Source organism: Bacteroidota bacterium (genome assembly GCA_035506275.1).
Lineage (GTDB): Bacteria > Bacteroidota > Ignavibacteria > UBA10030 > UBA8401 > JAGVPT01.
On sequence record DATJPT010000018.1, the window covers coordinates 1 to 57,671 of the forward strand.

Below are 57,671 nucleotides of genomic sequence, written 5' to 3' on the forward strand. Positions count from 1 at the left end.
GATCGGTCTCGGCATCGCAAAATTGATAACCTGCGGCGGGCTCGGTATCTGGACGATCGTTGATTGGTTTCTCATCCTCGGAAAAACGCGCGAATATAATTTGAACCGTATTCTGCAAGTCATGTATTGAGCGTTGAATGGCTAAAAGAAATCTTTATGTGTTCCTGGCCGGATTGTCGCTCGTCGGTTATGCGTGGCTGGGATGGAATGTTATCGAAGGTTCACAACATTCAGCGCTGCCGTCGGTCTGTTTGTTCAAAGAGGTCACCGGACTTCCGTGTCCGTCGTGCGGCACAACGCGCTCGCTTCTCCTTTTAATGAACGGCGAACTTCGCGCATCGCTGATGATGAATCCGTTCGGCTTCCTGCTCGCTGCTGGGATCGTGGTCATTCCGCTTTGGATCGCGGCCGACGTGCTCCGGAGAAGCGACAGTTTCTACCGTCACTATTTGCGCACAGAGCAGCTCCTGCTTCGCAACAAACCTCTTGCTCTCTGTGCCGCCGCGATCGTCGCTCTCAACTGGTGTTGGAATATCGCAAAGGGATTATAGCATGGCGCCGGGGGAATTTTTTTACAGACCGGACGAGTATGAATCCGAGCGCGCGTCGAACAGCTACCTGATGTCGCTCGTCGTGATCATGGCCGGGCTTCCGCTGCCGATCGTCAACGTGATTGCATCCGCAATCTTTTATTTTGCAAACAGAAAGTCGGCATACTTTGTCCGCTGGCATTGTACCCAGACCCTGCTGGCGCAGCTCTTCACGCTGCCGGTGAATGCCGCCGGATTGTATTGGACGCTCGGGATCATATTCGACCGGACGACGATCTCGAACGGTTATGTCTCGTACCTCCTCACGATCATTCTTTTCAACCTCGCCGAATTTATCGCCACGATCCACGCCGCCTCTCGGACGCGAAAAGGAAACCATGTTGTCTGGTGGTTCTTCGGTCCGCTCACGGAAATGCTGGTGAAAGCATAACATGTCAAGGATCGCAGGTCATTTCGCCGCCATCGCAGTGCTTTTTTTCGGGACCTGGTTTCTGTTGAGCCGCTTCGACTATTTGAAATTGTTCCGCGTCGATGAATTGACAAGAGAAGCCGAGCATAACCTCGGAGAGTTAATTCTTGATGAGCTGCAAAAAAGGAACGGTGAGCTTGGCTCAGATACGGTCTATCACGTTGTCGAAGGAATAAAGGAGCGGCTTTGCACGGCGAACGGCATTGCCGATTCCTCGATCACCCTCCATATCATCGTGAGCAATGAGGTGAACGCGATCGCTCTTCCGGACCGTCAGCTTGTCGTTTATACCGGTATGATCGGTTACTGTAAAACCCCGGAAGAATTGAGCGGCGTCCTCGCCCATGAGATTGGCCACATTCAGCACGGGCATGTCATGAAGCGGCTGAGGAAGGAAGTCGGTCTGTCGATGCTGACGACCCTTGCAGGGGGGGACGCCGGCTCTGAGATCGCCCGCGAAACCGCGCGTCTCCTTTCCTCGACGGCGTTCGACAGAACATTGGAGAGCGAAGCAGACGCGGCCGCAGTTCACATGATGGCAAGGGCCGACATCGACCCGCAATCCTTTGCCGATGTGATTTTTCGTTTGTCGCGGGAAACGAACGACTTTCCCAAACGGCTCGAATGGATCAGCACGCATCCGAATACCGCGGATCGGTGCGCGGAAATTCTCCGGCTGAGAAAACAGGAGACCGTTCATGCCAGAGCGGTTGCCAGCGAAGCCTCATGGTCATACTGCAAAAGATTCTTCCGTAAGAATTCTGTTTCTGTAAAATAATATTCCCATCATCGCTTCTGTATTGCCTCTCATACCGCTTTTCTCTATCTTCATAGCAATCCAATTCGCTTTTCATGTCTCTGATTCGTGCCTACGTCCGCCTCCGTCGTTCCGTGAGCTGGGTCGACCCGCTGGTCTTCCTTGCGCTCGCGGCGCTGTTATACAGTCTCGTGGGCGTCGGGAAAGAATGGAACGGCGTTCTTCGCCCGAAAGTCGACATCGATCTCTCGCCGCTCGCCCTGCCGAAGTACACCTTCTTTTCCCTCGTCCGCGGGTTCGTGGCGTACGGTATCTCGCTTGTCTTCACGATCGTCTACGGCTACGTCGCCGCCTATAACCGGCGCGCCGAGAAGGTGATGATCCCCCTTCTCGACATCCTCCAGAGCATTCCTGTTCTCGGATTCCTTCCGACGCTCGTCCTGGCGCTCGTTGCCCTCTTCCCGACGTCGAACATCGGCCTCGAACTTGCTGCGGTCATCATGATCTTTACGGGGCAGGTCTGGAACATGACGTTCAGTTTTTACAATTCGCTCCGCGCGATACCGTCGGAGTTGCGTGAAGCGGGGAGCGTGTACCGGCTCGGATGGTGGCGCCGGTTCACGCAGCTGGAGCTTCCGTACTCTGCGATCGGATTGATCTGGAACAGCATGATGTCGATGGCCGGCGGCTGGTTCTTTCTCACCATTAACGAGGCGTTCGTTTTGGGGACAAGAGACTTCCGGCTCCCGGGGATCGGTTCCTACATGAGCGTTGCCATCGCGAACGGAAATGTCCCGGCCATGATCTACGCCATCATCGCCATGACAACGATGATCGTTGTCGTCGACCAGTTCTTCTGGCGGCCGATCGTCGCGTGGGCGCAGAAATATAAATTTGAGGACACGGAAGCTTCCGAGACGGAGAAGTCGTTCGTGCTCGATATGCTGCGGGAATCGAAGTTGCTGAAATTTGCGCGGGAAAGCGTGTGGAATCCGATGTACGCATCCGTGTCGGTGAGCGTGACAAACGGCATCGTTGCGCTGGAAAAGCGTGAGGCGATTTCTTCGGTTCAGGCAAGCCGATTGTTTAAGAAGATCTCCGGCTGGCTTGTGACCGCCGCGATGCTGGCGGCCGTTATTTTGGGCTCGTGGAAAATGTTCGGCCTTTTTGCCGAGGTCGCAGCCGCCGAATGGCTGACGATCTTTTTGCGCCTCCTTTTTACGTTCATCCGCGTGTTCGTAGCCGTCGTCGTCGGCACGGCGTTGATGGTACCGGCCGGCGTTGCCATCGGACTCAACCCGAAATTGTCGCGCATCCTCCAGCCCGTGGCGCAAGTTGCCGCGTCGTTCCCCGCACCGATGCTTTTCCCGCTGGTGATCATGGTTCTCTCCGGCGCGGGCATCGGCATCGAGATCGGCGCGGTCGTGCTGATGCTCCTCGGTACGCAATGGTATATTCTCTTTAATGTGATCGCCGGCGCCATGGGGATTCCGCAGGACCTCCGTGAAGTCGCGAACGTCTCGCGGTTGACGAAGTGGCAGGTATGGAAACGCCTCATCCTTCCCGGAATATTTCCGTCGCTGGTCACCGGCTGGGTGACGGCGACCGGCGGCGCTTGGAATGCCAGCATCGTTGCGGAGTACGTCCATTTTGGCGACAAGACATTGATCGCGACCGGGCTCGGTTCCACCATCACCGACGCCACCGACGCCGCGAACTTCGGCATCCTCGCCGCGAGCGTCCTTGTCATGGCAGCAACGGTCGTCACGATTAACAAACTCTTCTGGAAAAAACTCTATCGCATTGCAGAAACCCAATACAGCCTGAACAAATGAACTCGATCGCTATCGCCGAAATCCGCAACGTCTGCAAGGAGTTCACGCTTCCGAACGGTGCGGACTTGAAAGTGCTGGAAAATGTTTCGCTGCAGATCCATCCGGGCGAGATCGTCGCTCTTCTTGGGCCGTCGGGGTCGGGGAAGTCGACGATGATGCGCATCCTCACCGGTCTTATCACTCCGACGACGGGAGAAGTTCTCGCCTATGAAAAGCCGCTCGTCGGATTCCACCCGCGCGCGGCGATCGTCTTTCAGAATTTTGCCCTGTATCCCTGGCTGACGGTCCATGAGAATATCGCGATGGGGCTGGAATGGCTCCAGCTTCCGGAGGAAGATCTCCGTACCCGCGTCCGGCAGGCGGTCGATAAGGTCGGCTTGGAAGGCTTTGAAGAGGCATACCCGAAGGAGCTTTCCGGCGGGATGAAACAACGCGTCGGCATCGCGCGCGCGATCGTCGTCCAGCCGGAGCTGCTGTGCATGGACGAGCCGTTCAGCGCCCTCGACGTACTGACGGCGGAGAACCTGCGCGCCGAAGTGCTCAATCTCTGGCTCGACCACAAGGTGGAAATCAAGAGCGTCCTGTTCGTGACGCACGATATCCGCGAAGCGGTCTTCCTCGCGAACCGCATCGTCGTGCTCGGCAGCAATCCGGGCTCGATCCGCATCATTTTGCAGAACGACATGCCGCATCCGCGCGACATGCGCTCTCCCGCGTTTCTCACGATGATCGACCGCATCCACGACATCATCACCAGCGCGATCATTCCGGACGAAGCGGTTCCTTCTGTGCCGACCGCGGTAGCGCGCCATGTGGAGCCGCTGCCGTATGCCGCACCGGGAGAGATCCTCGGCTTGCTGGAAATTCTTGACGACAACAACGGCACCGTCGACATTTTCGACCTTGCGCAGAAGACCGGAAAAGACTTCGGCTCTACCATCACTGTGGTCAAAGCCGCCGAACTGCTCGATTTTGTCGATACGCCGAAGCACAACGTCGTCTTCACCGACACCGGAAAGCAATTCCTGAAGGCGGACGTCAACAACAGAAAGCTGCTGTTCAAACAACAGCTCCTTTCGCTGAGACTGTTCGAGGTCATCTCCGGTATGCTGCAGAAGAACGAATCGCTGAACCTCGACGAAGAGATCGTCCTTGAACAGCTCGCCATCATCCTTCCCAATGAAGATGTCGAGAAACTTTTTGAAACGATGGTCGGATGGGCGAGGTACGGTGAGCTCTTCGGCTACAACGCCGATGATAAGGTTCTGTATTTGGATACAGGCCAGGAAACGGCAGGGTAACGTCACCTCACCATCGATAGGCGGTGTTTCGCAGTTCGTCACAGCGTTCTTAAACCCTCATCAGAAATATATCACCCTGGAAGTTCAGTGAGCGACAATAAAATCATCTTCTCGATGGTCGGCGTCGGGAAAATCCACAAGCCGAACAAACAGGTCCTGAAGGACATCTATCTCTCGTTCTTCTACGGCGCGAAGATCGGCGTACTCGGGTTGAACGGGGCCGGGAAAAGCACGCTCCTCCGGATCATCGCGGGAATCGACAAAGAATACATCGGCGAGATCACGTCGCAAAAAGGGATCTCATTCGGCTACCTGCCGCAGGAACCGGAGCTCGATCCGGCGAAGACCGTGAAAGAGATCGTGGAGGAAGGCGTTCATGAGATCGTTGCACTCATCAAAGAGTATGAGGCGGTGACCGCGAAGTTCGGCGAGCCTGATGCCGACATCGACAAGTTGCTGGAAAAGCAGGGAAATCTTCAGGAGAAGATCGACCATCTCAATGCGTGGGATATCGACAGCAAGCTGGAGCAGGCAATGGACGCTCTTCGCTGTCCCCCAGGAGAGACCCCGGTAAGCGTTCTTTCCGGCGGCGAGCGCCGCCGCGTGGCCCTCTGCCGGCTTCTTCTGCAGGAACCCGATGTTCTCCTCCTCGACGAACCGACCAATCATCTCGACGCCGAATCCGTGGCCTGGCTTGAACAGCATCTCAGTCAGTATAAAGGAACCGTTCTCGCGGTAACACATGACAGGTATTTTCTTGATAACGTGGCGGGCTGGATCCTGGAATTGGACCGGGGCGAAGGCATCCCCTTCAAAGGAAATTATTCCTCTTGGCTCGAGCAGAAGCAGCAACGGCTCAGCGTCGAAGAGAAGCAGGAATCGAAACGGCAGAAGGCTCTTTCGGAAGAGCTGGAATGGGTTAGAATGAACCCGAAGGGGCGCCACGCGAAAAGCAAGGCGCGCATCGCGGCATACGAGAAAATGCTCGCCGACGAATCAGAGAAGCGGAACGAAGAGCTGGAAATTTTCATCCCATCCGGTCCACGGCTCGGGGACGTCGCTATCGAGGCCCATAATGTGTCAAAAGCCTATGGCGACAATCTTCTGGTCGAAGACATGAACTTTTCCCTCCCACACGGCGGCATCATCGGGGTGATCGGTCCGAACGGCGCCGGCAAGACGACATTGTTCCGCATGATTACCGGAAGCGAAAAGCCGGATTCCGGTGAGTTCAAGATCGGCGAGACGGTAAAGCTCGCCTACGTCGACCAGAGCCGGCCCCTCGATCCGGAGAAAACGATCTGGCAGGAAATTTCCGGAGGAGAAGACCTTCTGAAGCTGGGAAACCGCGAAGTCAATTCACGGGCATATGTCGCCCGGTTTAATTTCAGCGGGAGCGATCAGCAGAAGAGGACCGGCGAGTTGTCCGGCGGCGAGCGCAACCGAGTCCACCTTGCAAAGATTTTGAAGGAGGGGGCGAACGTTCTCCTTCTCGACGAGCCGACCAACGACCTCGACGTCAACACCCTCCGCGCGCTCGAAGAAGCGCTGATGAATTTTGCCGGATGCGCCGTCGTCATCTCTCACGACCGCTGGTTCCTCGACCGCATCGCAACGCACATCCTCGCCTTTGAGGGGGAAAGCAAAGTGTTCTGGTATGACGGGAATTACACCGAGTACGAGGAGGACAGGAAGAAACGTCTCGGCATTACTGCCGACCAACCCCACCGGATCAAGTATAAGAAGCTGATGAGGACATGAGTGCAGATACGATTGATTGATCATCGATCATTGATCATTGATCATTGTTCATTGTTAGCTGTACCCCCCCTTGACAATGTCTCACCATATCTCTATACTTGCTTCGTTTTGAAATCCGTCACAGCATTTTTCACGTCCACCAACGCGGAGGATATCCATGAAAAAATTGTTGATCGGTTTCGTCGCTGTATTTCTTACCCTCGAAGTCCTTGATGCACTCATCCATGGCGTCATTTTAATGAGCACGTATATGGCCATGCAGAGCGTCTGGCGAGCAGATATGATGGCGAAGATGTGGGTGCTGCATGTGGTGAAACTCATAACTGCATTCTTTTTCGTCGTTATCTTCTCAAAAGGGTATGAAAACAAAGGAATCATGGAGGGTATCCGGTATGGCTTCTATGTCGGCATGATCGTTGCCAGCGGGTTTGGACTTGGCACGTATGCGAGCTTCCCGATTCCGCACGCACTTGCTCTCCATTGGTTCGTTTTGACGCTCATTGAATACGTCATCGCGGGAGTCGTTGTCGCCCTGGTCTACGGAAGAAAAGAGGCCGCACCTCAGGTGTGACGCCCTGGTAAATGATGCAGCGAGCCCCGATTATTTAAGCGATCGGGGTTTGTTATTTATTGCAGATGAACAATCATCACCGCCGATCGATTCTTCAACCCGAAACGGTAGTTTGCGGCTTGAGAATTTCTCCCCTCGCTCCCAAACTCCTGTTAGGAGCGCCTCCGGTCATTTGGTCTGCGGTCGAAGGTTTTCACTCAGTTCCCAATCGGAGATTGGGAACGAGAGAATCCTTGTCCAAAAGCATCGAATGCGGAGACGTAACACTTCCCAAAAACTACTTGCCATTCAATTAATTCACGTTTACTTTATGATAAAGTATTCGAAGGCGAAAAAATGGATCCAAGAAAACGTGTTGCCCTTGTCGCCCACGATAATTGTAAGAAAGATATGGTCGAATGGGTGAGCTATAACAGCGGCACTCTTCTCGATCACAAATTGATCTGCACGGGGACGACCGGAAAACTCGTGACCGATGCGCTGAAGAAGAACGCCGGCGCAAAACATCGCGATGAGATAAAGATCCTGAAGCTGAAATCGGGTCCGTTCGGCGGCGACCAGCAGCTCGGCGCCCTGATCGCCGAAGGGGAGATCGATATCCTGATCTTCTTTTGGGATCCGATGGAACCGCAGCCCCACGAAGTCGACGTGAAGGCGTTGCTGCGGATCGCCGTTCTCTATAATATTCCGACGGCATGCAACCGCTCGACCGCGGACTTTCTGATCTCCTCGCATCTGCTCAAAGAAACTTATATGCCCGCTCCGCCGCGTGATTATTCAAAATACTTCAATCGAAAGGTCCCGCTGTAAGATTTTTCTCAACGGAGGAGTCAGGATAAATGACAAGCTCGGCACTAACTTCGTGTTCAACCGTTTCACCCAATCAGCCGCTAAACAACAATGTCCCGCAAACTCTCCATCCATCTTGAAAATGTCCAAGAGACGCTCCTTCTGCCGTTATGGGGGCGTGCTGTGGAGGCCCGGAAAAAGAAGCCGCTGTTGATCGATACGGCGGCGGCCGATATCATCAATTCGATCGATTATGATTTTTCGGCGATAGCGCGCAACATCAGCCCGATAAGCCAGCTCGCATGGATCGCCCGAAGCCTGCACATCGATCGGACGATCCGTCAGTTCCTGCAGGCACATCCGTCGGCAACGATCGTCAATATCGGCTGCGGTCTTGATACGACGTTCGAGAGGGTCGACAACGGATCGCTGACATGGTACGATCTTGATCTTCCCGATGTCATCGAGCTGAGAAAGGTCTTTCTCCCGGAAACAGAGCGAAGAAGGTTTATTCCCTCTTCCTTCCTCGACGATGCCTGGCTCCATCAGCTGAAGATCGTTGACGGCGTCTTCTTCTCCTCGGCGGGCGTTTTCTATTATTTTGATGAGGAAGAGATCAAAAGCTTTTTCATCAAGCTGGCCGGCCTTTTCCCAAAAGGAGAAATGATCTTCGATGCCAGCTCTGAATTTGGGGTCAAGGTCGCGAACAAGAAGGTGATCGAAGGAGGCGGAATGGACAAAAGCGCCATTCTCCGCTGGGGATGCGACTCGGCACAGACCATCAGGAAGTGGGACGATCGCATCGCGCTCGACGAAGAATATCCGCTGTTCAAAGGGATCAAACGAAAATTACCCTTCGGAGAGATGATCGGGACGGCGTTCTCCGACCTGATGAACATCATGCGCATGGTTCATCTGCGGTTTCTTTGACCCGCGCCACTACTGGTACAGCCCGGCCTCCTTTTAATCTGCGCTCCCAAACTCCGCCTGGGAACGGGAAACATTGCGACTTACATGGATCTTTGAAAGATTCCCTTCCCGACACACTCTCGTTCCCAAACCCGTTTGGGAACGAAAAACCGGCCGTCTCTGCCTTTATTTCTGCAAAAATTGCCCAAAACCGCCGCTTTTATCACTATTCTCCATTTGCCATTGCTCTGAAAGACGCTTATCTTTGTGCATGAGGTCGGCGACCTCAAAGAGACCGCGGCTTCGACGGATTGTGTAAGGACGAGCAACTACCCCCGGATTCCCGCCCTGCTTCAGTTCTGGTTTTTTACTCATGTTTTCATGTCAACGACCTTTTCCGGCATACTTGAAATAGACCCCCAACGGCGCGGTTTTATCCGAACGCTGTCGCACGGCCTCACTGCCGGCGATCAGGATGTGCACGTTCCGGCTTCGCTTATTCAGCGTTTCGGCCTTCGAGAGGGTGTCTCGATTGAAGGAAACGCCGAATCACCGGGAAGAGGGATGCCGCAGGTATCGAAGATCGAGCGCATCAATTCTCTCCCTGCCGAAGAATGGAAAACAGTAAAAGAATTTTCGTCGTATGACGTCGTTTCACCGAACGAACTTATCCGGCTGGAAGGAGAGAAGAGCGATGTCGCGATGCGGATCATCGATCTCTTCTGTCCTCTCGGCAAAGGGCAGCGGGCGCTGATCGTTTCTCCTCCGAAAGCGGGAAAGACGATGCTGATGCAGCAGATCGCCCACGCCATCAGCGTGAACCACCCGAAGATCGATCTGCTTGTTCTGCTCATCGACGAGCGCCCGGAAGAGGTGACGGACATGCGCCGTTCCATTTCAGGAGAAGTTTTTGCGAGCTCGAGCGACAGCGAACGCGGGAGCCATGTCCGGCTCGCACAACTCGTCCTCGAATACGCAAAACGAAAAGTCGAGACGGGAAGAGATGTTGTCATCCTGCTCGACTCGCTCACCCGGCTCGGCAGAGCGTTCAACATCCATCAGAAAAGCAGCGGACGGACGATGTCCGGCGGCGTGGACATCCGCGCGCTCGAGATCCCGAAACGCATTTTCGGCGCGGCGCGCAATTGCGAGCACAGCGGATCGCTCACGATCATCGCGACCGCGCTCGTCGAAACCAACTCGCGCATGGATGAATTGATCTTCCAAGAATTCAAGGGGACGGGAAATATGGAGCTCGTCCTCGACAGGGGAATGGCGAACGAAAGGATCTTTCCGGCGATCAACCTTCCCGTTTCCGGAACCCGGCGGGAAGAACTCCTCTTTGGAGGCAACACCGCCGCGCATCAGGCGTTGAGGCGCTCCATTGCGAAATTGCCGCCGAAAGAAGCAATGCTTGCGGTACTGAAGCTGATCAGGCAATATCCGAAGAATGCTCTGTTGTTGGCCAAGTTTTAGGACGAATTGGTTATTCAACAGAAATGTGTTTTCGAAGGAGAGGTCAGACAAGAATGTCTGACCTACGAATGACAACGTGAGGGTACATCATCCGGCGGCGGATCGGGAAACCGAGAGAAATAATTCTTATATTCAGCGTGAAGTGGGTTTTTATGTCAGACTGTCGACATCTAAGAAGAGGATTGATCCTGTTCGGGATTCCGGCCGCTTTGACGTTTCTCCTGAACGGCATGCTCTTTCCGCAAAGTCTCCCGATGTCGGGATCCAAGCTCTGCTCGATGAAGCGGATGAAACAAGCCGCTGTTCTGACAAGCGCTCTATCGGCCAACACTCCGCAGCATTCCTTTGATGTCCTGAATTATACCTTGTCGGTCGATTTGTACAATTGCTTCTTATCCCCGTATCCCGGCTCTTATTCTGCAACGAACACAATGACGTTCAAAGCTGATTCTGTTCTCAGCGCCATCCAGTTGAACGCCGTCAATACTTCGCTCACGATCGATTCCGTTACGCTGGCCGGAAAATCCTTTGCTCATTCCGGAGACATTCTTACAATCACGCTCGCTTCAACGCTGCAGCCGGGAGATACGGCGAGCGTCAGGATATATTACCGCCACAATAACGTTGCAGACCATGCATTTTATGCCAGCGCAGGAATGGCGTTCACCGATTGCGAACCCGAAGGGGCGCGCAAATGGTTTCCGTGCTGGGACCGACCGTCCGACAAAGCGACGCTCGACCTGACCGCTAAAGTCCCCGCAACGGTGAAACTCGGCTCGAACGGCAGGCTCGCCGATTCCACAAAAAATGCCGACACAATCTATTACCGTTGGATCAGCCGCGACCCGATCGCAACGTACTTGATGGTGATGACGGGAAAAGTCGGCTACAACCTTGACAAAGAATATTGGAGAACGCTGGCAAACCCGAACGACAGCATTCCGGTCCTCTTTTACTGGAATGCCGGAGAGTCGGTCGCGGCGCTCGACGACATCGAGACGAAGATCCTGCCGATGGCGACGCACTACTCAGCCCTCTTCGGAGAATATCCTTTTGAAAAAATCGGCCTCGCGACGATCGCGCCCGGAGCGGGTTTTATCTGGGGAGGGATGGAAAACCAGACGCTCATCAGCCTGGAACCGGGGGCATGGGACGAGGACCTGGTGTCGCACGAGTTTGCGCACCACTGGTTCGGCGATATGATCAGCCCGGGGACGTGGGCCGATGTCTGGCTGAACGAGGCATTCGCCACATACTGTGAAGCATTATGGGATGAGTACACCAGCGGCGCCGCGTCCTATAAAAATACCATCCTTGACGATGCGAATGAGTACCTCGTCGAAAACCCCGGCTGGGCGATCTACAATCAGCAATGGGCGGTGACGACCCCCGACGTCAATACGATGTTCAACTATGCGATCACGTACTGCAAAGGAGCATGTGTCCTTCACATGCTGCGGTACGTGCTCGGCGATTCGGTGTTCTTCGCTTCGATAAAAGCCTACGCCACCGACTCGGCGAATTTTCGGCTGAAAAATGTCGTGACGGACGACTTCATCCAGAAAATGAGCGATGCATCCGGCCAGGATCTTCACTGGTTTCTCGATGAATGGCTCAAAGAGCCGAATCATCCCATTTACCAGAATACCTATTCGATCGATTCCGTGGCGCGCAAGGTCATGGTCAATGTGAACCAGATGCAAGAGAATGCGCCAGCCTTTACCATGCCGGTTGAACTGAAATTTTCATTTTCCGACGGATCGGACTCGACGATCCGGGTCATGAACACGGCCTACAATCAGCAATTTACATTCACGTTTGCCAAATCGCCGACCGCCGTTCTTTTCGACCCGAACAACAACATTGTCTTGAAACAGGGAGGGGCGTTTACCTCGGTGCGACCGCAGGGGGGGAATGTTCACCCTTTGGTGTATCAGCTCGACCAGAATTATCCGAACCCGTTCAACCCGGCCACGCGAATAAATTTTGCGGTGGCGAAGACAACGCTCGTGACGTTGAAAATTTACGATATCCTTGGAAAGGAGATCGCCGTGCTGACGAACGCGACGATGAATCCCGGAGAATATTCTATTTCATGGGATGCGGCATCGATGCCGAGCGGGGTCTATTTTTACCGGCTGCAGGCAGGGGAATTTGTTCAGACAAAAAAACTGATTCTGTTGAAATAATTTCATCGACTATTTTTTCGAAGGAGTGTATCAGTGAAAAAACGCGATTTCCTGACGATCAGAGACATGAGCACGAAAGAAATTCTTGCGACGTTTGCGCTCGCCCGCAAGATGAAATCGAACAGAAAGCGGTACAGCAGGTCGCTTCAGGGAAAAACACTTGCCCTTATTTTTGAAAAACCGTCGCTCCGCACGCGCACCTCGTTCGATGTCGGCATTCAGCAGCTCGGCGGTTTTTCGCTCTACCTGTCGCCGGCGGAGATCAGCCTCGGGAAGCGCGAATCGATTCACGATGTGGCAAAGAACCTCGAGAGGATGGTCCAGGGGATCATGATCCGGACATTCGCCCATCAGATCGTGACCGATATGGCGGCGTACGCATCGATTCCGGTGATCAACGGACTCACCGATTATTCCCATCCTTGCCAGGCGATGGCGGATTTTATGACGATCCAGGAAAAAAAGAAGAAGCTTAAAGGGTTGAAACTCTGCTACGTCGGGGACGGGAACAATGTCGCGCATTCCCTCATGTTCGCCGGGGCCCGGCTCGGCGTGAACGTCACCGTGGCCTCCCCTTCCGGCTATGAGCCGCATGCGACTGCGATCGAACAGTCGCGGGAAGATGCGGAACAGACCGGCGCGGTCATTCAGATCGTCAACGATCCGCAAGAGGGAGCGATGAACGCCGACGTCGTCTACACCGATGTGTGGGCGTCGATGGGGCAGGAAGCCGAAGCCGAGGAGCGGAAGAAAATATTTCTTCCGTACCAGGTGAATGCCGCGCTCATGGCAAGGGCAAAGAGAGACGCGATTTTTATGCATTGTCTCCCCGCTCACAGGGGGGATGAAGTGACAGATGAAGTGATCGACTCGAAACAATCGGTTGTGTTCGACGAAGCCGAGAACCGGCTGCACGCGCAAAAAGCGATTATGTATCAATTGATGAAGGGGGGATGAGTGATGGGTTTTGCGTTATACGGAAAACCTAAACCTTGCAACGCTCTCCAGAAGGGATGATCCATTCAGAAAGGCAGGGGGAGCGAAAAAGCACCATGCCCAAAACTGCTCTCATAGCGATCGGGGGAAATTCCCTCATTCACGCCGGTGAACGCGGAACGATCGATGAACAGCTTGCCAATGCCCACGCAACGGCGCGGAACATCGTGCAGATGGTCGCCCGCGGCTGGCGGTTGGTGATCACGCACGGCAACGGCCCGCAGGTCGGCGCCGCGCTCCTCCGCTCCGAGCGCGCGGCGGGCGAAGTCTATACGCACCCGCTCGACATTTGCGTAGCGACAACGCAGAGCGAGATCGGCTATATCATCCAACGGGCAATGGAATACGAGCTCCGGCAGATCGGACTCTTCACGCCGGTCATGACGGTGCTCACGCAGGTGCGCGTCGACGAGAACGACCCGGCCTTCACAAATCCGACCAAGCCGATCGGACCGTTCTATTCGAAGACCGTCGCAGAAGAAAAACAGAAAGCCCTCGGCTGGAATATCGTCGAAGATTCCTCGCGCGGCTACCGGAGAGTCGTTCCTTCGCCGGAACCGGTCGAGGTTTTTGAGCAGGACATCATCCGCAAGATCCTGAACCTCGACATGATCGTCATCGCTGTCGGCGGCGGGGGAATTCCCGTGATCGAAAAGGAACACTACCGCGTTCTCGGGTCCGAAGCGGTGATCGACAAAGATCGCGCCTCCGCACTTCTTGCATCGAGCCTCAACGCCGACCTGTTCATCATCAGCACGGACGTGAAACAGGTCTACCTCGACTATAAAAAGCCGGGGCAGCGTCCGGTAGGACAAACGACGGTAAGGGAAATGGAGGTTCATCTCGCTGAAAAGCAATTCGCCGCGGGGAGCATGGGGCCGAAAGTCGAATCGGCGATCCGGTACCTTAAAAGCGGGGGGAAGGAAGCGATCATTACTTCGTATGAGTGCCTGATCGACGCTGTGGATGGGAAGACCGGCACGCATATCGTTCCATGAGAGTCTAACGGAGCACACAATGCATCTGAAGCACGTCATCGAATCACAGCAGTTCACGGTCCCGCTGTTGATGGAGTTGTTCGACAGGTCGCAGCAGATGGAGAAGATCGTCGCCCGCGGCGGGACGCGCGACTACGAAAATAAGATCATGGCGACGCTCTTCTACCGACCCTCCACCCGGACGCGCTTTTCCTTCGAGGCGGCAATGCACAGGCTCGGCGGAAGCGTCCTTTCGACCGAACGGGCGAACGAGTTTTCCTCCGAAGTGAAAGGAGAGCATCTGGAAGACACGATTCGCATCATTGCAAGCTGCAGCGATGTGATCGTCCTCCGGCATTCGGAAGAGGGGGCTGCAAAACGAGCGGCTGCAGTTTCTGCCGTTCCCGTGATCAATGCAGGTGAAGGCGCGGGCGGCCAGCACCCGACGCAGGCGCTGCTTGATCTTTATACAATTTACAGAGAATGCAAGGCATTGAACGGCCTTTCCGTCGCCCTCATCGGAGCGCTTGATGAAGGCCGCACGGCCCGGTCGCTGGCGTATCTGCTCAGCAAGTTTGAGCGGGTGAAGCTGTATTTCATCGCCCCGAAAGAGATGCAGATCAAACCCGATATTCTCGCGTATTTGGATCATCACGGAGTTGAATATGAGCTGGCTGAGAGCCCGGAAAAAATTCTTCCGCAGATCGACGTGGTGTATCAAACCCATATTGACCGCGAGCGGCTGCGGCAGAGCGACATCGACCTTGCGGCGTACAATATTGACGCCGACGTGTTGAAGAATATGAAATCGAATGCCGTCGTGATGCATCCTCTTCCCCGCTCGGTGGAGATCGCCCCGGAAGCGGACAACGACCCCCGCGCGGTGTATTTCCGTCAATCACGCAACGGACTGTATGTCCGCATGGCGCTGCTGACACTGTTGTTTGAACATGAATGACACTGCATTAAAAATGTACCATGCCGGCAATCCGACGCCGGCGCTCTTCGATTCAGCGCTGGTCGCCTATTACCTCAATTTGACCTGACGTCCTCGCCGTTCTTCCTGCTGTTACTCAATTCATTCAGGCAACTTCACTCACCAGGAGCATGGAATGTTCTATGAAGACTCAGGACTACATCTCACTCGAAGAGCGATACGGCGCTCACAACTACCGGCCGCTCGACGTCGTCATCCACAAAGCAAAAGGCGTTTGGGTGACGGATGTCGACGGAAAAAAATATCTCGACTGTCTCGCGGCATATTCCGCGGTAAATCAGGGGCATTGTCATCCCGGTATTCTCAAAGCGTTTACCCGGCAAGCAAGAAAGGTGACGTTGACCAGCCGCGCCTTCCGCAACGATCAGCTTCCTCTTTTGTATAAGATGCTTCACGACCTTACCGGCTATGAGGCCGCACTCCCGATGAACACGGGAGTTGAAGCCGTTGAGACGGCGATCAAAGCGGCAAGGAAATGGGGCTATACGGTGAAAGGCATACCGGAAAATAAGGCGGAAATCATTTGTGCGGCGGATAATTTTCACGGCCGGACCACGACCATCGTCAGTTTCTCGACCGAGGCACAGTATCGAAACGGTTTCGGTCCGTTTACCCCCGGCTTCACGATCGTCAACTACGGCGACACCGGCGCTCTGCAGCGGGCGATCAATAAGAATACAGCGGCGTTCTTAATAGAGCCGATTCAGGGGGAAGCAGGCATTGTTGTTCCCCCCGAGGGATATCTGCGCGAGGCGTCGCGACTCTGCAAAGAAAATAATGTGCTGCTCATTGCCGATGAAATTCAATCGGGACTGGGCCGGAGCGGCAAGATGTTCGCGTTCGAGTACGACAGCATTCGACCGGATATCGTGATCATCGGAAAAGCGCTGGCGGGAGGATTCTACCCGGTCTCGGCGGTGCTGTCAAGCAAAGAGATCCTCGGTGTGTTCACTCCGGGGGATCACGGTTCGACGTTCGGCGGCAATCCGCTCGCGGCCGCCGTTGCATGTGCGGCATTGACGGTGCTGGTGAAGGAAAAGCTGGCGGACCGTTCGTTCAAGCTCGGAGCCTATTTCATCGAAAAGCTCCGTTCGATCAAAAGCCCGCATATCAGGGAAGTCCGCGGCAAAGGTCTATGGATCGGCCTTGTTCTTGATACCAAAGCGCGGCCGTACTGCGAAGCGCTGATGAAGGAAAATATTCTCTGCAAAGAGACGCACGACTCGGTCATCCGATTCGCGCCTCCTCTTGTCATCACCAAAAAGGAAATTGACTGGGCATTTGCCCGCATAGCGAAGGTCATTCGGTCGCTGGACTGATCTTGAATCATCCTACCAACAAAGGAGCCGGTTATGTCAGAAAACAAACGAATCAACACAATTATCGTCGGGGCGGCTGGAAGGGATTTTCATAATTTCAACATGGTGTACCGGGGGAGGGCTGAATACAACGTCGTTGCATTTACCGCGGCGCAAATTCCAAACATCGCCGGAAGAAAATATCCGGCGGCATTAGCGGGCGGGTTGTACCCGAAGGGTATACCCATCCACGAAGAAAAGGACCTTGAGCGATTGATCGCCGACCACAATGTCGATGAGGTGGTCTTTTCATACAGCGACGTAACATACCGCCGTGTCATGAGCCTTGGCTCGCGTGCGACCGCCGCCGGGGCGCATTTCAAGATTCTCGGAACCCGTGAGACAACGGTGAAAAGCACCAGGCCGGTCATTTCCGTTTGTGCCGTCCGCACCGGGAGCGGAAAAAGCCAGACTTCCCGGAAGGTCGCAAAACTGCTGCATGAATCCGGGTTCCGCGTTGCCGCGGTCCGCCATCCGATGCCGTACGGCGATCTGGAGAAGCAGAAAGTTCAGCGCTTTGCAGCTCTTGCCGACCTGAAGAAGCATAAATGCACGATCGAAGAAATGGAGGAGTACGAGCCGCATATCGTCAGCGGGACGATCATCTACGCCGGCGTCGATTACGAGGCGATCCTGCGCCAGGCCGAGAACGACGCCGATGTCATTATTTGGGACGGGGGGAACAACGACCTTCCGTTCTATAAGCCCGACCTCCACATTGTCGTAGCCGACCCCCTGCGCACCGGCGACGAGTTGACGTACTATCCGAGCGAAGCGAACCTCCGGATAGCCGACGTTGTCATCATCAACAAGATCGATTCTGCCGCGCCGGAAGCGGTGGTGAAACTCCGTGCGAATATTCGAAGCGTCAACGCAAAAGCGAAGATCATTGACGCCGCATCTCCGATAATGCTGGAGCGTAATGAGCTCGTTGCCGGAAAGAAAGTACTGGTCATCGAAGACGGGCCGACGCTGACCCACGGCGAGATGAAGATCGGCGCCGGGACGGTTGCCGCTCAGAAATTCGGCGCGGCAGAGATCATCGACCCGCGGCCGTATGCAACGGGCGAGATCCAAAAGACTTTCCAGGCATACCCGAAGATCGGGACGCTCCTGCCTGCCATGGGCTACAGCGACCGTCAGGTGCACGACCTCGAAAAGACGATCAACAAGGTGCCGTGTGATGTTGTCATTATCGGAACGCCGATCGATTTGAACCGGATCGTGAAGATCAGGAAGCCGGCTCTTCGGGCGACGTACGACCTCGAAGAAATCGGCGAACCGAACCTCCAAACGGTATTGAAGGATTTCACGAAGAACATAAAGCGCCACTGAGTCCGATCCCAAAAGTTAAACCTTTGCCGCCGGCGGTGTTCTAATCAACATCACTGCGGCATTTTTTTTAAAATTCCAATTTCAAAAAGTTCTCGGTCTATGAAGAATTATTCACGATGGATTTCCGCTTTTCGACGAAGCGCTGTCGGTGTCCGGCGGAATTTACGCAGCGTGCTTATTGCTTCCCTCTGTTGTATGGCCGGCTGCGGCATGATCGACCTCAAAAGCCATTGGCGGAATCGTCCCATTGTCATCGACGGAAGAAACACCGAATGGGGAACCTCGCTCGTGCTGCTCGACGACAAAGAAACGTCGATCGCTATTCTCAACGATTCCGACTTTATATATATCGGCTTGGTCTCCACCAATCGGAATCTCAGGAATCAGGTTGCGAGAAGAGGGATGACCGTTTGGTTCGACGTTGAAGGGGGGAAGGATCAAAAGTTCGGAGTCCATTATCCGATGGGGTTCGAGGCCGTCCGTCCGGAATCGGAGGCCGGTTCGGATGCGGGAAGCCAGCCCTCGATAACACAAAGCACGATGCCGGCCGACGACCTGGAGATCGAGGGGCCGGGAAAAGACGATCATCATCCGATGACCTTTGCGGAAGCAGGGGGGATCGAGGCGAAGTACAAGATCGCCAACGGCGTGCTCGTTTATGAAATGAAAGTTCCCCTCTCCGATCGAAGTACGAGTCCGTTCACGGTCGGAGCAAAATCGGGAGCGGTCATCGGTGTCGGCGCGGAGACTTCGAATGCAAAAAGTTCGCCCCGGCCCACCGAGGGTGTAGCCGAAAGCGGCGGCCGTGGCGGGATGGGAGGAGAAGGTGGATATGGCGGCGGAGGATACGGAGGGGGGGGACGAGGCCGGCGCGGGGGTGGAGGGGGTGGAGGCGGCAGACGATCGTCCTCCGAAAATCAGGGAGAGCCTTTTTCGACGTGGGCGAAAGTACAATTGGCGGTGTTCGACACGTCTGCAGCAAAATAACACGCAGCATTCTTACCGGGATCCTCAGTGCGAGCGTCCCAACGTTTTATTCTGGTGTCATCAATGGCAATATTCAAGTTTGAAAAAGAAAATTGTCATGCCTGCGAAAGCGGGCGTCCATTGCAGCATCATCTCGTTCCCGATCTCAGATCGGGAACGAGAACGTAAACATCCCTCCTCTTCTTGATAATCCTTGTCCCACCCCTTATATTGGCTCAGCAAAATTATTGTTCGCCAACGAGAGTCAGCTCGTTTCTTCTATGAATCCGCCTCGTTCCTCTCAACGTATAGCCTTCGTCTGTTTTTCCCGTGCGCTGGGAGGGCTTGAACTATCTACACTCCGCCTCGTGAAGGGAATCAATTCCCGGGGAATTCATGCAATGGTGATCGTTCCGCCGTCATCTCCGCTCGAGCAGCGCGCGGTTGAATGGGGAATTAAGATGGCAACGCTTATGCCGCGATGGAGGTATGGAGATATCTTTGCCGCGCGCAAGCTTGCCGGCATCCTGAAGGAACACAAGATCGGCCTTGTTGTGATGATGCAGTCGCAGGATATTCATCTTGCGGCACTTGCAGCATATTTGTTTCCCTCGCCCAAACTTGTTTTTTATCAGCAGATGGATTCGAGGCACAACAAGCGCGATCTCTGGCATCGGTGGATTTTTTCGCGCTTGTCGCTCTGGATCACTCTGACAAACACGATGAAGGACAATGCGCTTGCGACGACACCGATGAAAAGCGCCAAAGTGAAAGTTGTTCCGCTCGGCACCGATCTTGAGAGATTTGAGCCGTCACAATTCGCTCAATCGGAAGCCCGCTCCTTCTTTGGATTGCCGCACAGCAGGAAGATCGTCGGCGTTCTCGGACGCCTCGATCCGGGCAAGGGGCAGGAAGTTCTTCTTCGCGCCATGCCCGAAGTTCTGAAACATCATCCAGAAACGCTCCTTCTCATCGCCGGGGACGAAACGGCGGGCGAACCGGGATATAAGGAGTATTTGCAGAAGCTCTGCCGATCGCTTGATGCCGACGAATCCGTGAAATTTCTTCCGTTCACGGACGACGTTCCGCGGTTGATGGCTGCGCTGGATATTTTTGTCCTTCCTTCGTTCAGCGAAACATTCGGCATTGTGGTGATCGAGGCGATGGCGATGAAAAAACCGATCATTGCCACCGATATCGGCGGACCGCCGGAGATCATCACGCACCAACAAACGGGACTTCTTGTTGAACCGCGCGACTCAGCGGTTCTTGCCGAGGCAATAAATAGATTACTGGACAACGAGCCGTTGAAAAATTCGCTTGGCTACGCCGCAAGAGAAGATGCGCTTCGGCGGTTCAGCATGGAAAACTGCGTCGATACCCTGCTTGGATTGTTTGCCGCGGTGTAAGATGTCATCCCCCTGTTCCATCCAAAAGTGATCTCTATCCCTCTGCAATTTTGGTTGAGCTGGAGTGTGTAAAAAACCATCACGAAACAATTTAATAACCTCGCACCGGCGAATACTTTTTGACAGGGAAGCGCATTCACCGTATATTGTTGCACGAATGAAATAAAACCCGACGATACGGTGTCTATTCGTATGTCATGAGCAAACAACGATGCTTGAGCAAAACATCCTGGTAAAAATCCGGCGTAATACCTGCCTTTTGGCCACTCTCATTTTCTCCGTGAATAGTTTCACAGCGATTGCACAAACAGACACGTTGACCGTCGATAAGGCAATTGAGATCGCTCGTCGGCATAATCTCCAATTGCGCATAGCGGAGAACGGCCTCCAATCGGCGAAGTTGTCGCAGGAAGAATTGTCAAAGACGAAGCTTCCGCAGTTTGAATTCGAAGGAACGGCAATTTATGCGCCGTCGTCAAATCATTTTGGCTACGACCCGGCAATCACCAACGGCGGGCAGTTTTCCGGTCAGATCGTCGCGCGGCAATCGGTCTATGACGGAGGCCTTCGAGGCATTCGCGCAGATCAGTTCGGCATCGACATCGACCTGAAAACGAAAGAATATCGAATGGCGGAACGGGACCTGCGTTATTCGGTCAAGCAGCTCTTTATTGAAGTTCTTCGTTCCGGCGAGGAAATGCGCCTCGAGTCGGAAAGCATCGCCCAGCTTTCCGACTATTTCGAAAAAGTAAAGCAGCTGACCGGAGGAGGAAATGCCTCGTACACGGATGTGCTCAAGACGAAAGTGCAGCTCTCGAACGTTCAAATTGCGTATGAAAAATCGCTTGAGTCGCAGTCGCTGGCGAAATACGAGCTCGCCGAATTGCTCGGGGGGGTTGTCGACACCGGGTTTGTTGCAGTTGGCTCGCTGAGCGATTACAACGGCGCTGCGGTCGATTCGATGCTGGGTGCTGCCTCCGACTCACTGACGAACCTCGAGCTGACCGCCGCCGCCCTGTCCATCCGGCATTCTCAGCTGGACGTTGAACTGACACAGCAGGAACTCGCGCCGACGGTTTCGCTTGTCGGCGATGCCGGATTGCTTACGTCGATCGACAACCTCCAGCTGCCGTACGACCAGCGTGCCGGACTCCTCGGATATTCCGTCGGCATCGTTTTCGAAATTCCATTCTTCAATTGGGGAGCGACCGATCTCCGGGTCCAGGAAAAAGAAAAGGCTGTCAGCGACCTTCATTTTCAATCCGAACTTCTTCGCCGTTCGCTGATATCGGAGGCAAAGCAGATCCGGCTGCAGATGATAAAATTGCGTGAACGTGTTCATTCATTGCAAGAGAACGAAAAATCCGCGGAAGAGAATTTTTTCCTGACAAGATCAAAATACTCGGCAGGGGGAACTCTTTCGATCGAAGTTCTTTCAGCCCAGCAGATGCTGACGGATACCAAACTTTCAGAGCTGCAGACGAATGCGGACATTCAACTGCTCTCTGCCAGATTAGAACAACTTCTTACTCAGTAGGCCTATGCGTGCACGAGAAAGAGCATCAACAGGAATTGTTCGGGGGACATTGATCCTTTTATCGGTGGGTGGAGCGATGATCGGCTGCAGGTCCAGCCATAGCAGCGAAGAGGCGGGAGAACAGGCGGCGAAGGCTGTCGTGGCCGTCAAAATGGACAACGTGGCTGAACGCGATGCGCTCCTCTCTGTCTCTGCTCTCGGGAAGACAGATGCGCTCAGGAAAGAAAAGGTATATTCGCCCATCGCCGGGAAAATCATTGCGATGAAGGTTTATGAAGGGACTGAAGTGAAACGGGGGGACATCGTTGCCGTGATCCAGTCGAAAGAGTCGAACGCCGCGATCATGGGGGCAGAAAGAATGATGAACTCAGCATCAACGCCGGAAGACAGGACTGAAGCGGGGAAAGTTCTGAAGCTTGCCGAATCGACGCAAAACAGCGTGAACGTTACCGCCCGGTTTGACGGCGCCGTCTCGGCCAGGAACGCCAGCGAAGGAGAGCTCGTTGTCGAGAACGGCGAATTGCTGACGATCATCGATCTTTCGACGATCGACTTCATTGCCGATGTGGCGGTACATGATATGCAGTTTGTCAAGATCGGTCAACAAAGTGAAATTGAGTTTCAATCAGTTCCCGGAAAAAAATTCCATGCAATCGTGGATGCCATTGATCCACAGTCCGACATTCAAAGCCAGACCGTGAAAGTTCGACTCCGTTTTCTTCGCGAGAAGGGGGAAGAAACTTCCAACCTTCGGACCGAGATGATCGGCACCGCAGCCATTGTCACAGGAATAAGGCATCATGCGTTATTTGTCCCCAAAAGCGCCCTCCTTCGCGACGATGAAAACAATTCCTACTCCGTCGTGACGATGACTGCCGACTCGCTCGCGCTCTCGATCCCGGTTTCGGTCGGTACGGAGACTGATTCTTCCGTCGAAGTCGTCGGCGGAAATATCCGCGCCGGGATGCCGGTGATCACGGAAGGGAATTATTCGCTCGCCGATTCCACGCGCGTCACCGTCGGCGGACAGGATTAACGATGGGTCTTTTCGAATACGTCCGCCGCCATGCGAAAGCGGTTCTCTTCACCGTCGCGGTGTTTGTCCTCTCCGGCATCGCCTTGATGCAGGACATGCCGATCTCCCTTTTTCCCGACATTACCTTTCCCCGCATCGTCATCCTTGCGGACAACGGCGAAGAGCCTGCCGAGCGAATGATGGTCGAAGTGACCAAGCCGCTCGAGGAGGTCGCAACGTCGGTTCCCGGAGTTACTATTGTCCGCTCCATCACGGGGCGCGGCTCGACGGAAATTTCCATCGGCTTGAATTGGGGGTCCAATGTTCTGCAGACGCTGCAGCTGCTGCAGGGGCGGATCGCAAACATCAGGAACGAGCTTCCGTCCGCGGCCTCGATCCAGGTGCAGCAAATGAGCGTCTCGGTATTCCCGATCCATGGATACAGCCTGACGTCGGATTCGCTGAGCCTGGTCGCGCTGCGCGATATTGCGCTCTATCAGATCAGACCGGCGTTGATGAAAGTGAAGGGCGTCGCAAAGGTCGAGATCACCGGCGGCGACACGCGCGAGTTTCACGTGATCGTTGCGCCTGAAAAGCTTGCGATGTACAAGCTCGATATCCGGCAGGTGGCGGACGCAATCCAAAAAACGAACTTCGTTTCGTCGACGGGATTGGTCGACAACAACTATCAGCTCTACCTGTCGCTTGTTTCGGGGCTTTTCAAAACGATCGATGATATCAAAGGGGTCACGGTGGCCGTTCAGAACGGCGTACCCATAAAGGTCTCCGACGTTGCTGAGGTCAAGGCCTCCGTCGCGGATAAATACATCCGCACCACGGCGCGTGGCAACGATGCGGTCCTGATCAATATCATCAAACAGCCGACCGGAAGCACCGTGCAGATCGGAAACGACGTTACGGCCGAAGTGGCGAAGCTCAATCTTCCGGCCGGTGTTCGCTTCGAGAATTTTTATGACCAGGCGGGGTTCATCATGAGCTCCATCTCGAGCACGCGAGACAGCATCCTGATCGGCGTCGTTCTTGCGATGGTGGTGATCTTTCTTTTCCTGCGGAGCTGGCGCATCAGCCTGGTGATCCTGCTCGTCGTGCCGGCGACGATCGCGTGCACGATCGCCTGCATTTCCTCGGTCGGATTGACGATCAACATCATGACCCTTGGCGGAATCGCGGCCGCGGTCGGCTTGATCATCGACGACTCGATCGTCGTGATCGAAAACATTTTCACGCATTTCACCCAGAATGCCCGTTCGGGCGATACGCGGGCGTCCTTTGCCGAGACCACCTCCTCCTCGGTGAAGCAATTGATGCCCGCCATCATCGGTTCGACGGCCAGCACGATCGTGATCCATATTCCCCTGGCTTTTCTCGGCGGAGTGACGGGGGCGTTCTTTGCCTCTCTTTCGATCACCATCGTCTTCGCCATGCTGATCTCATTCCTGTTTTCGATCACCCTTGCGCCTCTCCTCTCGATGTTCTTCATCAAGGGGTCGGAAATCAGCCATGAGATAGAACATCATCACCATGCATCGCCGCTCATGCAGTGGTATGAGCGGACGCTCCGCATTCTTCTGAGGTACCGATGGGGGATCATCCCCGTTTCGTTCGCAGTGATCGTTGCAACGTACGTTCTTTACAAGAATATCGGAAGCGACTTCATGCCGGAGATGGACGAAGGAACGTTCGTCCTGGATTACACCTCTCCCCCGGGGACGTCGCTCAATGAAACCAATCGCATCCTGATGCAGGTGGAAAAGATCATCATGTCCGTCCCCGAAGTAGAATCATATTCCCGCAGAACCGGTACGCAGCTCGGATTTTTTCTGACGGAAGTGAACAACGGCGACTATCTCGTCAAGCTGAAACAGCATCGGTCCCGCAGCATTGAAGAGGTCATAGACGACGTGCGCGGAAGGATAGAAGCGACCCAGCCGAATCTTCAGGTCGACTTCGGGCAGCTCATGATGGACGTGATCGGCGATCTGACAAACAATCCGTCCCCGGTCGAGATCAAGATCTTCGGCGATGACGCCGGCGTTCTCCGGAAGAAAGCCCAGGAAGTGAAAGAAATCATTGAAAAAGTTCCCGGCGTCGTCGACGCCTTTAACGGCATCGTCATTTCGGGTCCGTCGTTGATCGTCGATGTGGACCCGGCGCGGGCTGCGATCGCCGGGTTCAACCCGGATGATGTGCGCGACCAATTGACGACAATGATGAGGGGGGAGGGCGAGAGCAAGATCCAGAAGGGTGAAAAACTCATCGGGATTCGGACGCGGTTCCCTGATTCGTATCGAACCGACATCGGCAAATTGAAGAAGCTGCGTCTCATCAATCCAAATGGCGTCTTTGTTCCCCTCTCGACGATCGCAGCGATCCGGACGACGGCGGGACAGGCGGAGATCGACCGCGAACGGCTGAGACAGTTCATTGCAGTGACCGCCCGAATCTCACAGCGCGACCTCGGAAGCACGGTTGACGCCATCAAGACGAAACTTGCCGGAGAATTTTATCTCCCGCGGGGAATGACGATGGAGTTCGGCGGTGTCTATCAGACCCAGCAGGAATCGTTTCGCGGTCTGCTGCTCGTAGCGATCGCGGCGTTCATGCTGGTCTTCATCGTGCTGCTGTTCGAGTTCGGCGAGTTCGCTGTTCCGCTATCGATCTTTGTCGTGAACGTTCTTTCGTTGTTTGGAGTGCTTGCTGCGTTGTGGATCACCGGCGTGACCTTCAACATTTCAAGCTTCGTCGGCGTCATCATGATCATCGGCATCGTGGCGGAGAACGCGATCTTCGTCCTGCACCAGTTCAAAATTCTGCAGGCGCAAGGGATGGAGATCGAAGAGGCATTGGTTCACGCGGCTTCGGTCCGTGTGCGGCCGATCTTGATGACAACGCTCGCGGCTGTGTTTGCGCTTCTTCCACTCTCGCTCGGCATCGGAGCCGGCGCACAAATGCAGCAGCCCCTCGCTATCGCTGTGATCGGAGGCTTTTCCGTCTCAAGTTTCATTCTCTTTTTCGGTCTGCCGCTGATATACAGGTTGTTGAAGAGCCAGACTTCCTAGCGTTAAAAAAGGGGGTTTGGAGTGGTTTTTCTGGAACTTTTATGGGACAAATCACTGTTGGAAGGGGAACAAATTCCCCTTTTTGAGCCAAATTAGGGGATTCTCCTGTTATCACCGTAGTTTCATAAATACGTGATCTACACCATTGCTTTTCGGGGGCAATTGTCTATCTTGTATACAGTTAGGGAACGAAAGGGCAAAGCTTCGGACGAAGTTTTTGCGATGTAGGCAGCCAAACAATAAAGGAAGTTCGTGGGAACATCAAAGGTCATCATCGGTCTCGGCGCGTACGTTATGATAGGGATGTATACGTTGCTGTTTACATCGACCGACCAAGCGATCTACAACGTCGCCCAGTCGCAATCCTTCCATGACGATGCGCGGCAAATTGCGTCGTCGGGAATTAAGTTTGCCATAGGAGATGTCGGCGGCGACTCCGGTGCGGCATTCCCTTCGAGCACGGTCAGTTTCAACGGTGGAAGCGTGACCTACCTCGGCGACCGGCCTGCAGGCGTTTCAGCGACGCAGATGCGCATCACCGCAACAGGAACGTACAACGGGTTCAAGGTGACGATGATCGCCATCCTGCAATACACAGGAGTGAAATGGACGATCCAGCGCGTCTATCAAGTGCCCGATGCGTCCGAGTACTCTAAGCTGAGCTAAAAGCTTCTTCACAAGTTTATTTTTCTTCCGAAATGCGATACATTGAACAGTGTATCGCATTTTTGTTGTACGGAAGAAGATTTGTCGATCGTCCATTTTATTCGTCGACGCCAGCACTCATGCCGCCAGTGACAATGACCAGGGAACGAAAAGAATCGATTCGCGCTGTTCCGTGGCGAAGCAGCTCCCATCCTAAAAAAGTTCTCGCCATCCGGCTTCAGGCATTCGGCGACACGGTCATTACTTTTCCGTACCTGCAGTCTCTTCGTTCTCACTGGCCGTCGGCGGAACTGCATTTCCTTACCCGCGAAGAGTTCAGCGACCTTCCCCGCAACTTGAAGACCTTCGATGCAGTCCATGCCGTTGGCGGGGGAAGGAATCGCCTCCTGCAAGCGGCGGATACGCTGCGGCTCATTCCGCAACTCCGAAAAGAACGGTACGATGTTGTGATCGACCTCCAAAGAAACCGTTTCAGCAGGATGATCAGACGATTGCTCCACCCGGAAAGTTTTTCGGAGTTCGACAGATTTTCATTGAAGCCCGCCGGCGAACGAACGAGCAGTGCGATCAATGCACTTCTTCACCAACCGATCCAGGAACATCTCCCTTTGCTCGCTTTGAAGGAGGGCGTTCGAAGCGCCGCCGCGCTACGTGTTGAAAAGAAAAGGATCGTTGTTCTGAACCCTGCGGGAAGTTTCCCCACGCGAAACTGGCCGCTGGAACGTTACGTTGAATTTGCAGAGAAATGGATCGCGCATGTCGACGCGGACGCGCAATTCGCGACCTTGGGAACCGAACAAATTCTCAATAAAGCCGGTTACCTGGAAAAGACCCTCGGCGCTAGATTGATAAATCTTGCGGGAAGAACTCTCACCTCAGAAGCTTTCGCGATAGTGCAACAAGCCGAGCTTGTCGTTTCGGAGGATTCGGGCCTCATGCATATGGCATGGGTGGCACAGGTCCCCGTCGTTGCCCTGTTTGGGTCGACACGAAGTGCATGGTCGGGGCCGTTAGGGAAATGGTCGGTATGCCTGAACTCATCTGATCTCGAATGCGGAGAATGTCTTCAAGCAGCGTGCCGGTTTGGGGATATTCACTGTCTGACGCGCTATTCAGCGGATGTTGTCGTTGAGACGGCCAAAAAATTATTGGAGAACAAACGCCGCAGTGGAGAATAAACTTCGCATCGCATTGCTCGTGCCGGGGGGAATTGGAAACGAGGATTACATCCCGTCCCTCCTCGAACTGATTTCCCATCTCGCCAAGAGATATGATATTCATCTCTATTCGTTCAGCCGGCTTTCGATCCATCCCACGTTGCAGGGGTGCCATGTTTCTTTTCCCCCGCTGATCGCAGCAAAGCATGGCTTGCTTAAATCCGTTTATTTCCTCTGGCGTTTGCGGAAGGATCATCGTCGAAACAGTTTTGATATTATCCATGGTTTTTGGGTCGCCAATCAGGGAATTGTCGCCGTCGCGGCGGGGAAGTTGCTACGGGTCAAAAGCGCTGTCAGCGTGCCCGGTGGGGATATCGTTTACCTGCCGTCAATCCGTTACGGCGGCATGAGGGGATTTATTAATAACAGAATCATTCGATGGTGCTTGAGTCACGCCGATCTGGTTGTCACCCTTACCCGATTTCAGAAAGATAGAATGGGAGCAAGCAATATTGGTTGGAAACATCTTTCTGTTATCCCGTTCGGCGTCGATACTGTCAAATTTGGTTTTCACCCGAAAGTACTTTCCGACCCGGTCAATTTTGCCTATCTCGGAAATCTCAATGAGGTCAAAGACCCATTTACGTTGATAAAGACCTTTTCACTTCTCTCCGCAAAATTCAGTTGTAAGCTCACCATTGTCGGTTCAGATCTCTTGCAAGGAAAAGTGAAGGAATATGGCCGTTCGCTCGGCGTGAATGACCAAATCGAATGGAAGGGGAAAATTCCGCATGAACAAATTCCGTCCATACTGCAAAGGACCGATATACTGCTGCTGACATCGTTGTATGAAGGGGAGGCCGTTGTTGTGATGGAGGCCTTTGCCTCCGGCGTTATTGTTGCCGGCACGAAAGTCGGATTGCTTGCCGATGCAGGGGATGACGCGCTTGTTGTGATGCCGGGGGATGTTGACGGGCTGGCAAAAAAGATCGAACAAATTCTTCATCAACCGGAGGTCGTTCGTGAGATGCAGATAAAGAATCGTTCGCGTGCAGAGAGATTTTCAATGGATTGGACCCGTGCCGAATACGAGAAAACATATCAAGAACTGTTTCAGGAAAAGGGGTAGCGTTTTTTACTTTCCTTTGGGTTTATAGCCGGGGTGCCTTTCGAAGAGTGATTCCTGCTCGTTGTTATTCTTGATTTGCTTTCGCCTGAACAAATAACGGATAAGAAGAGCCTCTTCCCTTGCAGTGAACGCGAGATCTTTTTCCTTCATAAAATAAACATACTGGATGTTATAGTTGACGAATGCCCCCGCGCACATCAAACAAGGCTCAAATGTCGATACGAGGATCAGATGCCGGCGGTCGAGGGCAGAAAAGGTCTCCATTCCGAGATGCTCGATCGCGCTGGAAATAGCGTTCACTTCAGCATGCTCGCCGGCCTTTCGGTGCCGCAGCACCGTGTTATATCCTTCCCCGATTATTTCTCCATTATAGATCAGAAGTGCCCCCACCGGCACATCTGATGAACAGAGGGACAACTCGGCCAATTCAAGCAAGCGGGCATGGTGGCTCTTGTCGAGGCCGATCCGGTTCTTCAAGCGGTGAAGCTTCGTATGAATCGAATACAAAAGAAGACCGGCGAAAATAAAAATGAGGAAAACGACTGGAGGCTGCAGCATTGCTTTTCAATTCTTCAGTTTGTTCCTATAAAAAAGGATTCTCTTTCGGCAAGAAGCATCACGCCGAATACCTCATCGTAATAATAACATGATCGGCCCATCTATTCAGCGGGGGAAACGCCGAAAACCGTTCATCCAGCCGCGTCAATACCCTGTAAAGTTTCGCATGCCGATTCGCAAGGTCCGACATATACGGCGGGGGTGAAAACGTCGCCAACCCGCGAAGCTTTGCGAGCGTAAATCGTTTGTCGAAGCTCCGAATTACATCACGAGGAGAAAAATAGTACGTCAAAAACTTGTGCCCTTCAACCGAAGCGAGTGTTCCGTTTCTTGAAAGACGTCTGAACGCAAGCCTCGGATTCCCTGTGAAACAATGCAGCAATTCCCATGGGCAAATATGCGGCATGATCACAAAGGTCACCGTCCCGCCTTGCGTCAAGAACCGGGGGAGTTGTGAGGTCACCCTCCGCAAATCGTCGATGCAGTTGAGTCCTCCGAAATTCGAGAAGACATGGTTGAAATGCCGGTCGGGAAGATTCGCCAGCTCTGTGAACGAGCAATTCTTAAAGCTGATCTTTTCTTCGAGACGGAATCTTCGCACCTTTTTTTCCAGTTCAACGAGCATTCCGTCCGCGTTATCAACGGCAAACACCTGATGCCCCTTTCGCGCGAAGTACACCGCGTCGGTGCCGGTCCCGGCGTTCAATTCAAAAATGCTCTCCCCGGGGTGAAGAAATTCTTCAACGTGCCGATAGACCTGGCTTCGCATCCATTGAAGGATCAGGTTCGCTTTTTCGTTGGAGTCAAAAAAGGGGGCTTGTGCAGAGAATGCACGGCGGGCATCCTCACCATTGACCGATGGAAGAGTGGAAACGTCGGACGTCATTCCCGTGCGAGATAATAGAGTTGGCATTTATCCAGAAGGGCGGCCGGCGCGAAATATCCGATCGAGAACAACGTTCTGAGTTTTTTCCGTTCGAAGGATATTCTCCCGGCAAAAAGATCCGCGACAAGCTGGAGTCCCTTTCTGAAGCGGTAGATCTTATGGACGTACCGATGGAGTTTTCTGTAATACGCCGGCGAATATGTCCCGCGGAACATCATCGCAAGGTCGTCCGAATCCACCCAGTTCGTCTTCCCGCGAAAATCAGCGCTGACCTGTTCATAAAATTTTGTTCCCGGCAAAGGATACGAGACAGAGATTCCCAGATCGTCCGGCATGAGATCCTTTACCATTCGGAGCGTTGCTTCGATGTCTTTCTTTTCTTCCCCCGGATATCCAAATTGCAAAAAAAATGAGGTCCGGATGCCGGATCTTTTCAGGAGTGTTCGTGCCTCGTAAATCTGCCCGACCGTCGTCCCTTTTTCCATCGAGTCCAGAATTTTCTGCGAACCGGACTCAGCCCCGATCCAGACCTCAGTACAACCGGCACGGGCCAGCGCCTCGACCGTTTTGTTCTCCAGCAGCAGGTCGGCCCGCGACTGGATCTTAAATCTGACGCTGATCTTCTCTCTCTCCATCAGATCGGCAAACTTCTCGACCCATCCGGGCTTCAGGCCGAAAATGTCGTCCGCAAACCAAATGTGGTCGGGATGAATCGTTCGTTGGAGCAGCTTGATCTCTTCGACGACGTTCTCGGGGGAACGGGAATTGTAGACCTGTCCGTAGATCGGTTTAGCGCACCAGTTGCAATGATAGGGGCAGCCGCGCGTCGTTACGACGTTGATGGAAAAATATCCATGGTGTTTTCGCCAGGCCCGTTCGTAGGATGATGCGTCGAGCAAGTGCCACGCCGGCATGGGAAGCTCGTCGAGGTTTTTGACGGGTTGTCGCCGGCGGGTGCGGCGGACGATGCCGTCCTCTCTAAATGCTATGCCGTCAATATCGCCGAGGCCGGTAGTTCGGTTCCGGATAACGTGGTGACAAAGTTCTGCAAGCGTCTGTTCCCCTTCGCCGATGATGACAACATCGGCATGGTGCCGGAGGTATTCTTCAGCGTGGTCGGTGGCGTCGGAGCCGTGAACGACAACGAACGCGCCGTGCTCCTTTGCAATTGCAGTCATTGAGAATGCCGCCTCCCGCATCCTGCTCAAACACATCTTGTTCAAATAATTAAAATCGTCGTCGTAGATCGCGACGACGGCAGGACGGTCTTGCCGAAGCGCCGTGCGGAGCTCGTTCTCCGATCTCGCCAGCATCGTGTCGAATAATGCGACGGAGAACTCACGTTGTTCCAAGTACCGCGCGGCGTACAGCGTGCCCAACGGCGGATACGGCATCATCGCTTTGGCCTGCTTCGGGTCGAAGCGGATGAAATACGAATGAGTGAGGAGTACGTCCATCATTCCGCCTGCTCAACGCCACATTGCTTGAGACGCCGTTGAAAGGCATTCAAGATACGGGATTTATGATCGTCATACCAGACCGATGAAATATGCGGGGAGCATTGGAAAAGGGACTCGAATTTGCCTTCGTCGAGGTGCCTGTTTCTCCTCCTCCAGTAATGCCGTGCGGTCTTCATCAGAAAATCATCGATTGCGGTGAGGGGGAAAACATCCAGCACAACTTCAAGCGCCCGCTGGCAGATAGAAGGCGCACCGGAGATCGACCGAACAGGAGAATCTCCGTTGTGCCAGTTGGGAAGGTAACGGCCGGTCCATGCGTTGACCGACTGAAAACGGCGATATGCATCTTCGTTCCAGAGAACTCTCGTCGTTGCGATCTCAACGGCATTGAACATGTCCTGCTCGGAGAACAATAAACCGTTTTCCGTTACGAAGAGGTTGAAGCAGAAATATTTGACCGAGTTAAAAAGAAATATCCGTCGCACGGCCGTCAGGATCATTTTCGGGATCCATAGCCGGTTCGGAGCCGTCACGATCATGAAGTCGACATCGCTCGATGGATGTGCGACATTTTTCGACAGCGATCCCGTAATGAACACTGCACGTACAAACGGGATTTGTTTCAACAAGAACGAGATCCACCGAGCGCGCTTCAGCATCGTTGAAGCGCGGCGCTCGTTCTCGATCCGCGATCTCACGATCTCGGGGGTCCGGTCCGAAAAAAAGTAATAGCCGTTTTTGGATTTCAGCACGCCATGTGCCTCAAGTGAGCGCAGCGTCTCCTCGAGCGTTTGCTGAGTCACGGAGTTGTGCGGAAGAAATTTGTATACCTGATGCCTGGAAAGCGGGTATGAGAACACGTCGAAGTACGCAAACGTCCGCAAAACATCCTGTTGAAGCGCTGTGAGCGTATGGTCCATGTTCAAGGGATTGGAAAGCTGCGGCGAAACGACCGTTCAGGAAATTATTCCTCCCCCTTTTCGCGTTATAACCGGATTTTACGGAACAAAATTCCGCTTCGACGCGATAAGGGGGACAAAATTTTGCAGAGAAAAGTGTGGAAGGGGTTCCACATGACTTGAAATTGAGAGAATATTTCGCTATGTAGCAATTCACCGTTCGGAATCGCATATTGCTCGATTCCGTTTCTGAATCACTAATTTCGTGAATTGCCGCTTCGGAACATCTTCGCAAGGATATATTATGAAACAACTTCTGACTGTTCTTACGTTCATCGGTATTGTTTGGGAAAGCGCAGCCGCGGGAACCGAATCCCGCTTCATGAGATACCCCGACATCTATAAAGATAAGATCGTGTTCACCTACGAAGGGGACCTCTGGCTTGCGGCGACGAGCGGCGGCGCCGCGCGCCGTATCACGAGCGCGCCGGGATCGGAATATTATGCAAAATTTTCACCCGACGGAAAATGGATCGCGTTTACCGCAAGCTATGACGGCTCGCAGAATGTCTATGTCATTCCTTCCGACGGGGGCGAACCGGTGCGCGTGACATACCAATCCGGCGGCGCACAGGTGGTCTGCTGGACTCCCGACGGCGAGCGGATCGTTTACCGTTCGTATGCCGAGAATTTTATCGGCCGGGATCCGAAACTCTATTTCGTCAATAAGAACGGCTCTGCGCCGGAGCGTTTCCCGATCGACAGAGGGCGCCTTTGCAGCTTCTCTGCCGACGGCAAGAAAATGGTGTACCAGCGAAGGGGAAGCGAAGAAAACTACTGGAAGCGGTATAAAGGCGGGCAATATCCCGATATCTGGATGTATGACTTTACCACGGCGGCGTTCACTCCGGTCACAGATTACGTCGGTAAGAATTGCTATCCGATGTGGGTCGGCGATGCGATGTATTTTGTTTCCGACCGGACCAACGGCGTGTCGAATATTTACAAAGAAGATCTGTCGACAAAGAAAGTTGACGAGGTCACTTCCTTCAGCGATGTTGACGTGATGATGCCCTCCACCGACGGCCAGTCGATCGTCTTTGTGCATGATGGATTCCTTCATCTCCTCAACATTGCGAAGGGGGAAGTGAAGAAAATCCCGGTCGACTGTGCGTCCGACCGCTGGGCGCTCCGGTCCAAACAGATCAACCCGAAAGACTACGTGCACAGCGTGAACGTGGCCAACGACGGAAAGAAGATCGCCGTCGAAGCGCGCGGCGATCTCTTCATCGTTCCGGTCGAGAAGGGGGAGACGAAGAATCTTTCCAACTCTCCCGGCACGCGCGAAAAATATCCTCAGATCTCGCCTGACGGAAAAACGGTCGCATTCTTTTCCGATAAGAGCGGTGAATATCAGCTGTACACACAAAGCGTCACGGGGGGACCGTGGACGCAGTTGACGACGGCGATCGACCGGACGATCTACCATTGCAAATGGTCCCCGGACGGGAAAAAGATCCTTTTCGGCAATAAAGACTTTGCGATCTTCGTTCTCGACGTTGCCACAAAGGAGCTGACGAAGGTCGATGAATCGAACCAGTTGAAAAACGACGAGTTCTACTGGGAGGTGAGCGACTACAACTGGTCTCCGGACAGCAAATGGGTCTGCTACAGCCTCGTGCAGTACAACCGCAACAGCCAGATCTTTATCTACAACCTTGAACAGGGAAAACGGTATCCCGTCACCGACGATTTCTACGACAACCTTTATCCATGCTTCGACCAGAACGGCGATTATCTGTATTTTATTTCGAGCCGGAATTTCGATATCGATATGGATTTTTACGAGGATAACCACACGATCCGCACGCCGCAGACAGTGATGGCTGTCCAGCTGAAGAACGGCGAGAAGCCGCCGTTCGTCGAATCGGAGGGGAGCGACGCCAAAAAGAAGGAAACCGGCGGCACGGAGATCGACGTTGACGGCCTGCAGAAGCGGACATACCAGCTTCCCGTTCCAGCAGGAAATTATTTCTACCTGAAAGCGGGAAAAGGAAAAGTGGCATGGTGCGCGATCGACCGGTTTACCGAGGATGAGTATGAAGAGATCTTCACGCCGAAAGGGGCAACGAAATGGCAGCTCATGATGTACGACATGACCGCCAAAAAGGACGCGGTGCTCGGAGACAAGGTCAGCGATTTCGACCTGTCGGCGAACGGCGAACAAATGATCATCGGCAAGGAGAAGGATGTTTATGTCACATCGTTCGACAAGGCATTCTCCTCCGCGAGCGCCGGTTCAAAGGTCAGCCTGAGCAAAATGGTCTACACCGTCGATTATCAGCAGGAGTGGACGCAGATCTTCAACGATTGCTGGAGGTGGTACCGCGATTTCTTCTATGACCCGAATATGTACGGCCACGATTGGAAGGCGATCGGCGATAAGTACCGGGCATACATTCCTTCCATCAGTTCGCGCGAAGAGTTGAATTGGGTGATGCAGCAAATGGTGGGTGAGCTTTGCGTTTCGCACACCTACATCGGCGGCGGTGACGCCGGCTCGGTGACGCCTCCGTCCCCCGTTCTCTTTACGGGCTGGCTGGGTGCGGACCTTGTTGCCGATAAGAAGGCAGGGTATTACAAGTTCGACAAGATCTACGGCCCTACCGCATATAATTCGAGCATCAGCGCCCCGCTTGCCCGCCCCGATTTCGACATTCACGAAGGCTATTATCTGCTGGCGATCAACGGAAACGAACTCAAAGTTCCGGACGATTACAATAAATATCTGCAGGTGAGCAGCGGCGAAAAGGTCAGCATCACGGTCAATTCAAAACCGTCGATGCAGGGTTCCAAGGTCTACGAAGTTGAGCCGATCCACAACGACAACACCCTTCGCTATGCCCGGTGGCTTGCCAACAATATTGACAAAGTGTCGAAGGAAACGAACGGCAAGGTCGGTTACATGCACATCAACGCCATGGGAGCCGGCGGCATCGGCGAGTTCGATAAATTCTGGCGCGCTTTCCGCTATAAGGATGCGATCATTATTGACGTCCGGCGGAACAGCGGCGGATGGACCGAATATTTTCTGATCGATAAGCTTGAAAGAAAAGTCACCGCCCAGAGCGCGTTGCACGGCATGGTTCCGCTCCGTTATCCGGGAAGCGCGTCGGTCGGTAATTACGTTGTCGTGTCGAACGAAGACAACGGATCCGACGGCGAAGCCTTCCTTGAAGATTTCAGGGCAAGAAAACTTGGACCGATCATCGGCGTCACCTCGTGGGGCGGATTGGTTGGGATTCAGAACACCCAGCTGACGATCGACAACGGGCAGGTCGAACAATCGAACACCGGGTTTTACGGCCAGGGGGGCGAATGGCTGATCGAAAATCATGGCGGGGATCCCGACATCCGGGTCGATAACGATCCCGGGAGCGTCATGGCGGGAAAAGACCCGCAGCTGGAAAAGGCGATCGAGGAAGCATTAAAAAGAGCGACGGAAAATCCGTTCAAGTTTCCGCCGGTGCCGCCGTTCAAGAAACCGTAGGACTGGGCCGATCGGGCACAGGCCGGCGGTGCCGACCGCCTGTGCCCCGATGTCACTATTGGAGAAGAAAATGAAGACGATTCTGATCGTTGATGACGATCCCGATATGCGAAAATTGGCGACTATCATCCTCAGCAAAGAAGGATACAATGTCATCGAAGCCGAGGATGGGTCCATCGCGCTCGACCTTGTGAAGGAGAAAAAGCCCGACCTCGTCATCAGCGATGTCATGATGGAAAACGTCAACGGCTTCATGCTGTACGAGCTTCTGCACGACGATCCGGTCACCGCGGATATCCCGTTGATCTTTGTCACCGGCGCGGCACAGCAAGCCGGGGCATGGGACTCGGATCCGAACGTCGTCTACCTCGAGAAACCGATCATGATGGACCAGTTGATCGCTGCGGTGAACAAGGTGATCAAAGCGTAGGCATCACGCCAGGGGCGCTCCTGCTTTTTTATTCCGGCCGTTACGATTGATCCCCGGACCATCAAGAGTAAACGCGCCGGCGAGAAAACCCAACTTTTAGCTCATGGGAAAACAAAAAACTGCGGCATCGATCCTTGTTGTTGACGATGAACAAGGTTTCCGCGAGATGCTGAGCACGATCCTTGAGTCGCAAGGATACTCGTCGCAGACCGCATCCAACGGCGTTGAGGCCATCAATGCCGTCCAGACTTCTCAATTCGATTTGGTCCTCCTCGACGTCAAGATGCCGAACGTCGACGGCATCGAAGTCCTTCATTTCATCAAGGAGAACTTTGTCGATACGCAGGTGATCATGCTCACCGGCGTGGACGATGTCCGCATCGCGGTCGAGTGCATGAAATTGGGGGCGTCCCACTATCTCACAAAACCGTACTCCGCCGACGAGTTGATCGCGCTGATCGTCCGTGCGTTGGAGCGGCGTCACCTCCTGATCGAAAACAAAGTGATGAAATCGGAGTTGGCTCGTCTTGCGTCGTCGTCCAGCCTCATCGGACAAAGTCCGGCGTTCATCAAAGCGCTCGAGCTTGCGGGGAAGGTGGCGCCGACCGACTCCACGGTCCTCATCGAAGGGGCGAGCGGAACCGGCAAAGAACTGTTCGCGAACTTTTTGTTCAAGAACAGTCCCCGCTCGGACAAGCCGTTCGTCGCCCTCAACTGCGCCTCTATTCCCGACACGCTCATCGAAAGCGAGCTGTTTGGGCATGAAAAAGGGGCATTCACCGACGCGCACGCAATGCGCCAGGGGCTGGTCGAACTCGCGAACGGGGGGACACTTTTTTTGGATGAAATCGGCGAGATCAGCCCGGTCTTCCAACCGAAGCTCCTCCGCTTCATTCAGACCGGAGAATTCCGCCGGGTCGGCGGGAACAAAGTATTGAAGTCAGACGTCCGGATCATTTCTGCAACAAACCGGCACCTCCTCGACGACGTGAAAGAGGGACGGTTCCGCGAAGACCTGCTCTACCGTATCAACGTTATCACCCTTTCCATTCCTCCGCTGCGCGAGAGACGCGAAGACATTCCGCTGATCGCGGAAAACATCGTCGCCCATAAATTAAAAACCCGCGTTCCCAAAAAACTCCATCCAGAGACGATCCAGGCGTTGATCGAATACCAGTGGCCGGGAAACGTGCGCGAGCTGGAAAATATCTTGGAGCGGGCGGCGATTCTTTCAACGGACGAATATATTCGTCCAAAGGACCTGGCGCTTCCCCGGAACACCGGGACGGAGGCGGGGCAGGGAAAGGTCGGCACGGCCATTCCCCTGCGGGAGTTGGAGCACGACCACATCGCGGGAGTTCTTCGTCATACAAGTTGGGATAAAAATCTTGCGGCAAAAATTTTGGGGATCAGCTTGAAGACACTGTATACAAAAATCCAGCAGTACAATATTACGAAGCAATAGCAACCGTTTCTTTCTCTCCCATCCTAAATTATTCCCCCTCCAACGGCGCTCAGTACTTGTACGCTTCCCTGAAATGGAAAATGGGAAACGACGAGGTCGTTCTTTTGGTGTAATATCCGGTTTGAATGAACGGGGAGAGCAGGGGGGCATCAGCGCCGTCATAGAAGGTCACCGCGACGACATTGTTTTGCTGGACGAACGTCGACCAGGTGATCGGGAAGACTTTTGTGACGCTGGAATCGATCTCATACTTGAAATCGACTTTCTTCAGGTCGGATGCGGTGAATTGTATGTTCTGCGACGTGGTAATGCCGGAGTCGAGTTCGACGTCGAAGGTGTACGATTTCAGGTTCCCGTACTGGACGTTGATCGTATACCCGAAGGAGTAATTGCTGCTCACATCCGAGAAATACAATTCCTGCACCAGTGAAGCCGTCTGAATTTTTCCCCCTCCCAGCACCACCTCGCTGATTCCCGAGGAAGTATGCATCAGCGCTTCAATATAACTGCAGGAAGAACTCGTTCCGGCCGGAACGAGAGCGTCGCCATTCTCATCGACCGGGGAGATGGTGATGGCATGATCGGCTTCGCTTCTGGCGACTGAGACCTCGAGATTGTCCTGAGTGCTGAGATTCTCTTTCACCACACAGGCCGAGCCTGAAAACGACGTGACGATATCATACGTGCCGGCCGGAACGATAGCGGTCAGGAATGAATTGACGGGGTTAAAGTAAAATGCATTGGACTTATGGTCGTGGATGACCACCTGGAACGGAGTTTCGCTGAACGAAATCTGAAAAACATTCCCCTTAAAGAAGACGAACGGAATAACGACCGTGTCGCTGCTCGATACGGCTAGAATGTTTCCGCCGTATCCTTGCGGCAATGCCGTGTTGTCGGGGAGCGACGGGTTGTTCACGCTGGCGCTGATCAGAACGCTCCCCGATTCGTTCTGGCCGATCGTTATTATCGAAGGGGAACACCGAACATCGATACCGGCTGCCGCCGGGATGGCTTTCAGCGTGTAGCTTTTTGTGGATGGTGATACGTTCGTCAACGTTACGGTATCCGTTTTTGTCCACACAGAGGCGGAGGAATTATCAAAACCAAAACTTAGGGTTGCAGGAGTCGCAACCGATTGGACAGCGCCGGTCCTTGCCGTATCCACTTTTCCCCTCCCCTCTGAGAACACGGGTGAATTCAGGTCCCTGGCCGTTGCAATCAGCGCATCACGTATTTCGAACGCCGTCCAATCCGGGTGGATCTGCCGGAGATTTGCTGCCGCCGCAGAAACGTAGGGGGTCGCCATTGATGTTCCGCTCATGGTGATGTATCCTCCCCCCATCTTTGCTGAAAGAATGTTCACTCCGGGAGCAACGACGTCCGGTTTGATGCCGTAAATCTTGTTTGAAGGCCCTTTCGAGCTGAATGAAGCAACGGCCTGAAGCGAGTCGATCGCCCCGACGGTCAACGCTTCGCGTGCTGCTCCCGGGGAAGAGATAGTCCCGTAATCGCCGTCGTTTCCGGCGGCCACAACAACCACAATGCCGGCTTCAACGGCCCGGTCCACCGCCTCCGAGAGAATATCGTCGGGATCGCCGTCAGATGTTCCGAGACTGAGGTTGATAACATCGACGCTGTCGGTCATTGCCTGCTCGATGCCGGCGATGACGGTCGATGTGTTTCCATTGCCCGATGCATCGAGCACTTTATAGGCGAAGAGATTTACGTCCGGGGCCATGCTCTTTAACGCGGCGGAATTTCCCGCGATGATCCCGGCGACGTGTGTTCCGTGGCCGTTGTCGTCCATGGGATCCGATTTGCCGTTCACAAAATCATAGCCTCCGGCAACTTTGAATCCAGGCCCGAGGCCTCCACCCAATGCCTCATGAAGATAATCGACCCCGGTATCGATAACGCCGACCCGTATCTTTTTTCCCCCCGTCATCGAGGCATCCGACTGCGCTGTGTTTGGGCGGAACGCTGCCGAAGATGGCGTTCCAAAAGCAGTGACTTTTTTATCCTCGTAAACTTTGCGAACCTCTGAGAGCGAAGCGAGACGGCCGATGTCGGAACGGGGAATGCTGAGGGATGCTCCGTTCAGCACTTGTGAGAATTGCCGTGTTAGCTTTGCAGCAGGAGAAACCGAAACGAGCCTGTTTACAAATGCCGCTCTTTGTTGCGCCGCGGCGTTCCTGTTGCTGACCGTCGTTCCCTGAGTATGAAATATCACCGGTGCTGCAAGCTCAACGATGACGTTGACGGCCTGGCTTTCATCCACGCTCATGGTCGAGAGGACTTTCCCCCCCTGGATGACCTGCCGAACCGATGTGGTCGGGGAAAATTTCAGAAGACTGTCCTTCGCACCGAATTTTTTTACAATGAGGTTTTGCCCCGGCGTAGGGTAAACAGAGACGATGGAAAGGAAGAATATTATCGTCGCACCGGATGTCGTTCGCAGTCTCATTTGAGAAGGGCCATTTTTTTCGTCTCCACCGTTGTGCTTCCGTTGTCGCCCGTCGCGATCATCCGGCAGAAGTAAGTTCCGGACGCTGCCGACGTTCCGTTCCATCGCACGCTGTAGCTTCCCGGCTCTTTGTTGTCGTTCACAAGCGTCGTTACTTCCTTGCCGGTGACGTCGAACAATACTACGGAAACTTTCGCTCTCTTTCCAACATTGAAGCGGATCGTCGTCGATGGGTTGAAAGGATTCGGATAGTTTTGATCGAGCGAAAAATCTTTGGCTGTGTTCGCTGTGTTGCTGTTCACTGCAGAGACCGCGGCGGTAATTCCGGCGATGTCAAAAACCGAGTCGTAGATCCGGCTGACCGGCGCACTGAAAGCGAACATGTTGTATTCGTTGAGAACTTTGTTGCTGTCGATCGCGAAGAATTTGCTTTGAGCTAGTTTGTCCGCGGGTTTTGCAGAGAGAAGGTCGAACGTCTGGCCGTAGGAAGCGGAGATGATGAAAAGAAGAGAGAAGACCGCCCTCTTTGTCCGTCTTAAGTCTCTTTTCGCTGTCTTCACTTTGCATTCTCCTTGAGTTCTGATTGGAAGAATTGCAAAGGGAAGTCCAGGACTTGCCGAACGCCAAAACCTGCCCTAAATTATTATTCAATAATGGTTTATGGGAATAGACAACAGGGCCGTTATAGCTGGAGAAAAGTCCGATTATTCGGCTAATTTCAATGATTTTGTAAATATTACAGGAAGAGGGGAGAGCTATTGAGATTCTGCGGGTCTTCTTTTCTCTCCCGCTTCTATTGAGGAAAATCGAATGGAAGGAAAATTTGGTAGATAATTTTCTCTACAGATTCGAGAAAATTTGAAAAATGTAGAAATTACAAAACGACATAATGCCCTTCTAATCCCGGGCGTTGAAGAACTTGAGCCACGGAAGAACGGTCCTTATTGGTTTTCACTGACCATCATGACCGAGGTCTTTCACTCCCTGTATCAGAATATTTTGGTTGACAGGCATTTCATTCGTGAACACTGAGAGGCACTTCTTTTCCTTATTCCACAAGATGCCGCCGTCAGAAATAGCCGCCTCTGCCTCGGACGATACAAACTTGAGCTGCTTGCCGTTAATATTTATCCATATCGGGTGAGAGAGCCCATGAAATTCAACGTGGTACTTCCGTTGCGTCGGCGCGTTCCCGTACTTTCCCGTGCTCGCTCCGATGCTCAACGTCATGATCGATTGAACAAAAACAATTTTGGTTGTCTGTATTTCTCCTTGTGTGCGGTACGATTCTGAAATGCCGTCGTCATCGACGAGGGTAAACTCACCGTCTTTCCCGACGTAGACACGCAGGAAAAGTTGATCCTTTTTGATGAAGGCGGTGCTGAGCGCAAAGGGGGCCATTGGAATCACCGAACCCGCCTTCACGAAAAGCGGGAGCGATCCGATCGGCGCGTTGCAGCGGATCTCGCGGCCGCCGCTTATCAGAGAATCGCTCCAAAAGTCGTACCACAATCCTTCGGGAAGCCAAACGGTGACGGTGCCGTCGTCGCTGCAGCGAGGTGCTACAAGAAGATCGCTCCCCCACATATATTCTAGGTCGTGGCTCCATGCCTCGGGATCGTTCTGGTGTTCGATGACCATCGCCCTCGCGATCGGCATCCCTGTTCTGGCAGCCTCGTGGGCGAACGTGTACGTATAAGGCATGAGTTCGTAACGGAGCGTGGAATATTTTTTTGCATCCCGCTGCGCATCGGCCGACCGGTCGAGGGGCCAGCGCGGCTGTCCCATGCCGTGAGGTTTCCAGAACGGCGAGAAGCTGCCGAATGCCATCGACCAATCCCGGTAGAGCGTGTCGTTCGGTCCCTTCCTCTTGCCCCATTCTGCATAGCCACCGGCGTCGTGGCCCCAGAAAGGAAATCCGGAAAGGCCGGCGAGCTGCATACCGCGGACCTGTCCTTTCATCTCCTCATACGTCGGGACGATGTCGCCGCTCCAGAGCGTCGCATACCTCTGTGCTCCCGCGGTCATGCCCCGCACCCAGACGAACGGCCGCCGTTCGGGTGCCAGTGTTCGGTCCCATCCTTCCTGCACCAGCGATTTCGCGATGAGGAAGAACCAGTAATTCTTCATTTCCATCCATGTTCGCCCGTTGCCAAGCACCATCGACGCGGGCGCCTTCCATAACTGGTCGAATTCATCGATCCAGAGAGCATCCCCCGGATAACCCAGTTTCGGACTGAGTGATTTTCTCCAATGAAGATGCCAGAACCATTCGCGCACGTCGCTCCGCGTGAAATCGGGAGCGCTGTCGCCGAATTCGATGCTGTCGGTGACCGGGATGTTGAAAGAAGGACTCCACCGCTCGCTCGCCTTGGCGATGCAGCGGTTGAAGTCGATCGTGGAGACGAGGCCGTTCGACTTCAGCCACTGCTCGTACGCACGGGGGTCGGGAAAACGGGTTGTATCCCACTCGAAGTATGAAATGCAGCGCATTCCGCCGCCGGCCCTCCACCGGTTGTCGTTGATCACATGGTCGAGCGGGAATCCCGCATTCCGGTGGTCGGTCACTTTCTGTTTCCACCAACGCTCGTCCGACGGAGCGGAGGAGAGCTCGTCGTTCGCTTTGTCCGAAAGGCCGAGTCCGAGCATAGCAAGAGGCGGAAGCCGCGGCCGCCCGGTCAGCTGTGTGTACCGGTCGATGATACTGCTGAACTCGGGTCCCGCCAGGAAAAAATAATCCATCCGCGCATTCCCCTCGAGCGTGAATTCGTAAAGACTATCCTTCCCGAAGGAGAAAGTATTTGGGAATGTGCTGTTGACGAAGAGCCCGTACCCCGAGCTCGAGAGAAAGAAGGGAACGATGAGGGGCGCCTGCTGATTGTTTTCGGTTCCGTAGTTGCGGCGGTAGAGCCCGCCTTGAAGGTCAAGGTGCTCCGAGCGCCCGTAAAAGTCGTGTCCAAGCCCTGTAAAGTGCTCTCGCGGATCCCACTCAAACGAGGCATGGATCGCCCCATCCGACCACCGAACGCCATCGCGTTCCGCAAGGAGTCTTCGGCGGTCTTTGAGGGAGAAGAACGACAGGCGCATGGGTCTCTTTTGCACTTGCAACTCAAGTCCGTCGTTGACGCCGGTCTCGAGGGAGAAGTACGTGCCGCGGTCGGTGAGCCGGAGGAGGCCGCTCCAGGCGTGAGAAACGACCATCTCGTACCGGTCGTCCGGAAAGAAGTCTTCGCCCCGGCGTGCCCATTGCAGGCGGAGAATGTAGTCGCCGTACGGGGTCACGCGCAGCCTCTGGCCCGTCGATGAAATGAAAACGATGCTGCGCCCTTCGGAGTCATGGCTTGCATATTCGCCGAGGTTTTCAGTTTCGGCAGCCCGCAGGGAGAAAGCCGCAGCAAGGATCATGAAGCTTAAAACGGGAAAGGAAAACGGAGCCAATGGGATTTTCACACTCGGTGCAGGTTGATTTTGCTCGCGTGGACACTGAACAGCAGGAAGAATGTGAAAAAAAATTGGCTTTGTCAAATTGCCGGCGCGTTATTCTGCAATCAGATCGGCAAAACTCTTCATCTCCCAAGAGGAGGGTATCATGGTATGCTGTTGACCAGAAGCTATCCCAAAAGGATCCCTGGGATCGGGTGCCCTTCGTCGCGTTCGCTCCGCTCACTTGCTCCCCAAAGGGGTCCCTTAGGGGACAGGGTGAACATGCTCTTATTACGGTTCATACACTCTGTTCATCCTGAGCGAGTGGCGAGGTTTTATCGCGCCATGAGACGAAGGACATCCCTTCCCCCAAAAGACCCTTCGGGGAGTAAGCAATCCCGCTCGAAGAGCGGGAGAGCGCATCGTCAACGTCTGTAAGATTGTTGACCCGTTGCGAAAGACAAAACGACATATATTGAGATGACTTCTCTGTATCCCAATTCTGGCAGGCAGTTAATCCCCTTTTGGGGAAAAATTGAGTTTGGAATTTATTTTCTTAGCAGCGCGAACTTGCCCTTAATGGATTGGCTTTGGGTTTGGATAAAGTATATGTAGATTCCCGATGATGCGATGAAGTTGTCGCTTTTTATTCCATTCCATTGGAATACTTGCCCGCGGAAAAGGGTCGATGGCCTTGTGCTTAGCGTCCCGGAATATACAAGTTTCATGTCGGACGAAAAAATAGAGAGGGTCCCAGTTACAGGACTCATTCCGTTCACAGGAAGATTGACTACTCTTGATCCGTCTGGTCGGAAGGGATCGGGGAATGGGTCGAGAATTGTATTTCCACCGACGAGAAACATGCTGTACCAGTTTGAGGGATCTGAGACGGTAAGGTTCGATGAAAGGGGGGAGTTCTGATTTTCAACGAGGGAATACGAGTACGGAAACGTCAACGGATATCGGACAATTCCGGAGTCAAGGTTGATGTTCGAGATGAGAAACGGCAATGTTTCCGTACCATCGCTGACGTCATAGTAGGCTGATGACAAAGCGAAAAGGCTTCCGCCTAATGATTGTGACGGAGGGGCAAAATAGATAGGTATCGAAACAATTTCCGGATAAAGCGCACCCTCTGGATAGTAATGCAGAGAATCGCTGCGTGCACCCGTAAAATAATTCCAGACCGTCCATTCCGCAAAAGCGCTTTTGAAGCTAGAGTTGTATGGCGGCGCGCTTAAGGCCATATCGATAGCTTGAAGCGGCGGTACGAGGCTGATGTCTCTCCACGTTTGCAGCATTGCATCAAGACCGAATCGCTTGGCAATGAAATGTCCCCAAATGGCCCTGCTGTACATGATGAAGTCATTAGAATTGAATGGTACCTGGGGGTTTGCAAACTGGCCTTCAACCGAACTCGTGTATTGGAGATAGTCCTTGACCGCCGGGAAAACAACATCTTCCATCCATGCGGAAGTGAGTTCATAAAAAAATATGTCGCTTGTCCAATAGCCGTACGCACCGATCTGAATGCTGTGATGAAGTTCATGCGCGAGAGTTACACGAAGAGCCGGCATCCCTCTATTGACCGGCGGATTTACCCATTGGAACGAATTGTCAACAGTAACAAATGAAGTGTAGGTCTCTCCATCCGGCTTGCTGACAAGAGCGCTGTCCGGAGTTGTGAAGCCATAAAGAGGAGGGCCGATGGATGCCACATAAATGTCGTACTCCGGCCCCCCGCCAGCATCGCCATCTGCCGGTGACGGTAGATACCCTAATGTTTGAGTCTCAAATGTTTCACAATAATTTGCAATCGCCGCAACCGAATCGGCATATTGGTCAGCGGTACCTGGAATTTTCTGGTAGAGCGAATCGAGCATCGCGGGGGCGTCTGTCCCGGTCGTATCGTAATGAACCCGAAATCGTCCCGACAAGATGCTTTTTTGCGTGGCCGGGCGGTCTAAAATAGTCTCTAAAGCAGAACGCACCTCAGGACTGAGGCGGTCTCGATTTTTGATCGCAAATGAAAGTGCAGGCAATCCGCACATATCATGCGCGGCAATCGCTTGTCCGCCCCCTCTGAATTGTTCCAGAACTTGGTAACTATGAGCTCGGAGCGGTTGATTTGAGCCTAATACAATTTCGTTTTGACACAGAGCCGCCGGCCCGGCGCAAAAAAAGATAACTGCAATTGACCGCCCTGAAAGTAAATTCAATTGTTTTGTCCTTGCCGCACTAGCATCGAGAGCACCCTTTCACCTCATCATCAGCGTTTGCAGACATTGTGTTTGTGTGATAGTTGACGAAATACGGCGGCGTATGCTTCATTTTCTTAATAACCTCGCCGAGTTCAAAATAAATCCCAACTCAGACCCTACGTGAATTAATGCGGCGGAGAGAGGAGTGAGAATTTGGAAAAACGCGAGAGACACACCAACAACGTCAACAATGACCGTCCCCCAAAAATTGAACATGATGACCCGCAAGCTCTGTTTACTGATCTTCATTGCTTCTACAATCTTCATTAGGTTATCTGTTGTCAGTGCCATATCCGCGCTCTCAAGGGCAACCTCAGTTCCGGTTCCCATGGCGATGCCGACAGTTGCTTCAACGAGAGCGGGAGCGTCGTTGATGCCGTCGCCGACCATTGCAACGCTCCTTCCCTTTGATTCCAGTTCGCGAATTTTGCCCAGCTTTTGTTCCGGCAACGTTTCACCGAAGATTTCGTCAACGTGAAGCCTCTTGCCTACTGATCTTGCCACTGCCCATGAGTCGCCGGTCAAGAGTACCACGTGACAACCGAGTTTTTTCATCTCTTCGACCGCTTTTTCTGCCTCTGCGCGGAGAGTATCAGCAATAGCAATTGCTCCGACGACTTTTCCTTCGCTGGCGACGAGAATGCATGTTTCCCCCCGATCTTTTCTTTCAGCGACATAGTTGATCGCGGTCGAGTCAAGACCGATAGTCCGACCCTCAAAGAATGAAGTATTACCAAGCGCCACTTCCATTCCATCGATACGGCAGACAAGTCCCTGTCCCGGGAAATATTTTATTTCCGAATACTCTTCTATTCTGAGATGTTCCGTCCTTGCCCTCTCGACCACTGCTTTCCCGAGAGGATGTTCTGAGTGCTGTTCTGCCGAAGCTGCGAGCCGCAACACATCTTGTATGGCGAGAGCATTGAAGCTCCGGACATCAATTACCTGCGGTTTTCCCAATGTCAGGGTGCCGGTCTTATCAAGGACAATGGTATCCACCTTGCTGAGCAGTTCAAGGTAGACGCCGCCTTTCACGATGATTCCCTCTTTAGCAGTTCGCCCAATTCCCGCAAGAATCGCAAGCGGTGTCCCTGCGGCAACACCGCACGCTCCGGCGACAATAAGCGCAGCAATTGCGGAAACGATGTTGCGGGTCACGAAAAAAGTTACGATAGCGCCCCCAAAGGCGAAATACACTAAACGTGCAGAGAGTATATCAGCTACCTTTTGAATTGGCGCCTTTGAATGCTCCGCCTGCTCAATGATCTCAATGATTTTTCCAAATATCGTTTCTTTGCTTACACGATGTGTTTCAACTTCGAGAATCCCCGATTTGTTCATTGTCCCGGCGAAGACCTCATTGCCTTCAACCTTTTCAACTGGGAGGGATTCACCGGTTATTGAAGACTGGTCGACAAACGAATTTCCCTTGATGACTATTCCATCGACTGGAATTCGAGTGCCCGGCTTTATGATGACAGTGTCGTTGGCTCTGAGATTATCGATTGCAATTTCTTGTTCATTACTATCTCGACGGACCGTAGCCTTGTTCGGAAGCAAGCCAATGAGTTTCTTAATCACATTCCGCCCCCGTGACACTGTTAAATGCTCAAGGAGCTCTGCGAAAATGACGAAGAAAGTTATGACTAGGCCGGTAAAGAATTGCCCGATGATAAGCGTTGCAACGACTGCGATGGTCATTGACAATTCCATCGTCATTCGGCGCTCACGGATCGCCTCATACGCCTCTTCGAACATTGGAAAGCCGCCAACAAGAGTTGCCGCAAGAGCAATGAAGTCAAAAGATGAAATTGGCGTCAAAACTTTCAGCCAACTCAGCATGAGTGCAACAACCATTGTGGCGAGACGGACGAGTTCTATTCGATGTTCTCTCAGTTGTGATCTCTCCATGAAGACCAGCTTTTCGTTTGGAACATTTCGGTTACCGTCTGTGATGATGCCGGGACTCTCCATAACAAACCGGGGCTTCATCGGTTGATGAAAGCCCCGGTTTTTCAATTGCATCAGGTATTCATGCTTACATGTGATAAGAGATTCTCAACACCACGTTTCGGGGTTCTTCCCAGCTAGCTCCGCTGAAATATGCGCCTTTGATCAAGTGCTGGTGATCCAGCAGGTTCGTCACGTAGAGTGACGGCTCAAGCGAAGAACCTCCCTCAAGGTGAATTGTATGGCCGACAGCGATATTGAAGATCCACGATGGAGTTGTATGTGCATTCGTATTGAAATCGAAGAGACCGGTTTTGAAAACAGCGTCTGGGTTCCCGTTGGAAAGACCCGACCCATAAATCCCAACAAGATTACAGAACCAATCTCGTGGTTGATAGTTGACGCCCGTCGTAATGGAAAGCCTCTGATCATGGTCGAGGTCCGTTCCGTCCCCATCGGTGTCAAACGGCAAAAACCCGCCGCTGAGAAGCCCCGTTCCATACGCATGCGTAAGTGCTCCGTTCATGAATCCCGAAAAAGGAGTCTCAGGGAGACTGTAAGTGAGTCCGAGCTCAATTCCCTGTGTGTACACATCTTCGATATTGACCGGAGTCTTGATGGCGCTGCTGCCGACAGTTTCATCGTCAACTCCAGGCGTCGCATGTTTGTAGAAGTAGGCCAGCTTGCTGCGGAGTCCGAAATCGAATCCGTGCGTATAGACGGCTTCATAAAAATCATCCCTCTCCGGCAAGGTCGGAACAAGCGTGTTGCTGACATTGAGAGCGATGGTTTTTAGTCCTTCGATATTCGTCGGCATGAATAGTTTACCGTAATACAAGTATGCGGTATTGTTTTCATCGATGAGGAAATTCCATCGGATTCGGGGACTGAGTTGGTGCTGGAGCGGGGCATCGGGGGCTATGTGCTGGTCATAGCGTGCGCCGAGTTCAAACGATGTCCATTCAACGGGGTGATATTCAACCTCGCCGAATACTCCAAAATCGGATCCATTGAAATTTGTGTTGGAGTTGGGGCCGGGATTTTGGGCTGAGTCTTTTGAAGAATAATCCTCTTTACCGCTTGTGGCTGAGAAATTGAGACCAACTTTGTACATGAACTCGTGCGCCAGTCGCTTGTCGAAGGTGGTTCTCATGCCGACCGTCGTGAAGGTCCTGTCTTCGGAAAGCAAGTAATTGTCAACAGTGTCTCCCGCAAACTGGAAATTCGGCGGGTCGATCGATCCCGGCGTGTAAATGAGCTCACCTTCCCGTGCATAAGCTCCGATAAAAAGGTTTGATTCCTGATCGATTTCAGAATTCAGCGTATTGTAATACGATAAGGTCTGGAATGAATTCGACGTCTGTTGTATATCTTTGGCGATCCCTTCGACGGAGTCGTAGGGAACCTGTGTGTTGGTTTTTCCAAGATTCAGGTTGGCAGTCAGATATTCGTTGTCGCTGAGGATATAGTCGAATTTTCCGTAGAGGAAATAATCGAACCCATGGTCGTTAAAAATATCCGGGGTGGGCGGATCGATACGTCGGTCAGTCTCCTGTCGTGAACCCGAAAGGAAAAAGCCCAGCTTTCCGAGGTGGTCGCTAATAGAGAGATCCTGTCCGTTTGAATTCAGAGCCCGAAACGGACCGACTCTGCTGCCGAGGGTATCTCCAGCCGACGCAGATGTCCCTGGTGTGCCAGGTGAAAAAGACTTTGTCCCGTTGAGTGTCAGATAACTGCCCGCGTACGTCGAAGCGTCGAGGTGGAATGTGCCCGTTGGAACCTTATTATTGAGGTCTATGATTGCTGCAATTTGTCCGCCGTATTCTGCAGGAAAACCGCCGGTGATAAAAGTTGCTCGGTCAATTACCTTAGGATCGACAACTTCGTTCAACCCTCCAAAGACTCCCAGCGGAACCGGAATGCCGTCAACATAATATGTAAACTCGCCGTGTTGTCCGCGCACATGAACTTCTCCGGTAGGAGCTCGAGCCGCACCCATGAGATTTTCCTGGATGACGTTTGTCATCCGGACCGTAGGCGGAGCGTGAAACGTCTCCGATTCATATACCTGATTCGCGGTCATCGGGTTGATCGTCGATGAGGTCGGTTCCCGCTCTCCAACGACAACAACTTCCTTTTGGGTTCCCAACGAATGCAGCGCAATCTTGTAAGTGCTGTGTTCTTTGTTAATGATGATCGAATCAACGAACGTGTCATAACCGACAAACCAGGCAGTGATACGGTAGCTGCCCGCATTGATATCGCGAAACCGAGCCTGACCAGCAGGATTTGTCACGGCGTAGGTAACATATTTTCCGTTTTGTGATAGCGCAACGCGCGCAAGCTCAATAGGGGCGTTCCCATCGGCGTCATTGACCGAAACCCGGAATTGCATCCGGCCTTCGTCAGCCGGGGGCTCATCGGCATCATTCCTCGGTTTTTCTGGGCTTAGGATTCCAGCCGCAGGCATGCCATTTTCTTCGGAAGAGAGAATCTGGACCGGTCTCGCAAAGATTTTTCCGCCAGGCTGAGAGTTCTGATCCCCCGCTCCCTTTTCCGGTTGCAGACCGGTCTGGCCAAAAAGCCAGTTTGCACTGATCAAGAATGCTATAAAGACAAGAATGGAACGCATAAAATTTTTCCCTCAAAAAATAATAGAGTATGAGAATAACGGAATAATTATTCCGTATCTCTTGAACGAGAGTTAACGTGAATGGCTGTTAAGCGAGAAGGGCGGGGGGACCGCGGAGGGAAAAAGAATTTAAGAGGTCAAATGAATATGAAGTAGAAAAAGCGAAGACCAGTGTAACCGGCGCCGTGTCAAGAATCTCCAGCGTAAAAGGGGCTGGAGTGAGGATAGCTCTCCCCTCAACGGAAGAACAAAGGGCGCACGAATCCAGCTGCGAAATGGGGATGTGCTTGCAATTATCCGCATCGGCGTGTGCGGCCAGTTCTGTTTTGCCGGTACCCGAAATACCGTCAAGATCTACATGCGGAGCGACAAGCAATAAGCCCATCGCGTACACAAGCAGAAGCAATACAGAAATACGTTGATTTTTGGGGGTTGGCATCAATAAAAGCTAACGAATTGCAGCGACGAAGTCAAACGAACTGCAATTCCCGAAGGGCCCTTCTCTAAGCCCTTGAGAATATGATCAAATGCGGGTCAGCAATTTCTCGACCAGGTGCTCTTTTGCAACCAGGTCTTCGTAGGTCTCCCGCTCCCGGACGACATAGAAATTACTCCCGTCGACAATGACTTCCGGCGCGCGCCGCCGCTGATTGTAGTTCGAGCTCATCACGAACGAGTAGGCTCCCGCGGACATAACAGCCAGCAGGTCGTCCTGCTCGCTTTTTTGGACTTCGCGCCCCTGCGCCAGGAAATCTCCCGACTCGCAGACAGGTCCGACGACATCGGCAACGATCGACCCTGAATTTTTTTTCACGACGGGCCTGATCTCATGGAACGCCTTATAGAGGCTTGGACGAAGCAGATCGTTCATCGCAGCGTCAACAACGATGAAATTTTTATCCCTGTTTTGTTTTGTGTAGAGTACTCTTGTTGCGAGAATTCCGGCTTTGGCAGCGAGATATCTTCCCGGTTCGAACAGAATCCTGCACCCGACATTTTTAAGGATCGGGAGGAGCTGCTTCGCCAACTCCTGCGGCGTCGTGCTCGGGTCGCCGTTGTATGAAATGCCAAGGCCTCCGCCGACGTCGAAATGGCTGATCGAGATTCCGCGGCGTTTCAACGATGCCGCGAGTTCGGCCAACTTCTTGCACGCCTCGACGAACGGACCGGCGATCGTGATCTGAGAGCCGATATGCATGTCAATACCCGTCACCCGGAGATTCGGCAGCGATGCCGCAAGCTCGAACGCTTCGAGGGCCCGCGCCGAATCGATGCCGAACTTGTTTTCGGACAATCCTGTGGAGATGTATGGATGTGTTTTCGGGTCGACGTCGGGATTGACGCGAATGCCGACAGGAGCTTTCACGTTCAGGGACCCGGCGATGGCGTTGATCCGCTGCAGCTCCTGGACAGATTCGGCTTTGAGCATGATGACCGGATGTTTCAGAACCATGCCGATCTCTTCTTCTGTTTTTCCCACGCCCGTGAAGACGATCCGGCGCGGATCGACTCCGGCCTTCAGCGCCCGGTAGAATTCCCCGCCGGAGTTGCAGTCGATGCCGCTTCCCGCATCATAAAAAATGCGGCAGACGTTCAAGTTTGAATTTGCTTTGAGGGAATAGCAGACAAGATGGTCGATGCCAGCGAAAGCAGTATCGAATTCGCGGAACGATTCAAGAAAGGAGGCCTTGCTGTAAATGTACGAGGGGGTGCCGACCTTTTTGACGATGTCGGCGATCCTGACGTCTTCGCAAAGCATCTCCTGATGTTCGTATCTGAAATGATCGGCCAACGGTTATTTTTTTTTCAGTGGATAAAAAAATTATCTCAACAAAGGTTCCATCTCGTTCCCAAACTCCGTTTGGGAACGAGGTCCAAAAACGAAATCTAACGAACGCCGGCGGGGTGCTGTGAACCGCTAATCCTGCTTTCCGGCGATCCAGGCCTCGGCGATCTGGACGGCGTTCGTCGCCGCCCCCTTGCGGATGTTGTCCGAAACGATCCACATGTTCAGGCCGCTCTTCACCGATTCATCCCGTCTCAGCCGTCCCACAAACACCTCGTCTTTGTCGTATGCCCAAATCGGCATCGGATACTGTTTGTCTTTCGGGTCATCCTGCACGACGACTCCCTGGGCTTTGCGCAGGATCTCCCGCACCTCTACAAGGTCATACGGTTTTTCGAATTCGACGTTCACCGATTCGCTGTGGCCGCCGATAACAGGTACGCGCACGCACGTCGCCGTCACCTTGATCGAATCATCCCCCATGATCTTCTGCGTCTCTTTCATCATCTTGACCTCTTCCTTCGAGTAGCCGTCATCCTGGAAGTCGTCGATGTGGGGGAGGCAGTTGAACGAGATCTGGTATGGAAATTTCTTCGCGACGATCTCCTCCTTGTTCAATTCTTTCATCAGCTGGTCGTACCCTTTTTTTCCTGCGCCTGTCACGGATTGGTACGTCGAGACGACGATGCGCTTTATTTTGAAGCGGTCGTGCAGCGGCTTGAGGGCAACGACCATCTGGATGGTCGAACAGTTCGGGTTGGCAATGATCCCGACGTGGTCGAAAATTTTTTTCGGGTTGACTTCCGGCACAACGAGCGGAATGTCCGGTTCCATGCGGAACGCGCTGCTGTTGTCGATGACGAGCGTTCCGTGCATGGCCGCCGTCGGAGCGAATTCCTTGCTGACCGAAGCTCCCGCGGAAAAGAGCGCCAGCTCGATGTTGTTCTGGGAAAGAACTTCATGCGTCAGCTCTTCGACGCGGACATTCGATCCTTTGAACTTCACTTTTTGCCCTGCCGACCGGCTCGAGGCAAGGGGGATGAGCTGCTTCACGGGAAAGTCCCGCTCTTCCAGCACTTGGATCATTTTTCTTCCGACCATGCCGGTGGCGCCGGCAACGACGACATTATACTCCCTCATACGTTTTCATCCTCTTCTGTGCTATTCGAAAATTTCCGTTAAATGCGTGACGTCCGAAAAAAATTGCTTGTGAAGCCGCCGCACGACTTCGTCGACCTGCTCTTCGTCCACGACGAAGCTGATGTTGATCTCCGACGCTCCCTGGGAGATCATGTTCACGTTGACGTCGGTGATCGAACCGAGGACCTTTGCGGCGACTCCGGGACTATGTTTCAATTGTTCCCCGACGACGCACACGAGCGCTTTTCGGTCGCTCACGCTGACGGTCGCAAACGCTTTCAGCTCCTGCAGGATCGGGCCAAGGTTCGTGACGTTGTCGATGGTGACGGAGACGCTGACCTCCGACGTGGCAACGGTATGAACGACGGTCTCGTATTTGTGGAAAACGTCGAACACGTTCTCCAGAAAACCGTGCGCAAGGAACATCCTCGTCGAGACGATGCTGATGAGCGTGATGCCTTCCTTGTACGCGATGGATTTGACGACGCACTCTTTTCCTACTTTCGGCGTCGCGATGATGAGCGTTCCGGTCGACTCGGGGCGCTTTGAGTTCAAGACGTACACCGGAATGTCTTTCTTCACGGCCGGCAGGATCGTTTCCGGATGCAGCACGCGCGCGCCGAAATAGGCGAGTTCGGCCGCTTCGTTAAAGGACATCACCTTGATCTTCTTGGCGTCCTTCACGACGCTCGGGTCGGAGGTGAGAATACCGTCGACGTCGGTCCAGATCTGAATATCCTCGGCGTCAAGGAGCGAACCGACGATGGCGGCGGTATAGTCGGAGCCGCCCCTCCCGATCGTCGTCGTAATGCCGGCGTGCGTCGAACCGATGAACCCTTGGGTGAGGACGACGTAGTTGTTTTCGACCTTCGGCCTGACGATCTCCTGCAATTTCCGCTCGACGGCATCGAAAAGGGGGAGCGCTTTGGTGAATTGGTCGTCCGTCATCATGAACGAGCGGGCGTCGACGAGGAACGACCTCATCTTGCGCGCTTCAAAGTAATGATGAATGATGAACGACGACATCCGTTCGCCGTATGAGGCGAACATATCCACCGTACGGGGAGTCAGCTCGCCGAGGATCACCACGCCGTTGACGAGCGCGGCGAGTTCTTCGGCAAAGGCCGAGAGGTGCTTGAAAAGAAATTTTGCGGTGTCGGCATCGAACAGTTCTTTGGCGATGTTCTTGTGCCGTCCCTCGATCGCCGCCACGTTCTGCAGGGCTTCGTCTTTTTTTCCTTTCGAAGCGAGCGAAGCCGTTTTCAGCAGTTGATTCGTGATCCCCGCGCATGCCGACACGATCACGACAGGGTGGCGCGGAATTTCCTTCCGGACAATTTCTGTGACGTTTTTAATTGCGGCAGCATCCTCAACCGAGGTGCCCCCAAATTTCATGACGATCATACGATACCGATCTTCTCAAAAAAACAAGAAAGCCCGTCGGCGTGCCCTCGCTATTCGGACAATCGTGCCGGCGGGTCTTTATATGTATTATGAAGCAAAAAAAACGAAAAAAAGTCAAGTATCATCCTCTCGGATGAAACTTCCTGTGCTCGGCTTTGACAAATTCCCGGTCGATATGCGTGTAGATCTGCGTCGTTGAAATATCCGCATGGCCGAGCATCTCCTGCACGGCGCGAAGGTCGGCTCCGCCTTCAAGGAGATGGGTGGCAAACGAGTGCCGGAATGTATGCGGATGGACTTCCTTCTCGATCCGTGCGATGCGCGCATATTCCTTCACAATGTTCCACACCGCGGCCCGGGTGAGCGATTTGCCTCGCCAGTTGAGAAAGACCGCGTTGTTGCCGGCGTGCGAGCCTGCAAGTTTTCCCCTCACTTCCGTCTGATATTTCCGCATCCAGTCCAATGCCGGTTTTCCGATCGGGATCAGCCGCTCCTTCGAACCTTTGCCGAAGACGCGCACCAACTCGTCGTCGAAGAAGACGTTCGATTGTTTCAAGTCGGTTAATTCCGAGACTCGCATTCCGGTCGCATACAAGGTTTCTAGAATCGCCCGGTCCCTGATCCACAGCTTTTTTTCGTCTTCTTTTTTTTGCGACGTTGCTTCGATGATCTTGTTGATCTCGCCGACACTCAGGACGTCGGGAAGAAATTTTCCCCGTTTTGGAAGGTCGATGCTTTGTGCCGGATCGGCGGAGGCGAGTTTTTCTCCGAGGAGGAATTTGTGAAAACTTTTGACGGCGGAGAGGTTGCGTGCGATGCTCCTGGAGGAGAGTCCGAGCTGGTGCAATTCCCGGATGAATGCGCCGACGTCGTCCGCCCGGACCTTTTCCGCCGAATTGATACGCTGCGATTCAAGAAATGCGGCATACCGGTCGATGTCGTGCCGATAGGCCTCGATGGAGTTTGCGGCGAGACTTTTTTCAAGCTGCAGGAACCGGAAAAACTTTTCTATGTCGGACTTCATGCTGCTTACTGCTTCGGGCGTTTGCCGGCCGGACGGCGGCGGGGTCGCGTAAGCGGGACATCAGGATTCTCTTTTTTGATTGGGACAGGATTATCTTCCTGCAGCCCCGGCTCGGGAGGCCCCGGCCGTTGCTCCGGATATTGCATGCGGGAATGATAGATGCCGGTGAGGATCTTTGCAAAGCTGATTTTGATGCGCGTCAGGTCGCGGAGCGTCAGGTCGCATTCGTCGAGCTGTCCTTCCATGAAACGAGCTTTGATGAGTTCGTCGATCCGTTCTTCAATCTTTTGAACGGTCGGATTGTCGATCGACCGTGTCGCCGCCTCCACCGCATCGGCGAGCATCACGATCCCCGTCTCTCTTGTCTGCGGTTTCGGGCCGGGATAGCGGAAGTCGTCTTCATCGATGGTCTCGAAATTGTCCTTTTTGCGCATCGCCTGTTCGTAGAAGAAACCGATCTTCGTCGTGCCGTGATGCATCGGGATGAAATCGGTGACCGCGGCGGGCAGTCCGTATTCCTGTCCCAGCGTCACGCCGTCTTTGATGTGTGCGGCGATCACCCGCGCGCTGAACTTCGGGCTGAATTTTTCGTGCCGGTTTATGGCCCCGAGCTGGTTCTCGACGAACATCGACGGCTTGGTGATTTTCCCGATGTCGTGGTAATAAGCGCCGACGCGGGCGAGCGTTGAGTTTGCGCCGATCGCTTCCGCCGCGGATTCCGCGAGCGCCCCCATATTCAGGCTGTGGTTGAATGTGCCGGGAGCTTTTTGCGACAACTCCCTCAACAGAGGTTGATTGAAGTCCGACAGCTCGAGCAGCGTCAAATCGGTGGTGATATGGAAGGAACGTTCAAAGAAAATCAGCAACCCGTACGTCAGCACGGGGGAGAAAACGGCATTTGCGGCCGCCATGGTCAGTTGATTGACCAGGGAAGTGAGCGTGTCGTAGCGCTCGAGCGACATCGCTGTGATCGAGACAAGGTAACCGAGAAAAATAAAAATGATCGAGCGGAAGATCTGCGTCCGGTGCTTGATGTCCCTCACCGTATAGACCGCCAGCGAGCCGGCGATGACGGAGTAAAAAGCGATCGAATAATCGTTTCCCCG

General features: G+C 53.5%; 44 protein-coding genes (1 of these 44 running past the window's edge). 27 read left to right on the top strand and 17 right to left on the bottom strand.

Translation table 11 applies throughout. From position 1 onward, the window contains the following. Nucleotides 1–137 precede the first annotated feature (137 nt). The 9 genes from VMF88_12545 to VMF88_12585 all read left to right on the top strand — a co-directional run bounded on the left by VMF88_12545 (nucleotide 138) and on the right by VMF88_12585 (nucleotide 8,964). Entirely contained in the window at nucleotides 138–551 is a 414-nt protein-coding gene (locus VMF88_12545; protein HTY11887.1) for a DUF2752 domain-containing protein, read from the top strand. Nucleotide 552: 1 nt separating this feature from the next. Continuing rightward, the gene (locus VMF88_12550; protein HTY11888.1) at nucleotides 553–981 is read left to right on the top strand and encodes a hypothetical protein; all 429 of its coding nucleotides are present in this window, start codon (nucleotides 553–555) and stop codon (nucleotides 979–981) included. A 1-nt stretch (nucleotide 982) separates the two neighbouring features. After that, nucleotides 983–1,798, top strand: coding sequence for a M48 family metallopeptidase (locus VMF88_12555; GenBank protein ID HTY11889.1), 816 nt, complete (start codon nucleotides 983–985; stop codon nucleotides 1,796–1,798). A gap of 74 nt (nucleotides 1,799–1,872) precedes the next feature. Next, nucleotides 1,873–3,612, top strand: coding sequence for an ABC transporter permease subunit (locus tag VMF88_12560; GenBank protein HTY11890.1), 1,740 nt, complete (start codon nucleotides 1,873–1,875; stop codon nucleotides 3,610–3,612). Further along, complete coding sequence (locus VMF88_12565) at nucleotides 3,609–4,913, top strand: nitrate/sulfonate/bicarbonate ABC transporter ATP-binding protein (protein HTY11891.1); 1,305 nt, start codon at nucleotides 3,609–3,611, stop codon at nucleotides 4,911–4,913. Before VMF88_12560 ends, VMF88_12565 begins: the two co-directional genes overlap by 4 nt. 87 nt (nucleotides 4,914–5,000) lie before the next feature. Next, nucleotides 5,001–6,674 (top strand): energy-dependent translational throttle protein EttA, encoded by a 1,674-nt coding sequence (ettA, locus tag VMF88_12570; GenBank protein ID HTY11892.1) that lies wholly within the window; start codon nucleotides 5,001–5,003, stop codon nucleotides 6,672–6,674. Between the two features lie 157 nt (nucleotides 6,675–6,831). Continuing rightward, nucleotides 6,832–7,245 (top strand): hypothetical protein, encoded by a 414-nt coding sequence (locus tag VMF88_12575; GenBank protein HTY11893.1) that lies wholly within the window; start codon nucleotides 6,832–6,834, stop codon nucleotides 7,243–7,245. A gap of 336 nt (nucleotides 7,246–7,581) precedes the next feature. Beyond that, the gene (locus tag VMF88_12580; protein ID HTY11894.1) at nucleotides 7,582–8,055 is read left to right on the top strand and encodes a methylglyoxal synthase; all 474 of its coding nucleotides are present in this window, start codon (nucleotides 7,582–7,584) and stop codon (nucleotides 8,053–8,055) included. 90 nt (nucleotides 8,056–8,145) lie between these two features. Then, the gene (locus tag VMF88_12585; protein HTY11895.1) at nucleotides 8,146–8,964 is read left to right on the top strand and encodes a class I SAM-dependent methyltransferase; all 819 of its coding nucleotides are present in this window, start codon (nucleotides 8,146–8,148) and stop codon (nucleotides 8,962–8,964) included. A 165-nt stretch (nucleotides 8,965–9,129) separates the two neighbouring features. Here the strand turns inward: VMF88_12585 and VMF88_12590 are convergent, their stop codons facing one another. After that, nucleotides 9,130–9,318, bottom strand: a complete 189-nt coding sequence (locus VMF88_12590; protein HTY11896.1) for a hypothetical protein — start codon at nucleotides 9,316–9,318, stop codon at nucleotides 9,130–9,132. Nucleotides 9,319–9,324: 6 nt separating this feature from the next. Between VMF88_12590 and rho the strand changes: the two genes are divergently transcribed. The 15 genes from rho (at nucleotide 9,325) to VMF88_12665 (ending at nucleotide 29,230) form a co-directional block, all read left to right on the top strand. Further along, a complete protein-coding gene (rho, locus tag VMF88_12595; GenBank protein ID HTY11897.1) occupies nucleotides 9,325–10,419 on the top strand; it encodes a transcription termination factor Rho in 1,095 nt (364 codons plus the stop codon). 152 nt (nucleotides 10,420–10,571) lie between these two features. Next, the gene (locus tag VMF88_12600; protein HTY11898.1) at nucleotides 10,572–12,608 is read left to right on the top strand and encodes a M1 family aminopeptidase; all 2,037 of its coding nucleotides are present in this window, start codon (nucleotides 10,572–10,574) and stop codon (nucleotides 12,606–12,608) included. Nucleotides 12,609–12,641: 33 nt separating this feature from the next. Then, nucleotides 12,642–13,565 carry an ornithine carbamoyltransferase gene (gene argF, locus VMF88_12605; GenBank protein ID HTY11899.1) on the top strand — a complete coding sequence of 308 codons (924 nt, stop codon included), beginning with the start codon at nucleotides 12,642–12,644 and terminating at the stop codon, nucleotides 13,563–13,565. 95 nt (nucleotides 13,566–13,660) lie between these two features. Beyond that, on the top strand, nucleotides 13,661–14,602 hold the full coding sequence (arcC, locus tag VMF88_12610; GenBank protein HTY11900.1) for a carbamate kinase: 942 nt from the start codon (nucleotides 13,661–13,663) through the stop codon (nucleotides 14,600–14,602). 19 nt (nucleotides 14,603–14,621) lie between these two features. Then, a complete protein-coding gene (pyrB, locus tag VMF88_12615; GenBank protein ID HTY11901.1) occupies nucleotides 14,622–15,539 on the top strand; it encodes an aspartate carbamoyltransferase in 918 nt (305 codons plus the stop codon). Nucleotides 15,540–15,700: 161 nt separating this feature from the next. Further along, a complete protein-coding gene (gene rocD / locus VMF88_12620) occupies nucleotides 15,701–16,897 on the top strand; it encodes an ornithine--oxo-acid transaminase (protein HTY11902.1) in 1,197 nt (398 codons plus the stop codon). A gap of 33 nt (nucleotides 16,898–16,930) precedes the next feature. Further along, complete coding sequence (locus VMF88_12625; protein HTY11903.1) at nucleotides 16,931–18,271, top strand: cyclic 2,3-diphosphoglycerate synthase; 1,341 nt, start codon at nucleotides 16,931–16,933, stop codon at nucleotides 18,269–18,271. Between the two features lie 99 nt (nucleotides 18,272–18,370). Continuing rightward, nucleotides 18,371–19,258 carry a hypothetical protein gene (locus VMF88_12630; GenBank protein ID HTY11904.1) on the top strand — a complete coding sequence of 296 codons (888 nt, stop codon included), beginning with the start codon at nucleotides 18,371–18,373 and terminating at the stop codon, nucleotides 19,256–19,258. A gap of 260 nt (nucleotides 19,259–19,518) precedes the next feature. Further along, complete coding sequence (locus VMF88_12635) at nucleotides 19,519–20,646, top strand: glycosyltransferase family 4 protein (GenBank protein ID HTY11905.1); 1,128 nt, start codon at nucleotides 19,519–19,521, stop codon at nucleotides 20,644–20,646. A gap of 280 nt (nucleotides 20,647–20,926) precedes the next feature. After that, complete coding sequence (locus VMF88_12640) at nucleotides 20,927–22,183, top strand: TolC family protein (GenBank protein HTY11906.1); 1,257 nt, start codon at nucleotides 20,927–20,929, stop codon at nucleotides 22,181–22,183. A 4-nt stretch (nucleotides 22,184–22,187) separates the two neighbouring features. Next, nucleotides 22,188–23,219, top strand: a complete 1,032-nt coding sequence (locus tag VMF88_12645; GenBank protein ID HTY11907.1) for an efflux RND transporter periplasmic adaptor subunit — start codon at nucleotides 22,188–22,190, stop codon at nucleotides 23,217–23,219. Nucleotides 23,220–23,221: 2 nt separating this feature from the next. Then, a complete protein-coding gene (locus tag VMF88_12650; GenBank protein ID HTY11908.1) occupies nucleotides 23,222–26,278 on the top strand; it encodes an efflux RND transporter permease subunit in 3,057 nt (1,018 codons plus the stop codon). 252 nt (nucleotides 26,279–26,530) lie between these two features. Beyond that, nucleotides 26,531–26,944: a hypothetical protein gene (locus tag VMF88_12655; GenBank protein ID HTY11909.1), complete on the top strand. Its 414-nt coding sequence runs from the start codon at nucleotides 26,531–26,533 to the stop codon at nucleotides 26,942–26,944. Nucleotides 26,945–27,063: 119 nt separating this feature from the next. Continuing rightward, the gene (locus tag VMF88_12660; protein ID HTY11910.1) at nucleotides 27,064–28,122 is read left to right on the top strand and encodes a glycosyltransferase family 9 protein; all 1,059 of its coding nucleotides are present in this window, start codon (nucleotides 27,064–27,066) and stop codon (nucleotides 28,120–28,122) included. Next, nucleotides 28,112–29,230: a glycosyltransferase gene (locus VMF88_12665; protein ID HTY11911.1), complete on the top strand. Its 1,119-nt coding sequence runs from the start codon at nucleotides 28,112–28,114 to the stop codon at nucleotides 29,228–29,230. Before VMF88_12660 ends, VMF88_12665 begins: the two co-directional genes overlap by 11 nt. 6 nt (nucleotides 29,231–29,236) lie before the next feature. On the opposite strand, the gene VMF88_12670 is transcribed toward VMF88_12665, so the two are convergent. From VMF88_12670 to VMF88_12685, 4 genes are read right to left on the bottom strand one after another with little or no spacing between them, the layout of a single operon-like run. Further along, a complete protein-coding gene (locus VMF88_12670; protein HTY11912.1) occupies nucleotides 29,237–29,788 on the bottom strand; it encodes a nucleoside deaminase in 552 nt (183 codons plus the stop codon). Nucleotides 29,789–29,846: 58 nt separating this feature from the next. After that, nucleotides 29,847–30,701 (bottom strand): class I SAM-dependent methyltransferase, encoded by an 855-nt coding sequence (locus tag VMF88_12675; protein ID HTY11913.1) that lies wholly within the window; start codon nucleotides 30,699–30,701, stop codon nucleotides 29,847–29,849. After that, nucleotides 30,671–32,134, bottom strand: coding sequence for a radical SAM protein (locus tag VMF88_12680; GenBank protein ID HTY11914.1), 1,464 nt, complete (start codon nucleotides 32,132–32,134; stop codon nucleotides 30,671–30,673). Before VMF88_12680 ends, VMF88_12675 begins: the two co-directional genes overlap by 31 nt. Continuing rightward, nucleotides 32,131–33,054 carry a nucleotidyltransferase domain-containing protein gene (locus VMF88_12685; GenBank protein HTY11915.1) on the bottom strand — a complete coding sequence of 308 codons (924 nt, stop codon included), beginning with the start codon at nucleotides 33,052–33,054 and terminating at the stop codon, nucleotides 32,131–32,133. Before VMF88_12685 ends, VMF88_12680 begins: the two co-directional genes overlap by 4 nt. A 283-nt stretch (nucleotides 33,055–33,337) precedes the next feature. Here VMF88_12685 and VMF88_12690 point away from each other — a divergent pair, with 283 nt between their 5' ends. The 3 genes from VMF88_12690 to VMF88_12700 all read left to right on the top strand — a co-directional run bounded on the left by VMF88_12690 (nucleotide 33,338) and on the right by VMF88_12700 (nucleotide 38,478). Beyond that, entirely contained in the window at nucleotides 33,338–36,583 is a 3,246-nt protein-coding gene (locus VMF88_12690) for a S41 family peptidase (protein ID HTY11916.1), read from the top strand. Between the two features lie 70 nt (nucleotides 36,584–36,653). Continuing rightward, nucleotides 36,654–37,013 carry a response regulator gene (locus tag VMF88_12695; protein ID HTY11917.1) on the top strand — a complete coding sequence of 120 codons (360 nt, stop codon included), beginning with the start codon at nucleotides 36,654–36,656 and terminating at the stop codon, nucleotides 37,011–37,013. A 103-nt stretch (nucleotides 37,014–37,116) separates the two neighbouring features. Further along, a complete protein-coding gene (locus VMF88_12700) occupies nucleotides 37,117–38,478 on the top strand; it encodes a sigma-54 dependent transcriptional regulator (protein ID HTY11918.1) in 1,362 nt (453 codons plus the stop codon). A 49-nt stretch (nucleotides 38,479–38,527) separates the two neighbouring features. Here VMF88_12700 and VMF88_12705 read toward each other — a convergent pair whose 3' ends face one another. From VMF88_12705 to VMF88_12760, 12 genes are all read right to left on the bottom strand, one after another. Then, nucleotides 38,528–40,945 carry a S8 family serine peptidase gene (locus VMF88_12705; GenBank protein HTY11919.1) on the bottom strand — a complete coding sequence of 806 codons (2,418 nt, stop codon included), beginning with the start codon at nucleotides 40,943–40,945 and terminating at the stop codon, nucleotides 38,528–38,530. Beyond that, nucleotides 40,942–41,505: a T9SS type A sorting domain-containing protein gene (locus VMF88_12710; protein ID HTY11920.1), complete on the bottom strand. Its 564-nt coding sequence runs from the start codon at nucleotides 41,503–41,505 to the stop codon at nucleotides 40,942–40,944. The genes VMF88_12705 and VMF88_12710 overlap by 4 nt, the downstream gene beginning before the upstream one ends. A gap of 391 nt (nucleotides 41,506–41,896) precedes the next feature. After that, the gene (locus VMF88_12715) at nucleotides 41,897–44,395 is read right to left on the bottom strand and encodes a TIM-barrel domain-containing protein (protein HTY11921.1); all 2,499 of its coding nucleotides are present in this window, start codon (nucleotides 44,393–44,395) and stop codon (nucleotides 41,897–41,899) included. Nucleotides 44,396–44,916: 521 nt separating this feature from the next. Continuing rightward, nucleotides 44,917–46,305, bottom strand: a complete 1,389-nt coding sequence (locus tag VMF88_12720; GenBank protein HTY11922.1) for an MXAN_6640 family putative metalloprotease — start codon at nucleotides 46,303–46,305, stop codon at nucleotides 44,917–44,919. 390 nt (nucleotides 46,306–46,695) lie between these two features. Next, nucleotides 46,696–48,654, bottom strand: a complete 1,959-nt coding sequence (locus VMF88_12725) for a cation-translocating P-type ATPase (protein ID HTY11923.1) — start codon at nucleotides 48,652–48,654, stop codon at nucleotides 46,696–46,698. A gap of 13 nt (nucleotides 48,655–48,667) precedes the next feature. Continuing rightward, nucleotides 48,668–51,211, bottom strand: coding sequence for a TonB-dependent receptor (locus tag VMF88_12730; protein HTY11924.1), 2,544 nt, complete (start codon nucleotides 51,209–51,211; stop codon nucleotides 48,668–48,670). Nucleotides 51,212–51,299: 88 nt separating this feature from the next. After that, nucleotides 51,300–51,650, bottom strand: a complete 351-nt coding sequence (locus VMF88_12735; protein ID HTY11925.1) for a hypothetical protein — start codon at nucleotides 51,648–51,650, stop codon at nucleotides 51,300–51,302. A gap of 84 nt (nucleotides 51,651–51,734) precedes the next feature. Further along, nucleotides 51,735–53,003: a diaminopimelate decarboxylase gene (gene lysA, locus VMF88_12740; GenBank protein HTY11926.1), complete on the bottom strand. Its 1,269-nt coding sequence runs from the start codon at nucleotides 53,001–53,003 to the stop codon at nucleotides 51,735–51,737. Nucleotides 53,004–53,129: 126 nt separating this feature from the next. After that, nucleotides 53,130–54,137: an aspartate-semialdehyde dehydrogenase gene (locus VMF88_12745; GenBank protein ID HTY11927.1), complete on the bottom strand. Its 1,008-nt coding sequence runs from the start codon at nucleotides 54,135–54,137 to the stop codon at nucleotides 53,130–53,132. Between the two features lie 21 nt (nucleotides 54,138–54,158). Continuing rightward, entirely contained in the window at nucleotides 54,159–55,541 is a 1,383-nt protein-coding gene (gene lysC / locus VMF88_12750) for a lysine-sensitive aspartokinase 3 (GenBank protein HTY11928.1), read from the bottom strand. Between the two features lie 121 nt (nucleotides 55,542–55,662). Continuing rightward, nucleotides 55,663–56,565: a site-specific tyrosine recombinase XerD gene (gene xerD, locus VMF88_12755; GenBank protein ID HTY11929.1), complete on the bottom strand. Its 903-nt coding sequence runs from the start codon at nucleotides 56,563–56,565 to the stop codon at nucleotides 55,663–55,665. A gap of 5 nt (nucleotides 56,566–56,570) precedes the next feature. Beyond that, nucleotides 56,571–57,671 carry the end of an HDIG domain-containing protein gene (locus VMF88_12760; protein ID HTY11930.1) on the bottom strand. Its footprint extends 1,287 nt past the window's final position, so 1,101 of the gene's 2,388 nt are visible here — the last part of the coding sequence; its start codon lies beyond the right edge, outside the window; the stop codon is at nucleotides 56,571–56,573.

Bases quoted from the DNA above. Each gene is read 5' to 3' on its own strand.
- pyrB (HTY11901.1), top strand. From the start codon at position 14,622: ATGCATCTGAAGCACGTCATCGAATCACAGCAGTTCACGGTCCCGCTG.
- VMF88_12555 (HTY11889.1), top strand. From the start codon at position 983: ATGTCAAGGATCGCAGGTCATTTCGCCGCCATCGCAGTGCTTTTTTTC.
- VMF88_12550 (HTY11888.1), top strand. From the start codon at position 553: ATGGCGCCGGGGGAATTTTTTTACAGACCGGACGAGTATGAATCCGAG.
- VMF88_12680 (HTY11914.1), bottom strand. From the start codon at position 32,134: ATGATGGACGTACTCCTCACTCATTCGTATTTCATCCGCTTCGACCCG.
- VMF88_12590 (HTY11896.1), bottom strand. From the start codon at position 9,318: ATGAGTAAAAAACCAGAACTGAAGCAGGGCGGGAATCCGGGGGTAGTT.
- VMF88_12565 (HTY11891.1), top strand. From the start codon at position 3,609: ATGAACTCGATCGCTATCGCCGAAATCCGCAACGTCTGCAAGGAGTTC.
- VMF88_12600 (HTY11898.1), top strand. From the start codon at position 10,572: ATGTCAGACTGTCGACATCTAAGAAGAGGATTGATCCTGTTCGGGATT.
- rho (HTY11897.1), top strand. From the start codon at position 9,325: ATGTCAACGACCTTTTCCGGCATACTTGAAATAGACCCCCAACGGCGC.
- VMF88_12700 (HTY11918.1), top strand. From the start codon at position 37,117: ATGGGAAAACAAAAAACTGCGGCATCGATCCTTGTTGTTGACGATGAA.
- VMF88_12585 (HTY11895.1), top strand. From the start codon at position 8,146: ATGTCCCGCAAACTCTCCATCCATCTTGAAAATGTCCAAGAGACGCTC.
- VMF88_12735 (HTY11925.1), bottom strand. From the start codon at position 51,650: ATGCCAACCCCCAAAAATCAACGTATTTCTGTATTGCTTCTGCTTGTG.
- VMF88_12630 (HTY11904.1), top strand. From the start codon at position 18,371: ATGAAGAATTATTCACGATGGATTTCCGCTTTTCGACGAAGCGCTGTC.
- VMF88_12580 (HTY11894.1), top strand. From the start codon at position 7,582: ATGGATCCAAGAAAACGTGTTGCCCTTGTCGCCCACGATAATTGTAAG.
- VMF88_12645 (HTY11907.1), top strand. From the start codon at position 22,188: ATGCGTGCACGAGAAAGAGCATCAACAGGAATTGTTCGGGGGACATTG.
- VMF88_12730 (HTY11924.1), bottom strand. From the start codon at position 51,211: ATGCGTTCCATTCTTGTCTTTATAGCATTCTTGATCAGTGCAAACTGG.
- VMF88_12560 (HTY11890.1), top strand. From the start codon at position 1,873: ATGTCTCTGATTCGTGCCTACGTCCGCCTCCGTCGTTCCGTGAGCTGG.
- VMF88_12635 (HTY11905.1), top strand. From the start codon at position 19,519: ATGAATCCGCCTCGTTCCTCTCAACGTATAGCCTTCGTCTGTTTTTCC.
- VMF88_12545 (HTY11887.1), top strand. From the start codon at position 138: ATGGCTAAAAGAAATCTTTATGTGTTCCTGGCCGGATTGTCGCTCGTC.
- VMF88_12575 (HTY11893.1), top strand. From the start codon at position 6,832: ATGAAAAAATTGTTGATCGGTTTCGTCGCTGTATTTCTTACCCTCGAA.
- VMF88_12670 (HTY11912.1), bottom strand. From the start codon at position 29,788: ATGCTGCAGCCTCCAGTCGTTTTCCTCATTTTTATTTTCGCCGGTCTT.
- VMF88_12690 (HTY11916.1), top strand. From the start codon at position 33,338: ATGAAACAACTTCTGACTGTTCTTACGTTCATCGGTATTGTTTGGGAA.
- VMF88_12705 (HTY11919.1), bottom strand. From the start codon at position 40,945: ATGAGACTGCGAACGACATCCGGTGCGACGATAATATTCTTCCTTTCC.
- lysC (HTY11928.1), bottom strand. From the start codon at position 55,541: ATGATCGTCATGAAATTTGGGGGCACCTCGGTTGAGGATGCTGCCGCA.
- VMF88_12725 (HTY11923.1), bottom strand. From the start codon at position 48,654: ATGCAATTGAAAAACCGGGGCTTTCATCAACCGATGAAGCCCCGGTTT.
- VMF88_12685 (HTY11915.1), bottom strand. From the start codon at position 33,054: ATGGACCATACGCTCACAGCGCTTCAACAGGATGTTTTGCGGACGTTT.
- VMF88_12660 (HTY11910.1), top strand. From the start codon at position 27,064: ATGCCGCCAGTGACAATGACCAGGGAACGAAAAGAATCGATTCGCGCT.
- VMF88_12675 (HTY11913.1), bottom strand. From the start codon at position 30,701: ATGCCAACTCTATTATCTCGCACGGGAATGACGTCCGACGTTTCCACT.
- VMF88_12695 (HTY11917.1), top strand. From the start codon at position 36,654: ATGAAGACGATTCTGATCGTTGATGACGATCCCGATATGCGAAAATTG.
- rocD (HTY11902.1), top strand. From the start codon at position 15,701: ATGAAGACTCAGGACTACATCTCACTCGAAGAGCGATACGGCGCTCAC.
- VMF88_12745 (HTY11927.1), bottom strand. From the start codon at position 54,137: ATGAGGGAGTATAATGTCGTCGTTGCCGGCGCCACCGGCATGGTCGGA.
- arcC (HTY11900.1), top strand. From the start codon at position 13,661: ATGCCCAAAACTGCTCTCATAGCGATCGGGGGAAATTCCCTCATTCAC.
- xerD (HTY11929.1), bottom strand. From the start codon at position 56,565: ATGAAGTCCGACATAGAAAAGTTTTTCCGGTTCCTGCAGCTTGAAAAA.
- VMF88_12625 (HTY11903.1), top strand. From the start codon at position 16,931: ATGTCAGAAAACAAACGAATCAACACAATTATCGTCGGGGCGGCTGGA.
- VMF88_12650 (HTY11908.1), top strand. From the start codon at position 23,222: ATGGGTCTTTTCGAATACGTCCGCCGCCATGCGAAAGCGGTTCTCTTC.